General features: G+C 58.4%; 46 protein-coding genes, 1 tRNA gene and 2 pseudogenes. 31 read left to right on the forward strand and 18 right to left on the reverse strand.

Going from position 1 to position 57,671, the window contains the following annotated elements; translation table 11 throughout:
* Positions 1-39: 39 nt before the first annotated feature.
* From NQ014_RS08845 to NQ014_RS08860, 4 genes are all read right to left on the reverse strand, one after another.
* Positions 40-1,182 (reverse strand): tyrosine-type recombinase/integrase, encoded by a 1,143-nt coding sequence (locus NQ014_RS08845; RefSeq protein ID WP_239299764.1) that lies wholly within the window; start codon positions 1,180-1,182, stop codon positions 40-42.
* Between the two features lie 53 nt (positions 1,183-1,235).
* The gene (locus tag NQ014_RS08850; RefSeq protein WP_010154750.1) at positions 1,236-1,631 is read right to left on the reverse strand and encodes a hypothetical protein; all 396 of its coding nucleotides are present in this window, start codon (positions 1,629-1,631) and stop codon (positions 1,236-1,238) included.
* Positions 1,632-1,830: 199 nt separating this feature from the next.
* Complete coding sequence (locus tag NQ014_RS08855; protein ID WP_081473272.1) at positions 1,831-2,778, reverse strand: abortive infection family protein; 948 nt, start codon at positions 2,776-2,778, stop codon at positions 1,831-1,833.
* 25 nt (positions 2,779-2,803) lie between these two features.
* Positions 2,804-4,183, reverse strand: a complete 1,380-nt coding sequence (locus tag NQ014_RS08860) for a hypothetical protein (RefSeq protein ID WP_257074890.1) — start codon at positions 4,181-4,183, stop codon at positions 2,804-2,806.
* A 196-nt stretch (positions 4,184-4,379) separates the two neighbouring features.
* Here NQ014_RS08860 and NQ014_RS10990 point away from each other — a divergent pair, with 196 nt between their 5' ends.
* Entirely contained in the window at positions 4,380-5,162 is a 783-nt protein-coding gene (locus NQ014_RS10990) for an aminoglycoside adenylyltransferase domain-containing protein (RefSeq protein ID WP_257072335.1), read from the forward strand.
* A 231-nt stretch (positions 5,163-5,393) separates the two neighbouring features.
* Here NQ014_RS10990 and mobF read toward each other — a convergent pair.
* Positions 5,394-6,476: pseudogene (mobF, locus tag NQ014_RS08865) on the reverse strand (MobF family relaxase); the annotation flags it as partial.
* 55 nt (positions 6,477-6,531) lie between these two features.
* Between mobF and NQ014_RS08870 the strand changes: the two are divergent.
* A complete protein-coding gene (locus NQ014_RS08870; RefSeq protein WP_141751971.1) occupies positions 6,532-6,798 on the forward strand; it encodes a hypothetical protein in 267 nt (88 codons plus the stop codon).
* Between the two features lie 320 nt (positions 6,799-7,118).
* On the opposite strand, the gene NQ014_RS08875 is transcribed toward NQ014_RS08870, so the two are convergent.
* Positions 7,119-7,688 (reverse strand): TetR/AcrR family transcriptional regulator C-terminal domain-containing protein, encoded by a 570-nt coding sequence (locus NQ014_RS08875; RefSeq protein ID WP_010154754.1) that lies wholly within the window; start codon positions 7,686-7,688, stop codon positions 7,119-7,121.
* A gap of 38 nt (positions 7,689-7,726) precedes the next feature.
* Between NQ014_RS08875 and tet(33) the strand changes: the two genes are divergently transcribed.
* The gene (gene tet(33), locus NQ014_RS08880) at positions 7,727-8,950 is read left to right on the forward strand and encodes a tetracycline efflux MFS transporter Tet(33) (protein ID WP_257037108.1); all 1,224 of its coding nucleotides are present in this window, start codon (positions 7,727-7,729) and stop codon (positions 8,948-8,950) included.
* Between the two features lie 197 nt (positions 8,951-9,147).
* Here the strand turns inward: tet(33) and NQ014_RS08885 are convergent, their stop codons facing one another.
* Positions 9,148-9,324 carry a hypothetical protein gene (locus NQ014_RS08885; protein ID WP_168164038.1) on the reverse strand — a complete coding sequence of 59 codons (177 nt, stop codon included), beginning with the start codon at positions 9,322-9,324 and terminating at the stop codon, positions 9,148-9,150.
* Positions 9,325-9,817: 493 nt separating this feature from the next.
* Between NQ014_RS08885 and NQ014_RS08890 the strand changes: the two are divergent.
* Positions 9,818-10,727, forward strand: a pseudogene (locus tag NQ014_RS08890) (IS5 family transposase).
* Here the strand turns inward: NQ014_RS08890 and NQ014_RS08895 are convergent.
* Entirely contained in the window at positions 10,716-11,816 is a 1,101-nt protein-coding gene (locus tag NQ014_RS08895; RefSeq protein WP_257074896.1) for a diacylglycerol kinase family protein, read from the reverse strand. The pseudogene NQ014_RS08890 and the gene NQ014_RS08895 sit on opposite strands and share 12 nt — an antisense overlap.
* A 100-nt stretch (positions 11,817-11,916) precedes the next feature.
* Here NQ014_RS08895 and NQ014_RS08900 point away from each other — a divergent pair, with 100 nt between their 5' ends.
* Positions 11,917-12,375, forward strand: a complete 459-nt coding sequence (locus NQ014_RS08900; RefSeq protein ID WP_257074898.1) for a hypothetical protein — start codon at positions 11,917-11,919, stop codon at positions 12,373-12,375.
* On the opposite strand, the gene NQ014_RS08905 is transcribed toward NQ014_RS08900, so the two are convergent.
* Both NQ014_RS08905 and NQ014_RS08910 read right to left on the reverse strand, forming a co-directional pair.
* Positions 12,372-13,715: a PQQ-like beta-propeller repeat protein gene (locus tag NQ014_RS08905; RefSeq protein ID WP_257074899.1), complete on the reverse strand. Its 1,344-nt coding sequence runs from the start codon at positions 13,713-13,715 to the stop codon at positions 12,372-12,374. The two genes, NQ014_RS08900 and NQ014_RS08905, sit on opposite strands and share 4 nt — an antisense overlap.
* Positions 13,716-13,784: 69 nt before the next feature.
* Positions 13,785-15,149 carry a DEAD/DEAH box helicase gene (locus NQ014_RS08910; protein ID WP_257074900.1) on the reverse strand — a complete coding sequence of 455 codons (1,365 nt, stop codon included), beginning with the start codon at positions 15,147-15,149 and terminating at the stop codon, positions 13,785-13,787.
* Between the two features lie 94 nt (positions 15,150-15,243).
* Between NQ014_RS08910 and NQ014_RS08915 the strand changes: the two genes are divergently transcribed.
* The 7 genes from NQ014_RS08915 to NQ014_RS08945 all read left to right on the forward strand — a co-directional run bounded on the left by NQ014_RS08915 (position 15,244) and on the right by NQ014_RS08945 (position 27,560).
* Entirely contained in the window at positions 15,244-15,468 is a 225-nt protein-coding gene (locus NQ014_RS08915) for a DUF3107 domain-containing protein (protein WP_246820028.1), read from the forward strand.
* Positions 15,468-16,376: a DUF3152 domain-containing protein gene (locus NQ014_RS08920; protein ID WP_257074902.1), complete on the forward strand. Its 909-nt coding sequence runs from the start codon at positions 15,468-15,470 to the stop codon at positions 16,374-16,376. The genes NQ014_RS08915 and NQ014_RS08920 overlap by 1 nt, the downstream gene beginning before the upstream one ends.
* 9 nt (positions 16,377-16,385) lie before the next feature.
* Complete coding sequence (locus NQ014_RS08925; RefSeq protein WP_257074903.1) at positions 16,386-17,237, forward strand: TIGR02569 family protein; 852 nt, start codon at positions 16,386-16,388, stop codon at positions 17,235-17,237.
* 103 nt (positions 17,238-17,340) lie between these two features.
* Complete coding sequence (locus tag NQ014_RS08930) at positions 17,341-20,691, forward strand: ATP-dependent DNA helicase (RefSeq protein WP_257074904.1); 3,351 nt, start codon at positions 17,341-17,343, stop codon at positions 20,689-20,691.
* Positions 20,692-20,693: 2 nt separating this feature from the next.
* Positions 20,694-24,188: an ATP-dependent DNA helicase gene (locus NQ014_RS08935; protein WP_257074905.1), complete on the forward strand. Its 3,495-nt coding sequence runs from the start codon at positions 20,694-20,696 to the stop codon at positions 24,186-24,188.
* A gap of 115 nt (positions 24,189-24,303) precedes the next feature.
* On the forward strand, positions 24,304-25,371 hold the full coding sequence (locus NQ014_RS08940) for a TrkA family potassium uptake protein (RefSeq protein WP_016422233.1): 1,068 nt from the start codon (positions 24,304-24,306) through the stop codon (positions 25,369-25,371).
* A gap of 119 nt (positions 25,372-25,490) precedes the next feature.
* Complete coding sequence (locus tag NQ014_RS08945; protein ID WP_257074963.1) at positions 25,491-27,560, forward strand: ATP-dependent DNA helicase UvrD2; 2,070 nt, start codon at positions 25,491-25,493, stop codon at positions 27,558-27,560.
* A gap of 26 nt (positions 27,561-27,586) precedes the next feature.
* Here the strand turns inward: NQ014_RS08945 and NQ014_RS08950 are convergent, their stop codons facing one another.
* Positions 27,587-28,390 (reverse strand): TOMM precursor leader peptide-binding protein, encoded by an 804-nt coding sequence (locus NQ014_RS08950; protein WP_257074910.1) that lies wholly within the window; start codon positions 28,388-28,390, stop codon positions 27,587-27,589.
* Between the two features lie 200 nt (positions 28,391-28,590).
* On the opposite strand from NQ014_RS08950, the gene NQ014_RS08955 reads away from it, so the two are divergent.
* On the forward strand, positions 28,591-29,121 hold the full coding sequence (locus tag NQ014_RS08955) for a YgjP-like metallopeptidase domain-containing protein (RefSeq protein ID WP_016422236.1): 531 nt from the start codon (positions 28,591-28,593) through the stop codon (positions 29,119-29,121).
* Positions 29,122-29,125: 4 nt separating this feature from the next.
* Here the strand turns inward: NQ014_RS08955 and NQ014_RS08960 are convergent, their stop codons facing one another.
* Positions 29,126-30,628 carry a zinc-dependent metalloprotease gene (locus NQ014_RS08960; RefSeq protein ID WP_257074911.1) on the reverse strand — a complete coding sequence of 501 codons (1,503 nt, stop codon included), beginning with the start codon at positions 30,626-30,628 and terminating at the stop codon, positions 29,126-29,128.
* A 139-nt stretch (positions 30,629-30,767) separates the two neighbouring features.
* On the opposite strand from NQ014_RS08960, the gene NQ014_RS08965 reads away from it, so the two are divergent.
* Entirely contained in the window at positions 30,768-31,841 is a 1,074-nt protein-coding gene (locus NQ014_RS08965) for a PDZ domain-containing protein (RefSeq protein ID WP_257074912.1), read from the forward strand.
* Between the two features lie 38 nt (positions 31,842-31,879).
* Here the strand turns inward: NQ014_RS08965 and NQ014_RS08970 are convergent, their stop codons facing one another.
* From NQ014_RS08970 to NQ014_RS08980, 3 genes are all read right to left on the reverse strand, one after another.
* Positions 31,880-33,307 (reverse strand): sodium:alanine symporter family protein, encoded by a 1,428-nt coding sequence (locus tag NQ014_RS08970; protein WP_048733326.1) that lies wholly within the window; start codon positions 33,305-33,307, stop codon positions 31,880-31,882.
* Positions 33,308-33,376: 69 nt separating this feature from the next.
* The gene (locus tag NQ014_RS08975) at positions 33,377-33,802 is read right to left on the reverse strand and encodes a CrcB family protein (protein WP_257074913.1); all 426 of its coding nucleotides are present in this window, start codon (positions 33,800-33,802) and stop codon (positions 33,377-33,379) included.
* Positions 33,799-34,218 carry a CrcB family protein gene (locus tag NQ014_RS08980; protein WP_257074914.1) on the reverse strand — a complete coding sequence of 140 codons (420 nt, stop codon included), beginning with the start codon at positions 34,216-34,218 and terminating at the stop codon, positions 33,799-33,801. Before NQ014_RS08980 ends, NQ014_RS08975 begins: the two co-directional genes overlap by 4 nt.
* A gap of 282 nt (positions 34,219-34,500) precedes the next feature.
* Between NQ014_RS08980 and pgm the strand changes: the two genes are divergently transcribed.
* From pgm to NQ014_RS09010, 6 genes are all read left to right on the forward strand, one after another.
* Positions 34,501-36,156 (forward strand): phosphoglucomutase (alpha-D-glucose-1,6-bisphosphate-dependent), encoded by a 1,656-nt coding sequence (pgm, locus tag NQ014_RS08985; protein WP_257074916.1) that lies wholly within the window; start codon positions 34,501-34,503, stop codon positions 36,154-36,156.
* A gap of 54 nt (positions 36,157-36,210) precedes the next feature.
* Complete coding sequence (locus tag NQ014_RS08990; protein ID WP_016422243.1) at positions 36,211-36,651, forward strand: MauE/DoxX family redox-associated membrane protein; 441 nt, start codon at positions 36,211-36,213, stop codon at positions 36,649-36,651.
* Between the two features lie 91 nt (positions 36,652-36,742).
* Positions 36,743-37,474, forward strand: a complete 732-nt coding sequence (locus tag NQ014_RS08995) for a thioredoxin domain-containing protein (protein ID WP_257074919.1) — start codon at positions 36,743-36,745, stop codon at positions 37,472-37,474.
* A 175-nt stretch (positions 37,475-37,649) separates the two neighbouring features.
* Positions 37,650-37,725, forward strand: a tRNA-Ala gene (locus tag NQ014_RS09000).
* A gap of 134 nt (positions 37,726-37,859) precedes the next feature.
* A complete protein-coding gene (locus NQ014_RS09005) occupies positions 37,860-38,294 on the forward strand; it encodes a pyridoxamine 5'-phosphate oxidase family protein (RefSeq protein ID WP_257074921.1) in 435 nt (144 codons plus the stop codon).
* 178 nt (positions 38,295-38,472) lie between these two features.
* The gene (locus NQ014_RS09010) at positions 38,473-39,069 is read left to right on the forward strand and encodes a TetR/AcrR family transcriptional regulator (RefSeq protein ID WP_257074924.1); all 597 of its coding nucleotides are present in this window, start codon (positions 38,473-38,475) and stop codon (positions 39,067-39,069) included.
* Between the two features lie 71 nt (positions 39,070-39,140).
* Here NQ014_RS09010 and nadE read toward each other — a convergent pair whose 3' ends face one another.
* On the reverse strand, positions 39,141-39,986 hold the full coding sequence (gene nadE / locus NQ014_RS09015; RefSeq protein ID WP_257074925.1) for an ammonia-dependent NAD(+) synthetase: 846 nt from the start codon (positions 39,984-39,986) through the stop codon (positions 39,141-39,143).
* A 137-nt stretch (positions 39,987-40,123) separates the two neighbouring features.
* On the opposite strand from nadE, the gene NQ014_RS09020 reads away from it, so the two are divergent.
* The 11 genes from NQ014_RS09020 to NQ014_RS09070 all read left to right on the forward strand — a co-directional run bounded on the left by NQ014_RS09020 (position 40,124) and on the right by NQ014_RS09070 (position 53,900).
* Complete coding sequence (locus tag NQ014_RS09020) at positions 40,124-41,506, forward strand: sugar porter family MFS transporter (RefSeq protein WP_257074926.1); 1,383 nt, start codon at positions 40,124-40,126, stop codon at positions 41,504-41,506.
* A 251-nt stretch (positions 41,507-41,757) separates the two neighbouring features.
* On the forward strand, positions 41,758-41,880 hold the full coding sequence (gene ykgO / locus NQ014_RS09025) for a type B 50S ribosomal protein L36 (RefSeq protein ID WP_005511141.1): 123 nt from the start codon (positions 41,758-41,760) through the stop codon (positions 41,878-41,880).
* Positions 41,881-42,632: 752 nt separating this feature from the next.
* Positions 42,633-42,857, forward strand: a complete 225-nt coding sequence (nrdH, locus tag NQ014_RS09030; protein WP_005511161.1) for a glutaredoxin-like protein NrdH — start codon at positions 42,633-42,635, stop codon at positions 42,855-42,857.
* A gap of 85 nt (positions 42,858-42,942) precedes the next feature.
* Positions 42,943-43,365, forward strand: coding sequence for a class Ib ribonucleoside-diphosphate reductase assembly flavoprotein NrdI (nrdI, locus tag NQ014_RS09035; RefSeq protein WP_239393061.1), 423 nt, complete (start codon positions 42,943-42,945; stop codon positions 43,363-43,365).
* A gap of 173 nt (positions 43,366-43,538) precedes the next feature.
* The gene (gene nrdE, locus NQ014_RS09040) at positions 43,539-45,683 is read left to right on the forward strand and encodes a class 1b ribonucleoside-diphosphate reductase subunit alpha (protein ID WP_172620253.1); all 2,145 of its coding nucleotides are present in this window, start codon (positions 43,539-43,541) and stop codon (positions 45,681-45,683) included.
* A 235-nt stretch (positions 45,684-45,918) separates the two neighbouring features.
* Positions 45,919-46,644, forward strand: coding sequence for a purine-nucleoside phosphorylase (deoD, locus tag NQ014_RS09045; RefSeq protein WP_038627983.1), 726 nt, complete (start codon positions 45,919-45,921; stop codon positions 46,642-46,644).
* Between the two features lie 50 nt (positions 46,645-46,694).
* Positions 46,695-48,140 (forward strand): MFS transporter, encoded by a 1,446-nt coding sequence (locus NQ014_RS09050; protein WP_257074929.1) that lies wholly within the window; start codon positions 46,695-46,697, stop codon positions 48,138-48,140.
* A 339-nt stretch (positions 48,141-48,479) separates the two neighbouring features.
* Entirely contained in the window at positions 48,480-49,496 is a 1,017-nt protein-coding gene (gene nrdF / locus NQ014_RS09055; RefSeq protein WP_016422253.1) for a class 1b ribonucleoside-diphosphate reductase subunit beta, read from the forward strand.
* 330 nt (positions 49,497-49,826) lie between these two features.
* Positions 49,827-51,527, forward strand: a complete 1,701-nt coding sequence (gene ctaD, locus NQ014_RS09060; protein ID WP_257074933.1) for a cytochrome c oxidase subunit I — start codon at positions 49,827-49,829, stop codon at positions 51,525-51,527.
* A 277-nt stretch (positions 51,528-51,804) separates the two neighbouring features.
* Positions 51,805-53,097, forward strand: coding sequence for a phosphoserine phosphatase SerB (serB, locus tag NQ014_RS09065; RefSeq protein WP_257074936.1), 1,293 nt, complete (start codon positions 51,805-51,807; stop codon positions 53,095-53,097).
* Positions 53,097-53,900: an aminoacyl-tRNA hydrolase gene (locus NQ014_RS09070; protein ID WP_257074937.1), complete on the forward strand. Its 804-nt coding sequence runs from the start codon at positions 53,097-53,099 to the stop codon at positions 53,898-53,900. The genes serB and NQ014_RS09070 overlap by 1 nt, the downstream gene beginning before the upstream one ends.
* Here NQ014_RS09070 and NQ014_RS09075 read toward each other — a convergent pair.
* Together NQ014_RS09075 and NQ014_RS09080 are read right to left on the reverse strand one after the other, a co-directional pair.
* Complete coding sequence (locus tag NQ014_RS09075; RefSeq protein ID WP_042388489.1) at positions 53,891-55,474, reverse strand: AMP-binding protein; 1,584 nt, start codon at positions 55,472-55,474, stop codon at positions 53,891-53,893. The two genes, NQ014_RS09070 and NQ014_RS09075, sit on opposite strands and share 10 nt — an antisense overlap.
* Before the next feature lie 182 nt (positions 55,475-55,656).
* On the reverse strand, positions 55,657-57,636 hold the full coding sequence (locus NQ014_RS09080) for an ATP-dependent DNA helicase (protein ID WP_257074967.1): 1,980 nt from the start codon (positions 57,634-57,636) through the stop codon (positions 55,657-55,659).
* Positions 57,637-57,671 lie beyond the last annotated feature (35 nt).

Genomic DNA, 57,671 nt, shown 5'->3' on the forward strand with positions numbered 1-57,671 from the left:
CTTTGGGTTGATGAAGCAGTGGCGCGGGCTTGCGACGCGTTATGACAAGCTCGCGGTCACGTATCGCGCGGGAGTGGTGCTTGCGGCGATTCTGGTCTGGTTACGCATATAAGAGACACGCCCTAGTTGGAGGCCACCGATCTCGTTGATCGCAGTGGCCGCTGTGCGGCGGAACCGGTGCGGGGTAACGTCGGGAACACCTGCGCGGTCCATGACGTCGCGAAGCTGCCTCCGGACGTTGTTCGTCGTATGCGGAGTACCGATGCGGGTCGAGAACAGCAGCGCGTCAGGGTGGGTGAACCGGATCTGCTCCAACCTCTCCCGGACTGCGCGGAGCGTGAAGCTTGGAAGGGCGACTCGGCGCACCGAACGGGCCGTTTTCGGATGATCCTGCCGATGCGTGGGCTCCCCCTTCCTGCTGATGATCGTGCCGCAGATCCTCACTGCAGGGATCGGCGCGTCGAGGTCGAGATCCCCGAGACGAATCGCGAGCACCTCACCGATACGGGCCGAAGTGCCAAGTAGCACCTCCACGATCTGACCGAGTTGCCCATCTGGGCGCGGACCGGCCGTGACCTCCCGCTGCTCCCACGTCCTGATTCCAGACCGGATGGCTGCGATCTCTTCCCAGGAATAGACGTCCGGCGTTCGAACCGGACGGCGCAGACGCGAGACATGATCCATCGGATTGCGTGACAGGATTTCGTGGCGGACCGCGAGAGCGAGCGCGAGGCGGAGGACGACACGCGCTTGCCGGGCACGGTTGTAGCTCTGCTTCGCGAGTTGCTTGAGGAAGTAGTCGCAGCGCGCGACACCGATCTCGCGGAGTGTGACTTCCTTGAAGAATGGGAGGACGAGAGTTCGCATGTTCCGCTCGTATAGGAGCCGGGTGGTTCGAGAGAGCCGGTCCTCGAGCTCCATGTCTTCCAACCAGTACGAGACAAGTGCGGGGAACGGGCTATCTGCGGTCATACCGGAGAACCCTGGCTGGAAAAGGTCTCGCTCAGCGAGCTTCTTCTTCAGAGCACGTTCGGCTGCAGCGCGGGTGTCGGCGGTGACTTGGACGTGGCGGCTCTTGCCGTCCCAGTCGCGGTATCTCGTGCGGGCAACATACCGCTTCTGGACGGTGCGGGAGGTCGCGATAGTGCCGAAGGTGCCGATGGGGGTACGGGGTCTAGCCACGAGTCGCCACCCCCGTTTCCCAGGGCTGGTCGTCTGGTGAAGTAGTGCTGACGCTATCGAGTTGTGGAGATTGCATCCCTCAAGTCTGAAGAGTCTGCACTCAATGACGAATTTCCCGCTTGCAGCGACGAGGTCTGCACTCGGTGCTCACAGATACGGGTATGAGCGAGCCGGATGAGGCTCCACGGCCCGATCCAGAGGAATTTCATCCCGTTCCACAGCAGCAGGAGGAACAGCAGGTAGAGCGCCTGGTTCCAGCCGTACTGGATGAGGGTGATGCACATGGCGGCGGCGAAGAGGTAGATGCCGCCGAACAGCATCGCTGGGACACCCCATTTGAGGCCTCGGCGGGTGCGGATCTTGTCGAGCAGGATGTTCGTGGGCATGCGGCGGCGCAGGAAGATGCGGGTGCGGACGCTGGCGTTCCACAGACGCTGCATGAGATTCATGATGGCCTCACTTTTCACACGGGAGCACTTCGATGTGGCTGGTCCTGTGTGGTGAGTGCCCCGAGGCTTCTTGGGGCGGTCTGCTCCGCCCGACGTCAGGCTTCGCGCGTGGTCTGTCCTGCCATTTCGCAGTCTACGCTGCTCGGTTGGAGTGCGGAAGAGCGGTGGAGTTCCGCTTGCGGATTGGAGTGGAGAAGCGTCAGAAGGAGGAGCCCAGCGCAGCCTTTTGCTCATGGGAGGTTTCGTGCCAGGTGTCGGCGATGAACTGCGCGACTGCAACAGTCGAGTTGAACACGAGGCGTGCATGTCGTGGAGTCGCGGGGCTCTCGTTGACGGAGCCATGCCCGTCGCCGATTGAGTTGCGTGCCTCCGCGACGGACTGCACGAGAGTGGAGAGGGCGCGCATCGCTTTGCGGAGGGCGTCGCTGCCGCGCTTGCTGCCGTCTACCGCGTCGGCATTGATCGCGAGTGCCGATGCGGTGCTTGCGAAAAGAGCCGGGAGCTCGTCTCGTTCGGAGAACTCGATATCCAGATCCGTGAGCACGATCTTGCACTGGCTCTCGAGGAGGTTCTTGCAGGAGGAGATCGCCGCAGCGGGATCTGAGCTGAGGTCGCGGTTGATTAGATCGAGGTGACGGCGCAGCACAGAGTTCTCGGTGAGGTCGGGCGTCTTGGCGAGCGTTAGCTCGGTTGGGGCGTAATACGCGGAAATCTGACGCCAGCCATAGATGATGCGATCTCCGAAACGGTCTGTCTCGATGAGCTCATACCCATCTCGGCGGAGGGTGTCATTGTAGGCAGCGACCATCGCGGCAGCGGCGTCTGGATCGTCGCGGACAATGGGATGGACTGTCTCGGCTAAGAAGTTGAGGAACGTCTCGTCGCTGCCGTTACGAAGCTGGAAACGGTCGTCGTTGAAGACCCAGTCATCCTCCCAGTCCCAGTTGTTCACCATGTGCTGGTAGATGTCGCCGCTGGCAGTGCGGTACCTGTGGTCTCTGCTCGGCAGCTCCTCCAAGTCGTAGAGCCGGGCGAGGAACTGCGGATGCTGCAGCCGCCCCGACCAGTCGTACTCGGAAAGCGAGAGCCAATCGAACACGTTTGAGCGCGTCTGGCGAGAGATCCGCGCGCGGTTCGTTGGCGTCATGCACTAAGAATATCGGCCGCATACATCAGGAAATCGACCGCCTCTGACTCCGTCTGGACCGCACTTCCTCCGGGGAGTGCTCGGTCTGCTGAAGGCTCACGAGCACGCCCTGGGCGCGTTCGTAGTCGACGCGCTGAGCATCGTCGCCGGGCACCGCTCCGAGTGGGCTGCTCGAGGTGACGCCCCACCGGTCGCGGTACGCAATGACCGCCCGTGCCGCAGCCTCACCCTCTGCGGGAGCGGTCTCGTCGAGTCCCGTCAACCAGGGCTCTGGCTGCTTGAGGAGCTTCTCGACCAGGGCATCGATGCGCTGCTCCATGAGCTGCTCCCGCTCGTCGAGGGCTTGCCTCATCGCGGGATCGGTGATCCCGGTCGCGCGCGGGACCAGGCCGGCGATCATCCTGGCGGTCCGCTGCGGAGCAGGCTGGTAGGCCGCCGTGATGCGCTGGAGCCTGTAACGCAGCAGCGACCCGAGATCCTGCACCTCGTCCAGTCCTCCAACATGGATGATGCGCGGGAGAAGACTGTCGATGTCGTGCCCGTCGGCTTCGAGCCTGCGCAGCTCGGTGGTGAGGATCCCGAAGGCGTCTGTCTCGACGAGCTCGTCGATCGTCTCCGCCGTGAGGCCTCCGGCGTGCAGGAGGGCGATCCAGCGTTCCTGTCCGGCGACTTGTGCGATGGTGTCGTACTCGGCCGCGCGTTGCTCGAGTGAGCCCCAGAAGTCCTGCTCCACGGTGATCGTGTCGTGTGCGGAGAGCTCTGCGCCAGGGTGCTGCAGGATCCCGTAGAGGATGCTCCGGGCGGTGTTCTGCAGGTCCTCACGGTGCTGATGCTCCTCGAGGTGATGCTCGTCGGTGGCGACGTAGACGCGGTTGGATTCGCGGCCGCGGGTCATCGCGACGTAGAGGGATTCTCGGGTCACTTCCGGTGAGTGGACGACCGCGTGTGCGGTGTCGACGGTGGCCCCTTGGGCACGGTGCGCGGTGACGGCGTAGCCGAGGTCGACGTGCTCGGCGACGTAGCTCACGGGCAGCGTGATCGTGGTGCGCCGCTTCGATCCTGCCCGCCGCACGGTGAGGGATCCGTCGTCGTTCGCATGGGCGACGTGCCAGCGGTCGCCGTTTTTCACCCAGCTTCGCCCGAGCGAGAGGCGCCGATTGTTCTCGCGGGTGATGATGAGATCTCCGCGGGAAACTTCGTTGCCGTCATGGAGTTTGACGCCGTCCACAGCGACGTCGCCCTGGAGGATTCGGTCGGTGCGGGCGCGGGTGTTGAGCGCAGAGACCGTGTCGAGGGTTTCCGCGATCAGCACCGTGCTCTTTCCCGCTGCGAGGTCTGTGCGCCAGGCTTGGTAGGCGGCTTCGAGAATCTCGTCATATCCGCCCGGCGTGACGCGCTGGTGCACCCGCTACAACACGGTGCGCCGGCATTCCTGGTGTAAATATCTCACCCCTGCGGTGTTTGAGGAGAGCGGACTTGCTATCCTGAAACCTGCTTCCTGACTAAATCCTCCGTGTCTACTATCCGGGGGTCGGGCCCGGACGCTCCTGGCGACACTCTAGACATCACAACTAGCCCGACAATCGTGAGAGGATCGGACGATGGAGTTTTACGACACCGACTTAGCAGCGATTCAGCAACGTATCGTTGACCATCTACTTACCCACGATCCGGGTAAGGTGCTCGGAGCGTACCTATACGGCTCAGCTGCGAGCTCCGGGTTACGATCGCGAAGTGACATTGACATCCTCGTGCTCACCCAAAGTTCACTCAACAGGACTGAACGACAGGCTCTGATAGCACTGCTGCTTGGGATCTCCGGCTGGATTGGCCACGCCGAGACTTTCCCTGAGGCGACCAGCGAACGACCGATCGAGCTCACGACTCTCGCTGTCGGGGAGTCATGGACAATTACCGAGGCACCGGTCATCGACTTCCAGTACGGCGAGTGGTTACGAGAAAGCATGTGGCGGGGGAACCTGCCGCAACCGACCGTCGATCCAGATGCACTTACGCTCGTCGCTACCGCTCAATCAGCGAACGTTCGGCTCCTAGGAGCACCGCTCGGGGACCTGATTCCACCGATACCCTCAGCGCTGCTGCATCATGCGGTCAAGGCTGTCATTCCCGATCTGATGGAAGAGATCATCGGCGACGAGATGAACTCGCTTCTAACTCTTGCCCGAATCCTCGTCACACTCGACACTGGTCAGATCGTCTCCAAGGATGCCGCCGCCGACATGATCGCCCCGACACTGAACGACGCGGATCGGGCGCTGATGGAACTTGCCCGTGACGTCTATCTGGGAAACGCGCCAGATTCCTGGACTGGCTACGAGGAAGGAGTTCTTGATCTCACCCAATTGCTTGCAGAGCGGACGTGAACCCTCCGGCCAAAAAGAGTCAGCCCCGGCGACGCTGTTCACAACATTCCGGGGAAGTACAGCTAGGACGGGTAGGGCACTCCGGGCTTGAGTCCACGCACCTACTGCGGTGCTGTTGCAAACTCGCGTTTTCGACGAAAACGGCGGATCCGGTACCAGCGTTGCGCTGCACACTAACAAATAGTTAGTTATCTGGAATTCCTGTTTGCAACAGCACCCGGTCGCGCGTTCTCGCCACTGGGAGGTGAGATCGCTGAGAGAGTGCTGCTGCTTCGGGGGCCGAGTCTCGAGCGTGGCCTGCTGCCGGAACTGCCACACCAGCTTCGGGGACGGCTGCCTCCCGTGCTTCGAGACGTAGTCGTCGACCAGCCGGTCTTTGACCTGCTCGATATCGCGAGTACGGGAAGAGAACTCGTCCATCAGCTCCTGCGGCACGCCAACGATCTCCCACGCCGTGGAGCGCCCCGCACCGCGCTCACGGGCTTCCCACCCGACGCCGAGGATCTGAGTGAGATGGTCCGAGAGGACCGCGTTGTAATGCTCCGATAGGCCGGTGACGGCGGCGTGGATAGCGCGAGAATCGAGCGTGCGCCACTTCCCGTCATGAGCTGCTTGCACGCGGTTGGCGACGACAATGTGCGTGTGGAGTTGTGGATCCGCGGCCCGAGAATCGTAATGATCGTAGGCAGTCGCAATCACACCCCGCACGTCGACTTGCGCGACGGCGCCACGCGCCCCTTTCGCGCCGACCCTGGTCATCGCGACGTCGCGCTCGAGTAGGGCGATCATGTCTCGGATCGCTGCGTGGTGAGCTTGGGCAATGAGTGCTTGCGTGCCGCCGTCGGCAACTGCCCAGAGGGTCGAGACGGACTTCGGGACCGAGAACGTGAGATCGAACCCTGCGACCGGCGCATTCGTTGGCTTCTGTGCTTCCTCCGCCTCGATCAGCGCTTGCTGCGCGGTACGCTCACCTGCGGTAAGGGACTTCGGGAGCTGATCGAGGCGGCGCTGCGTCCGCTCGCCCGCGGTGGCAAACTTTCGGTACGGACGCCCCAGTTGCTCGCCGCTGTTCGGATCCTGCCCGTGCCCCATGAGGCGCCGTAACTGCTCCTCGCTCACCGAGGCACCGACGGCGATCTCTCCGGCGAGTCCTGGGAGGCCGGCCCCGAGCCAGATGCCGGGAGGCGTTCCTGCTTCAAGGTAGTACCTTGTCAGCGCTGACGACGCATCGCGATCCCCGTCGCCAGCGACAACTGCGTTCAGCAGGTACCGGTACCCGTCCCCAGCGGTCATGACCCTGATCGAGATCGTCACACTGGGCAGGTGCGCCGCAGATCTTGGGATCTACCCTCGGAAGGCGGAGAGCGCGATGTTTGCGTCAATGCAGGGAGATAGCGAAGAGCGCGCTTCAACGGAGATGCTCGAATGGGTCCACGACGGATTGGACTCCGTGGTCGCGGCAGACGTAGACGATTCACACGCCGTACCCGTCGGCGCCGCTCGGCTCGGGGTCGCATTCTGCGCGGCAGACGTTACAGAGCCGGTGCTCGTTGCTCCCCCAGACCGTGACCTCGATATCGTCGGGGATCTCCATTCCGTCGAACTCCATATGCGGAGGTTAGCTGTCGCGGATTGAGTCGTGTCAAGATGCGGCACCGATGCTAAACCGCCGTTACCTATGGTCATCGCGCCGGTCACGCACTCGACGCTTAGTTCTTGAGGTACTCGAGGACGGCGATGACGCGCTTGTTTCCTGTGCGCTCGTTAAGGTCGAGCATGGTGAAGATGCTGCTGATGTGCCGTTCCGCGATCGCGACGCGACATGCATACGGTCCCTGATTTGCTCGTTAGTGAGCTCCGTAGCCATGAGCGAATCGTCAGTATCGCGGAGGAGGTGCTGCGGGAGCGGGAAAGGATTGACATTACTGACGCAGAGACCCAAAGCGCGAGCATCCCTCATCGCTTTGATGCCAGCCCTTCAACCATTGCAACTAACCCGAACTCGAAATCTAGGTCTTGATCGACAGGCTCACATCCGTTGTCGAGCGCTGTTTGTTCTTCTAGTACGAAACCGACCGTATAGCGGCTGATAGCCATGAGAGCTCGGACCGCAGAGACCTCAGCGAATCCTTCGGACACGAGAAACTCGATCTGACTTTCGGGGGCATCCGAGCCCGCTGGCATCTGGTCACTCTTTTGACGGTGAAACTCTGCGTGCAGCCGTGCTCCATCCCGGACTGCCAGAAGCGCTGTCCGGAAGCTCCGCGCGTTGCGCAGGAGAAAGTCGTCCCAGCGCTCCCCTGACTCTGGGAGTGAGGCGTGGTGTTCGCGATCAAGCACATCAGCTGCGAGCGATCCGAGCAGGTGGCCCTTTGTCCGAAAGTGCCAGTAGAGCGCTGGCTGCTGCACCCGCAGATGCGCAGCCAGCGCCCGCGTGGTGAAACCGTCGATCCCCGTGTTATTGAGCACATGCCTCGCACCGCGCAAGACTGCTGCACGATCGAGTCGCGCTTGTTTCTGAGCCATGCTTGCACTTTATCATCGATAACTTTATCGTTGATAAGGTGTCATCTCTCACTTCCGCTCGTGGCTCGTTGGCCACGGTCCTCATCACGGCTAGCCTCGACGCCGCCGGCATGGGCCTGGTGATGCCGATTCTCCCCGCACTGCTACGCGAGGCAGGGGTCACCGCTGATGCGGTTCCGCTGAACGTCGGAGTGCTGATCGCGCTCTACGCGGTAATGCAGTTCATCTTTGCCCCCGTACTGGGAACACTGTCGGACCGATTCGGCCGCCGCCGGGTGCTGCTTGTTTCCCTGGCCGGTGCGACCGTCGACTATCTCGTGCTCGCCACGACATCCGCTCTGTCGGTGTTCTATATCGCCCGTGCAGTGGCTGGGATAACCGGAGCGACCAATGCGGTCACCGCCACCATGATCGCCGACATCACGCCACCCCACCAGCGCGCCAAGCGTTTCGGTTTACTCAGTGCCTGCTATGGCGGCGGAATGATCGCGGGGCCAGCCATGGGTGGACTGTTCGGTGCCATCTCGCCACATCTGCCGTTTTTGCTCGCTGCTCTTCTCTCAGCGAGCAATCTGGCACTCACCTTTATCTTGTTACGCGAGACCCGTCCTGATTCCCCTGCGCGCTCTGCGTCGCTCGCTCAGCATCGTGGTCGCCCCGGCCTCAGCGCGGTGCCTGGGATTACCTTCCTATTAGTCGCATTCGGCCTTGTTCAATTCATTGGGCAGGCTCCAGGTGCGACCTGGGTGCTGTTTACTGAACACCGCCTCGACTGGAGTCCCGTCGAAGTTGGAATCTCCCTGTCCGTCTTCGGGATCGTACAGGTTCTCGTGCAGGCCCTCCTTACTGGCCGCATCGTGGAGTGGATCGGTGAGGCAAAAACAGTCATCATCGGGTGTGTTACCGACGCCTTGGGTCTCGTAGGCCTGGCGATTGTCACTGACGCATTTTCCATGGCGCCTATCTTGGCGGCACTGGGGATCGGTGGCATCGGCCTCCCCGCTCTGCAAACCCTTCTCTCCCAGCGCGTCGATGAACAGCACCAAGGGCGCCTCCAGGGTGTGCTCGCCAGCATCAACAGCGTCACATCGATCTTCGGACCGGTCGCTTTCACAACGATCTTCGCGCTCACTTACATCAACGCCGACGGCTTCCTCTGGCTCTGCGCCGCAGCACTCTACGTGCCCTGCGTGATTCTCATCATGCGTGGTACAGCAGCGTCCCCGAAGTTCGGCTCATGGGCGAGCGGCGACTCGATGTGAGTTGTGAGACGTGAGCAGGAGCAACACGGCGGCGACACTGCTTCGCCATGGCCGACTAGCGAGACGGCGCCACCGGGAAACTCGGCATCATCTACCAAGGACAGGTCAGCTGGGAGCCTGATAGACCCATCGAAATGTGCGTGCCGATCGCGGAGAAAGGCCGGGCGCATCGGATCGAGCCATAGCACCATGAGTCTTCACGGAAGTGCGTTGACGGAGACTTCGTTGTGAACCGGGCCAAGGGAGAGCTGGAGGCCCTCTCCGAGTGGCTTGCCGATGACATGAGCTGGACGCTCATCGAGAAATCCACACACAGCGGCCCCAGTGCAGCCCGAGAGGTGCGCCCGCCGTTCTCCCGAGCGGGTGGAGGTCATTTCTGTCGTCACCCACGGACGACGCGCTTCCTGCGACGGCTACCTCGAGGCTGGAGGAATGCGCGTCCGTTTCAGCCATGCGTTCCGCTTCGTCAGCACCCCCAAGACCGCGATGATCGCAGAACTGCGACGCTACTGCATCGAGACGCAGGTTGACTGAGGCCTGTGCGGACAGCACGAACGACCCTTAAGCCCGTAATCTGGGAACCGCAGAAACTACCCGATCGAAACGCAACTACTTTGCCGGCCCTACGGGGTTGGCTCGCGGTCGTCGTCCTTGGCCGCGACCGTGCGCAGGAGGTGCTTGTAGCCATCCCTCGCGATCATCACGCGCATCGAAACCGTCACGACGCTACTGCCTTCGACGATCAGGGGAGCGGGGACTGATCGCGGACGCGCTGTCCACTTTGGTTAAAAGATTGCGCCGCTGTAGACGACCGCCATCTAGGGCGTGTCTCCTAATTGTGGGCCTGTGCTCGAGCATGATTGAGGTGTGTCACAACGGTCTAGATTTACGCAGTTCACGAATGCACAGTGGGAGCGAGTTGAACCACTTCTGCCAACGAATGAGGGCCGTAAAGGCCGCCCGTTTGGTGATAGCCGCCGCGTTGTAGAGGGCATCATCTACCGGTACCGCACCCGAATCCCGTGGCGAGATCTCCCCGACCGGTATGGTCCCTGGCAGACGGTGTGGAAGCGGCATCGCCGCTACGCAACCGACGGCACCTGGGACCGCGTATTCGCGCACATCCTCGCCGAGGCCGATGCAGTGGGCGACATTGACTGGAACGTGTCAATCGACGCGACGATCAACCGTGCTCATCAGCACGGTACGAACCTGCCGCGCCCTGATCAGGACACAGGGGGCTCTATCGAATTACAAGAATCTGCCGTTATGCGAGATTGAACCGGCAGGTCACGGGATCGGGAGATCACGCGGAGGGTTGAGCACGAAGGTACATTTTGCTGTCGAGGGGCATGGCCGGCCGCTGTCGATTGTGGTGACGGGCGGGCAACGCCATGATGGCGCGATGTTGCAGGAAGTCCTCGGCGATATTCGGGTCCCGAGAATTGGGTGCGGGCAGGCGCGGACGCGCCCTGATGCGTTGCTTGCTGATCGCGGGTACACGTCACGGGTGAACCGCGCGTATCTGCGTGAGCGCGGCATCGCCGCGGTGATTCCGGAGAAGTCTAATGAGATCGCTGCCAGGAAGCGTAAGGGTCGTGCTGGCGGGCGACCGCCCGGGTTTGATGCGGAGCTGTACAAAGACCGCAACGTGGTCGAGCGGGCCTTTGGGTTGATGAAGCAGTGGCGCGGGCTTGCGACGCGTTATGACAAGCTCGCGGTCACGTATCGCGCGGGAGTGGTGCTTGCGGCGATTCTGGTCTGGTTACGCATATAAGAGACACGCCCTAGTACTGAACAGTCGGCGTGTGCGATCCATGACCTTTTTGGTCACCACAACGAGCAAGCGCTCGTCCACGGGGCGGGTAGCGACTTTCTTGGTGAACTGGTCCTCGGTGTAATCGTCGGCACGCGCCACAAAATTGATAGCGCCTTGCTTAACACGGATGTTGAGGGACTCACACTGATTGATGTACTCGCCGTCCAACTGGAGACGAAGTGGGGCAGTAGCGGTGAGCTCGATGTGCTGGACGTTGTCGACGCGTCGTTCGCGGGCTTCGATGTGGAAGGGGGAACGCAGTCGCGTGAAGAAACCGGCTAAATTGGCTGCGGCGACAAGTCCCGTCACTCCCCTCAGGGAAGTGAAGCCATAAAAGCCCAGGCCCCTGCGTAGGGACACAGTGGGGTTGGTGACGATGGGGAGGTCGCCGAGGAATGTCCAGGGATTGGAGTTGGACACCACGGCCATTGCGAGGTCACGGCCAAACTCCGTGCCGTCGATAGTTGCGGTGATTTGTGGCGGGCTTTTGCGCAACTGATTCCATGCGGTGAAAATTGCCGGCAAATAGCGCACGGCTTTAGCGCGGGTACCGTTTTGTCGGAGCTGTTCCATGGTGGAAATGACTTCCGCATCGATGCCGATACCGGCATTGACCACGAAGCATCGCTCCGCTGCATGTCCAACGCTGATAGTGCTGCGGGTTCGGGAGCGCAGCAGGCTTGCGATGTACCACGCGGCATCTACGGGGTCGCGGGGGATACCCAACGCACCTGCCAAGACGTTGGCGCTGCCGGTGGGAATTGCCGCGATGGCAGGCAGTTCAGTGGCAGGCAGTGCGGAGAATGGGTTGGAGTTCATGAGCCCATTGACAATCTCGTTAATGGTTCCGTCGCCGCCGAGGGAAATAATGACGTCGTAATCGCGAACCGTTTTTCCCGCCACCATTTCCGCAGCATGGCCAGGGTAGGCGGTAAACATGGATGTCAAGCGAATCCCCTCGACCGAGCGAAGCGCCCGCACAACGCCGGGCATACGTCGAGCAGTGTTACTGGTCGAATTCGGATTGGAGATTAGCAACGCACGCACAGGCACCAAGATTAGTGCATGAGCAGACTTGTGATGGGCGCATTGGCCGACTTGCCTCCAGGGTGTATTCATCAGTTCGCACCGGGCTAACATGTAGGGCGTGAGTAACCAGAAAAACAGCAGCAATGCGCCCAAATCGCGTACTACCGAACAGCTTGCGGCAGCCGACGGGCCGATGGCCGCACCTCCGGTTGTCATGGTCGGTGCGTGGATTGGTGTCGCCGAATGTGCCCTCGGTCTGGGCTACGGAATCTTCCTTCTGATTCGTGATTTGATGGGGTACCGCGACGAGGCCGCGGTCATTTCCGGTTGGGGTACCGCGCTGTGGTTCTTTCTTATTTTCGGCGCTGTTCTCGCTGGTGCGATTATGTTGCTGCGTGGCGCCCGATGGGGGCGCGGACCGATTATTATGCTCAACCTCTGCTTGCTGGGCGTGGCCTATTACATGTTCCGCTCGAGCGCTTTTCTGCTTGCTCTGCCGACGGCGGCAGCTTCAATTGCTGCGCTGGCCTGTATGTTTAGTCCGAAGGCGGTTGATTGGGCTGCCCGCTCTTTTTAAGCTTCGATGGCGAACGCGTCGACTGACTCACCGCGCTGAACCAGCAGTGTGTCACCGACAACCGCCAGGCGCACGGGCACTTCCGGCTTGTCCGCATTATTTGCATGAGTGGATTTCGCAGCTGCAGGCAGCGGGAGCGTGCCGATAATTTCGAGAGTCTTGGCATTCAATACCGCGACTCCGTCAGCGACTGGCATGAAGACATGCTCACCCCATGGAGCTGGGGTTCCTGTGGCCTCAGGAAACTCGAAATCCGGCGCCAGGGTGCTCGGGCGGAAGCCAAGTAAACCACGTGGCGACCACCACGTCATGTGATGGGGGAGATCCGTTGTAAAAGGCGCACGCGGGGCATCGCCCGGGGCATCGCCGTCGGAGTTAGCTTTCGCCGGCGCTGGGCGCAGGGTAGTCTCATCCAGCGCCAATTCAGTCAGCATCGTGCCGTCCATACGAAAAACTCGGATGCGATTGTCTGACAGTACCGCCGCCGTGTCCTGGCCAACCGATACCAGCGACATATCCGCAGTTACCGGACCAATGTCAATATCGCTCTTGACCTCCGGCTTCCGAGATTCCTCCGGATTTGCCGCCTGCATGACCAGGCGTCCGTGACCATCGCAGTTGTTTACGAGGGCCAGCAGCTCCACGCGCGTGAGCGCACTGATAATCGAACACTCTGGATGTGGCTGCATCTTCGGTTCTGGAGACGCTGGAATCTTGCCGTACTCGACTACTCGGACCAGGTCAGAGCGCCACAGCTCCAGGAATCCAGAGTCGTAGACACCCGCGTATGAATTCGAGCGCACGACGGCAGGGCTGTCAGCCGCAATCGATTTACGGGTTGCGACATACTGCCCCGAGTCGGGGTTGAGTGCAACGGTCTCACCGCAGCCTGCTGCCCCACGAAAAGTCGCGAAAATTTGGCCATCACTGCCCGAGAGCGCACACAGCGGAATATCTCGTCGATAGTGCCAGCGCTCCGTGCCGTCGTTAAGCGAGATAGCACGCACGCCTCGGTCCTCAGCAACGATGAGGGAGCTGTCCATCACCAGTGGTGCCGGGGAGATGGTGTGCGTGCTTGTGCTTGCCGACGATTCGGTGGACCACACCGGCCGGAGAGTATGTGGCATTGCCTCCGGATTGTTCGCGGCTGGGGCTTGCGCTGTGCTGCTCGTCGGTATCGTGGATTCAGTGCGATCGACCTTACGGGCCGGTGAAGCGAGCCATGTCCAACCGATGACTAGCACTACGGCGATGATGAGAATTGCTGATGCGATTCGATTGCGACGCAGTCGGGTCTTTGCAGTGGTGGGCTCAGCGTTGGCTTGTGGTGACTGCAGCACGGTTGGAATGTCCTGTCGACGAGTGGTCGTGGCGAGAGGTGAGGTGGGGGAGTTGGCACGCGCAGCAGCCTAGCTGCGACGATGAGAATTGGAGTGGCCGTCCCGCCTTGAGCTGCGTCCATGGCCGCGATTGCGATGATGGGACTGTGAGCGGTTGTTTCGAGGGCCTCTTCCGCCACGCCCGCGAGGTGGCCTGGAACCCAACACCGGGCGGGCTGGCCCGACCTTCTCATCGATCCCCTTGGGGATGTCTAGAGCCTCGGCGAGCTCGGGGGAGGTGGAAAACCACGTCGGAATCTCGGCCATGTCCAGGTCGAGAGCATCGGAAATAGCCTTCCACTTTGTGGTCTCATCCCAGCCGACGAGCGTAACGGCGACACCGCTGTGTCCCGCGCGGCCGGTGCGGCCGATGCGGTGGACATAGGTCATTTCGTCATCGGGAACCTGGTGGTTGATGACGTGGGTGACATCGTCGATATCGATACCGCGAGCCGCGACATCGGTTGCGACCAGGACGTCGACGTCGCCATTGCGGAACGCCGTCAGTGAGCGCTCACGTGCAGGCTGGCCCATGTCGCCGTGGACGGCAGTGACCAGGAAGCCACGCTCGCCGAGTTGCTCAGCAACGGAAGCGGCGCCACGCTTCGTGCGAGCAAAAATGATGGTGCGACCACGACCGTTGGCTTGCAGGATGCGGGCAATGACCGAGACCTTATCCATCTGGTGCGATTGGAAAACGATCTGTTTAGTGGTCTCGTGGACTGTGGCCTCTTCCTCGCCTGATTCGGCGCGGATGTGCACCGGGCGATTCATAAAGGTACGTGCGAGAGTCAGAATTGGGCCCGGCATTGTTGCCGAGAAGAGCATGGTCTGACGTTCATCTGGAACCGCAGCCAGAATCTTCTCGATGTCCGGCAGGAAGCCCAAGTCGAGCATTTCGTCGGCCTCGTCGAGAACCAAAATCTTTACGCCTGACAGCTCTAGATTATTGCGCTGGTAAAGATCGATGAGACGGCCGGGAGTACCGACGATGATGTCCACACCGCGGTCTAGCTGTTCAATCTGTTCCTCATAGGGGCGGCCACCGTAAATAGTGCACACACGCAGGTTGGTCGAGTGCGCAGCGCGGGCTAAGTCCTCGCCGACCTGCACACATAGCTCACGGGTGGGAACGATGATGATTGCGCGGGCAGTGCCATCCGGTTCTGGAATGCGGGCGTCATCAAAGACGCGGTCAATAAGGGGGACACCAAAACCAAGAGTTTTTCCCATTCCAGTACGGGCTTGGCCGATGATGTCCGTGCCGTCGAGCGCTAAGGGCAGCGTCAGTTCCTGGATGGCAAATGTGCGGGTGATTCCTTCGTCGGCGAGTGCGTCGCAGATTTCCGCGGCGACCCCCAATTCGACGAATGTCGGGGACTGGGACTCTGCCACGGCGACTCCTTTGCTGTTTGTAACCTCACGTGACACGACGGCTTAATCGGTCTCTCTAATCCTAGCCGCTTTGGGAATGGTTATGATGTCACCTATGGACTTCACTATTGGATTTGCAGACAATACGCGTGAGCTGAACATTGAAAACGTCGCTGGTGGTGAGGAGGTCAAGGCTGCGATCTCCCAGAAGCTGGCTGCTGGCGAAGGTGTGATTGAGCTCAGCGACGGCGCTGGTCAGGAGTACTTGATTAATGCTGACAAAGTCGCCTACGTCCGTACCGGTAACAACGCAGACCGTAAGGTTGGCTTCTTCGCCTAATGACGCAAGAACCCTTTCTCGTACGCATTGCAAGGAGCTGGGGGTGGCGAGCCTATGCCATCCCTGTACTTGTGGTGCTCACAGTCATCATTCTCTTCGACATCTTCACTGCTGAAGATGATTCTTCAGGTTCCGGCAATGGCACTGTCGCCTCGCAGAGTGGCAATGGTCGCCCTGGTCCGGTGCCTGGTGAGGGATACGGTGATGGTTACGAGGGAGGGCAGTTGCCACCCGGTCCGGCCTTTGCCACGGAACCCTCGGGAAATTTTAAAGATGTCACTGTGGCGCATCCCCGGGTCGGGGAGGGGCGCGACAATGCGGTCAGGTATTCCGTGGAAATTGAAGACAACATTGATGTTCCTTCGATTGGTGGCGAGCGCGCCTTTGCAGAGACGGTGAACTCGATTCTGGCCGATCCACGTGGCTGGACAGCTGATCCAGATTTTTCTTTCGAGGCAGTGTCTCGCAATCAGGATCCGACGATTGTCGTGCAGCTTTCTTCGACTGGAACCGCACATCAGCTGTGCGGCAACACCTTGGGAATGGAGACCTCCTGTTACCTGTCTGGGCAGCGGGAAGGTGAGCCTGGGCGCGTGGTCGTCAGTATCGCCCGGTGGGTTCGAGGTGCCCTGCCTTTTGAGGGGGACCTGGGATTGTATCGCCAATACCTTATTAATCACGAGGTTGGTCACGGACTTGGGTACGCGGTTCACGAGCCCTGTCCGAGGGACGGCGGTATCGCGCCAATCATGATGCAGCAGACCCTGAGCGTGTCGAACGATGAACTGCACGAAATCGACAGCAGCGAGGTCTATCAGGTCGATGGCAAGACGTGTTCTGTCAACGGCTGGCCGTACCCATTTGGGGCGGACGACGATACGGCCGCACCGACTCAGAAAGCAAGGTAGTAGCAGATTATGATTGCCACTCCTCCCGACCGTGTTTTAGAGGCCTTTGGTGCCCAGGGCGAGCCGCATCGTGCCGGGCGAGCTTGGGACAATGGCTGGGTCTACGACGATTCCATTGTCCTTTCGCCGGTACATAATTCGGCGCAGGCGCTGTGGTCTGCAAAGGTTCGCAGTGCTCTAGATGTCGATGGCGTCCGAGTGGCGAAATCCGTGCGTACCAGTGACGGCCGCTTGGTTATTGCTGGGTGGCAGGCTCGTCATTTCATCCCGGGGGGATTCGCGCCACGTGCCGATGAAACCATTGTTGCCGCTGGTCGCGTGGAAGAGTCGCTTGCCAGTATTGAACGGCCACAGTTCCTCCTTGATAAAGAGCCCGATTACTTCGTCATGTGTAATCGCGCAGCTTGGGACTCTGACCCAATCGGCATCCTCGAGCAGCTTCTCGATGCGGATAGCGTCCCCCGCGCCGATTGTGCCGAGGCTCTCACGATCTCCGGTGATCTTCTCCAGTTGCGGGCAGAGATGGTTGTGCCAACGGAGCTTCTGCAGGTCTGTCACGCAGACCTCGTCGGCACGCTGCTTTACGACGGCACGGCCGCCCCGGTTCTCACCGATATCGTGCCAGCGTGGCATGTCCGTGGTTGGACAGCTGCCTTGGCGGCAGTGGATTGTCTGTCCATGATGGGGGCTGATGAGGAGCTACTGCGGCGCTTCGATCACCTGCCGGATTTCGGTCAGTTGCTCGTTCGTGCGATGTGTTATCGACTTTTTGTCCACGCTGTTAGTCCAGAATCGCAGCCGGGTGCGTATCGCGGTCTGTTCCGCGCGGCTTCGCTAGTTCGCGCGTTTGTGTCTAAGTAACGCCGGGCAGTATTTACGGGAGTTTTTGGGGCGGGGGTATTTTTCTCCTTATTTCGAATGGGTGTTCGAGTATCGGTCCGGAGGTTGTGCCACAATGGTGCATATGAACGTAGATGGAATGCCGAAGGTTCGGTTCGTCCAGGAGGAACCTCCTCGTCGTCGGCAGTGGCTGGGTACTGCGGTAGAGGCGCTTTTCCCTTCCCATAATCAGGCGCTCGTGGTAGAGAACAAGCTTGTAAACCAGTCTGTTGTGCGCGTTTTAGGCGGCCCAGGGACTGGTAAGAGTTCGCTGCTGGCAGATCTCGCGGTGGACTACATGCAGGCGGGCATTCCGGCGGACAGCATTTTGGTGGTGTCACAGTCAAAAGAGGCCGCTGCGGAATTGAGGCGGGATATTGACAGGCGTTTTGCCTCTGAACTGGGGGAAGGCGGTTCGGTCGGGGCAGGCCAAGGTGGCATGGTGCGTGCTGTGCATTCACTTGCCTATGCAGTAGTACGTGATGCCGCCGTCAGTCGAGGAGAGCCTGAACCATCGTTGACCACTGGTGCACGCCAAGATGCTGTCGTGCGGCAACTTTTGGCCGGTCATGCGGAAGATGGTGGTGCGTATTGGCCAGAGCGGTTGCGCCCGGCTCTTCCATTAGTCGGTTTTTCCCGTGCGGTTCGTGACTTTCTGCTGCGTGCAGCTGAGCGGGGGATTGATGCCCCGAGGCTTCAACAGCTCGGTGTGGACTATGGCATTGAGTCGTGGTGTGCGGCTGGCAAGTTTATGGCGGAGTATCAGCAGACTATGCGGTTGGCGTGGGAGCCCAGTCTGAACGCAGCAGAGATTGTCTCTGCGGCATTGATGGAGCTGGATACAGACGCGCAAGCACTGGCTCGGTGGGGAAAGTCGGTGGTGTTGATCGATGATGCTGAACACCTATCCCCGGAGGCTGCACGTCTTGTGGATCGGTTTGTGTCGCAGGCGGCGGTGGCCGTCATTACTGGTGATGAAGATCAATCGGTTTTCCACTTCCGCGGTGCTAATAATGACTATCTCCGGGGGACTGGTGAGGTCGAGTACAAGGCAATCCACTTGCAGCAGTCTTACCGCTGTAACGCTGATATCGCAGATTTAGTCAACGCGGTTTCTCAGCGCTTGCCTAATGCTCCTGCATATCGTGGCATTGTTGGTTCAGTTGGAGCACAAGAAGCTAGTGAATCCGAAGTCGGAAACAACAGCGAGGCCGGCGCCGCGGAAAACTCGTACGCAGCTAAGAGTGCAGTAAAAATAGCTATTCATCCTTCTGAACGTGCACAGCGAGCCACAGTCGCGGACTACTTCCGGCGCCTTCATATCGACGAGGGAGTGGCATGGAAGGATATGGCGGTCATCGTCCGGTCCGGTGCAGGGGAGTCCTCTCTGTTCCGTGCGTTGTCGCGTGCGGGCGTGCCTGTGCAGATTGACCCAACGGACATCGTGCTAAGTCATCAGCGATTGGTGCGAGCGCTGATGGTGGCGTTGCGGGCAACTATGAACCAGCTCGATGACGTGGAGTGGGACGAGTTCCTCTCCGGCCCATTGGTCAACATGGATCCGATCGTCAAAGAGCGTCTGCTGCGCGGAATCCGAAAGGCCGACCTGTTCGGCGGGGCCGCGATGACTCAGCTCATCGGAATCTTGAAGGCAGAGGGACTCACAGCTGAACAGCTGGAGCTTATTGAGTCTCTGTCGCAGCGTGAACGTCAGGCGCTGCAGGTGCCGCTGGATCTGTTGAGCGCAGCTCGTGAAGCGTTGCGCGATGGTGTGGAAGCAACTTTGTGGGCAATTTGGCAGTCCACTGGTTTGGCAGACCATCTGGTGGCGGCATCGTTGCGCGGCGGTACAGCTGGCGCATCGGCTGACCGCGATTTGGATGCTGTGATGGCACTGTTCGACTTTGCTGGTGACCGTGTGGAGCTGAATCCAAAACTGACGGTTGACGGTTTTATCGCTTCTGTGGAAGAGCAGGAGCTGCCCATCGGCGCACGTGACCGTAGCGGGGTAGAGCGCGATGCCGTGCGCATTCTCTCAGGCCATGCGGCTCTGGGCAGGCAGTGGAAAGCAGTAGCGGTTGTCGGAGTCCAGGAAGGCCAGTGGCCCAGCCTCGGTGTGACTGGCTCGGTGATGAAGCAGAACGAGTTCATCGGTCTCGTTGATCACGGAATTGAGCCGCGGGAGTACATCAATTCCATGGCGGATGCGCTGGCGGAGGAACGTCGTTTGCTGCACGTCGCGGTATCACGGGCGAGCGACAGGGTACTGCTGACCGCAGTCGATTCTCCTGACGATGTTGGAGTTCCCAGTCCGTTTATTATCGAGCTCGTTGAAAAGCTCGGTAATTCGGGGACGGAGCTGGTGAAACAGTCGGAAGCCTCGTCGTCTGCGAACGGAGTCGGGGCTACGGCTAATGAAGCAAACGCCGGCAATCCGGATGTTGCAGAGGCAGAAAATGTCGCATGGGCCGGTGAAGGCCTGCCACGGGTGCTCTCTGTGGAGTCACTGCTGGCAGAACTGCGTGCAGCCGTTGTGGACGATGCGGAGACTGAGACGCGGCGTCGACAAGCTGCACGTCAACTCGCGCGATTGGCGCAGGTTGAGGTTGCTGGCGCACATCCAGACACCTGGTGGGGGCTCCGTGCACCGTCGACTTCGAAGCCGGTAAATGACAAGAAGCCGATGAGGATCAATCCCTCCAAGGTGGAAGCAACCCTGAGTTGCCCGCTGAAGGCCATGTTGGATAAATCAGCACCGACATCGGCCATGTATCTGGGCTCCCTACTGCATCAGGCGGTAGAAGCAGTCGCCAAGGGAGTGACTGTGCCTGAGGCTCAGTCTGAGATCCGGCGTGTTTTTGGGGACCTGTCCGATGATCCGGAGTGGCGTAAGCGTACTGAGGAAGAGACCTGGTTGACCGGGCTGGAGGATTGGCAGCGGTGGATTGAGACTAAGAAAGATATCGGAACCGAGGTCCCAGTAAATGTCAACATCAACGATGACATCGTGATTGTCGGACGAATCGACCGGTTGATTGAAGACGCTGATGGTGCAGTTCAAATCGTCGATATTAAAACCGGTAAGACAGCGCCCTCCGGTAAAGAAGTAGAAGGACACGCACAGCTAGCTACATATCAACTGGCGCTGTCGAAGGGGAAGCTCGTTGAAAGCGGAGATGGGCTCGCTGTGGACAACGGCGAAGGCATTGAACAATCTGGGGCATACCTGGTATTTCCGCGAAAGTCACACAATAAGACCATTATCACTAGCCGCGAACAGTCAAAGCTCACGGAAGACAAGTTGGCTGACTGGGAGCGTCGCGTAGAGCAGGTAGCACGTGCGACGTCTGGCCCGCGTGCCTTGGCGCTCGCTGGTGATCATTGCAAGTTCTGCACGCTTTCGAAGGCGTGCCCGGCAGCAGAAGGGAATCGGTAGTCATGTCGGAGGAACGAACCATCATTGATCCCGTCACCCTGTCGGAGATGATGGGGCAGGACTTTCCGCCCACCCCGCAACAAGCGGCGGTAATCGGTGCACCGATGGAACCAATGCTTGTTGTCGCCGGTGCCGGTGCTGGTAAAACAGCGACAATGGCTGCCCGTGTTGTGTGGTTGGTCGCCAACGGCTTTATCCGCCCAGAAGAAGTTCTAGGTTTGACCTTCACCAGGAAGGCAGCGCGCGAGCTCGGCGTCCGTATCCGCCAACAGCTGAATGCGCTTGCTTCTTCCGCTGCATTTCGTGCACAAGCTTCACCAGAGGTGCTAGCAAGCCTCGAGGTCATTGCCCCAACCACGCTTACTTACGATGCTTATGCCTCTGAAGTCGTGAGCAATTATGGTCTTTTGCTGCCGACGGAGCCGGGGGTCACCATTATGGATGGCGCGACGCAGTGGCAGTTGGCCTGGGAAACAGCTCGCAATGTGACCGAAATTGATGTCGATATTGCACCATCAACGCTGGCTAGTCGCATTATTGAGCTGGGGTCGAACATCGACTCAAACTTATCTACCCCGCAGGCGATTCGCGAGGAAACCGAAGCGTTCATCAGCAATATTGAGCAGACCCCGCAGAAGGGTAAACGCGAGGGACTAATTGGCGATCTACAGGGCATCGTCGATAAGCAGCGGGAGAGATTAGAGATTTTGCCGCTGGTAGAGCAGGTTCGAGCTCGGTGCAATGAAGAAAATGTCGCCACCTTCGGTATGCAGATGGCTCGGGCGGCCCGGCTAGCCACCGACTTCGCGGAAGTCGGGGAGGAGGAGCGGCGTCGCTTTAAGATCATCATGCTCGACGAGTACCAGGACACGTCGCACACACAGCGGCTGTTCCTGCGTGCGCTGTTCTCCGGTGGTTGTGTCACCGCTGTCGGCGATCCGATGCAGGCAATTTATGGCTGGCGAGGAGCAACGGCCGAAAACCTTGTGCAGTTTGTCAATGATTTTCCGCGGTCAGATGGGCAGCCAGCGGAGAAAAAGCAACTGACCATTTCTTGGCGAAACCCGCAGTCAGTGCTGCAGCTTGCTAACGCAGTCTCCGACCGTGCTTTCGCGGGGCAGGCTCGTACGGTAGAGGCACTGGATGCCGGCCCAAAAGCAGGTCAGGGTGAAGTGCAGCTTGCTTTCACCGCAACCGGTGAGGAAGAAGTTGCATACATCGCAGATTGCATGGAGACGGAATTACGCGAATGTGAAGCAGCTGGCAACAAGCTCGATGCCGCCATCCTGGTTCGGACAAATGCTGAATCGGCTGTCTATTTAGATGCACTGTCTGAGCGGGGTGTGCCTGCAATCATTGTGGGACTCGCTGGATTGCTGCACTTGCCCGAGGTCATGGATCTCACCTCGGTGATGAAGATATTGGTCGACCCCAGTTCAGACCCGGATGCTCTGCGTCTGTTGCTCAGCCCACAGTTCAATTTGGGTGCCGCGGACGTGGAGGCACTTCGCACTCGTGTAGACCAGCTGGCAATGGCAGGCAAGGACGAGTTGGCCCGAAAGAAGGGCAATGTCGAAGAGACTTCAGACTCCTCACCGCTTTCCCAGCTCGCTCGCCAGTATGACAAGCTCGTGGAAGATGCCGAAGCAGCATCGTCTGCGGTGGGGCTGGGGCACGCCATCGCCGACCCGGATATTCGTTTTTACGACGGCACCCCGCTGGCGCGCGGCAGTGTGGAAAAAAATGGGCGGTTGGTCTGTAGCGAGTCACTGAACTACACAGATGAAGCAATGGCGCGCATCGCACAGTTGGGTGCAAGCCTACGAAAACTACGTCGGTTCTCGCTGAATAAGCCTCTGCCGGAACTGGTCGAGGACATCGCTACTGAGTTTGGAATTCGCGTAGAAGCAGCGGCTGGACAGTACGGTTCCGCTACTGCGATAACCAGGCCGACGACCGCGCATCTGGATAGGTTTGTCGATATCGCTGCGACGTATTCTCAAAATATCTCGGACGATGTGACAGGGTTTTTGAACTATCTGGAATTCGCTGTCGAACACGATGATGGTTTGGAACGGGCACCTATGAACATGCCGGAAAACTGCGTCCAAATCATGACTATGCACAAGTCAAAGGGCTTGGAGTGGGAAACGGTTGCTGTTCCGGGCATCACCACTAGCAAGTTCGACAGAGTTGATTTGTCATCGTGGCTCACCAATTCAGTTCAGCTTCCTCCTGGCGCAATTACTCAAGTGGATCCGCTAACGGCTAGTGCAGAAACAACAGAGGATGCAACGCAGCTTGCAGCAGGCGATTGGGCTCCTGTCGCTGATTCTGTCGATAGCAACGCCCCCGAACTGGACATATCAGGCACCGATAACCAGACCGACCTCAACAAGGTGATCAAAGCCTACAAGGAAGAGCTGCGAGAAGTGGAGAGGGAAGAAAAACAGCGCCTCTTCTACGTTGCCATGACTCGCTCCGCGAAAAAGCTCATTGTCACTGCAAGCAGGCGGCCTAATCCGAGCTTGAAGAAACCCACCGACGTGTCGGCGGACTTCGCAGCCATCGCCACTCAATTCAGTGACTATGTGGTTTCGTGGACAGATGGGGAGGACCCTGAGGTAGAGGACACTGAAGTCGATTTGGACTGCGACACTGCGGTTGATGGGGTGGTCTGGCCCGTCGATACCCTGGGCAACCGCCGAGATAGTGTGCAGCGAGCAGCCGAAAGCGTCATGCGCTACATGGGCGAAGACCAGAATGAGCGCCCCATTGCAGGTGACCTGTCTGAGGTATGGGAAACGGAAACGACCATTCTTGTGGATGAAATCCTTCGAGCTAAGGCCGCGGAGATTCATCTACCAATGCCGACAAGCATGTCCACTAGCGAATACCAAGCCATGATTGCGGATCCGGTCGCGTTTGCTCGTCGGAAAGCACGCCCGGTGCCGTTTAAGCCAAACCGATTCGCGCGCCGAGGTACGGCATTCCACGCTTGGTTGGAGAATCGCTTCGGTGCACACAGCCTGCTGGACGATGAGGATCTCTTCGGGGATCAACTGGATGACTTCCTCGGCACAGAACAAGTCGCGTCCGAACGCGAACTGGAGAAATTGAAGGCGAACTTCGAGGCATCTGAGTGGGCTGACCGCACGCCAACGCATGTAGAGGTGCCGTTTGAAATTGCCATCGGGCAGAGGCGGGTCGTCGGCCGAATCGACGCGGTGTTTAACGACAACGGGAAGTGGAGCGTCATTGACTGGAAGACAGGCCAGATGCCGCGCGGAAAGGAAAGGGAAGTAGCGGCGCTACAGCTGGCGATTTACCGCCTGGCGTGGTCGGATAGGCTGCGCGAGATGGGAATGGAAACTGCCCCCGAAGACATTGAAGCCGGGTTCTTCTACGTTTCGGCAGGACGGACGCTAATACCAGATGAAGCGCTACTGCCAAGCAGGATAGAGTTAGACAGGAAAATGCGCGAGCTGATTGGATAATCATCTACGTATGTAACTGCCGCGTGGCCGTGGCCAGTTATCCAGGTGAAAGCAGCAGTTTGTATGCGCTATTTTTCACCGGGAGGAGTTTTCATGAAAGGCAGGCGAGGAGCGGTTGCGTAATCCAATTCGGAAATCTTCGGGATACGAAACCGGGCTCAATGATCTTCCCGGGCATGCACTGCTGGGAGTCATTGGCCTGCCTGAATCCGCGCCGAAGAATCCTTGGCGGCTCATCATACGTCGTTTGAACTACGCCGTATTTTTGCTGCTGATTGCATCTGTCGTGGTCTACTACGACCGCAACGGATACACAGAGCCTCTCACCTTCATCGATGCGGTGTATTACTCGGCTGTCAGCCTGTCGACGACGGGTTACGGTGACATCACGCCGGTGACACAGAGGGCTCGATTACTCAATATTTTGATCATTACGCCACTGCGTGTGGCCTTCCTTGCTCTCTTGGTCGGTACTACTCTGACCGTTTTGACCCAAGAATCTCGGAAAACCCTGCAAATTCAGCGCTGGAGGAGACAGTTGCGCAACCACACCGTCGTTATCGGATACGGCACCAAGGGTCGTTCTGCCATTGCAGCTCTTCTCGCGGACGGCGTAGATCCGGCAGAAATCGTTGTTATTGATACGGACAAGGAAGCACTCGACCACGCTTCGAATCAAGGCTTGGCGACGGTGCATGGGTCGGCTACTAAATCCGATGTGCTGAAGTTAGCTGGTATTCAGCGTGCCCGCTCTATAGTCGTTGCACCGAACAAAGATGACACAGCGGTGCTGGTCACGTTGTCGGTCCGTGAGTTGGCGCCGGGTGCCTCAATTGTGGCCTCGGTGCGTGAATCAGAAAACCGCCACTTGTTGACGCAGTCAGGTGCAGACCAAGTGGTTATTTCTTCTGAAACCGCCGGCCGAATGCTGGGGCTGGCTACGGTGACTCCTTCGGTGGTTGAGATGATGGAAGATCTCCTGAGCCCGGATGAAGGATTCTCTGTTGCAGAGAGGCTGGTCACCGAAGAGGAAATCGGTGCCAGCCCACGGCACCTCGCGGATATTGCACTCGGCGTGGTGCGCTCGGGTGAGCTGTACCGAATTGATTCACCGGAGTGTGAGTCGGTGGAGCCAGGCGACCGGCTGCTGTACGTCCGCCGTGTCTACAGCAATGACGAATAGCACTCGACCAGTTTAAAAATGGGGTCTAACAACTTTTGACTTACTCAGAGGCGGATGTGAACGAGCCGGATTATCTAGCTGGGCTGGATCCAGACCAGCGCGAGGCAGCAACGGCTCCGATGGGGCCGGTGTGCATTCTTGCTGGAGCCGGTACAGGTAAGACCCGAACAATTACTCATCGCATCAAGTACCTCATTGACCAGGGGTTTGTGCAGCCGCAGAAGGTATTAGCGGTGACATTTACCTCGCGTGCAGCAGGAGAGATGCGCGACCGCCTGGCAAAGATGGGAACGCCTGGAGTCCAGGCGCGTACTTTCCACTCGGCAGCTCTTCGCCAGCTGCGCTACTTCTGGCCCCAAGTCGCCGGTGATATGCCCTGGCAGCTGTTGGATGACAAGAAATTCCGTGTCGTCGCCCAAGCAGTACGCCGGGTGGGCCTGGACACCTCCAAGGAAACGATCCGCGATGTCATGGGCGAGATTGAGTGGGCGAAGGCCACTCTGGCCGGTGCGGATCAGTACCAGGCCGCGTTGCGGGAGCATGGGCGCACGGCGCCTCTGTCTGCGGAAAAAATTGTCGATTGCTATCGCGCTTACGAGGACATAAAAACCACTCCTGACGGGCTATTGCTTGACTTCGACGACCTGCTTATCCACACCGCCGGTGCGATGGAGAATTCCCGTGCAGTGGCGGAGGAATTCCGCAACCAGTATCGGTGCTTCGTCGTCGATGAGTACCAGGATGTCACCCCGTTACAGCAGCGAGTTCTCAACGCCTGGCTGGGAGACCGTGACAACCTCACAGTTGTCGGGGACGCCAACCAGACGATTTACTCCTTCACAGGGGCGACTCCGCAATATCTGATGAACTTCTCTCGGGACTACCCGGAAGCCACAGTGGTTCGCCTGCAGCGGGACTACCGATCGACCCCACAGGTCGTCGAGCTGGCCAACAATGTCATCGGCCGTGCGCAGGGGCGTATCGCCGGTTCGCGGCTGAAGCTGATTGGGCAGCGTGAAGACGGCCCGGAGCCGACTTTCAACCAGTACGACGATGAGCCGATGGAAGCTCGCGCGACCGCGCGCAGCATCAAGCGACTTATCGACGCGGGTACACCGGCATCGGAGATTGCCGTTTTGTACCGCATCAACGCACAGTCCGCAGTTTTTGAGCAGGCTTTGTCCGAGGTAGGAGTCGCCTACCAGGTTCGTGGTGGGGACGGTTTCTACCAGCGTCCCGAGATCCGCGATGCCATCGCCGCACTTGTGCGAGTTTCCCGTTCCTCACGGACCGTTCCGACATTGCAGGGCACGAATCTATTGGATTTGGTCAAGCAGGTTTTCGCGAGTCTTGGCATGACTGACCAAGAGCCGGAAGGCGCTGGTGCCAGGGAACGTTGGCAGTCACTGCGCGCCCTATTTGACCTGTGTAAGGACATCGTTCATGCCAACACCGAGGTCAATATCCAGGCGCTCCTCGGCCAATTGCACACCCGGCAGCAGGCCAAACATCCACCGACGCTGGATGGCGTGACGCTGGCTAGCCTGCATGCAGCCAAGGGGCTGGAGTGGGATGCGGTGTTCCTCGTTGGGCTTACCGACGGTTCGCTGCCTATCCAACATGCGCTGAATAAATTCGACCGATCTCCTGCACAGGGGGCGGAAGCCATCGAAGAAGAGCGCCGTCTGTTCTATGTCGGCATTACTCGAGCCCGCGAACATCTGGAGCTATCTTGGTCATTGTCGCGGACAGAAGGCGGCCGCAGGTCACGTCGCCGCACACGATTCCTCGATGAACTCGACATTGATGTCTCTGACTACTCGGCTGAGGCACAGCGAAGCTCAAGGAGCTCTAGTTCCCGCAGTAAGCGTCAGCAGTCCAAACAGTGCAAGGGCTGTACTAAGCCATTGCACACCGATGCCGAGCGGATCTCAGGGCGTTGTGAAGAGTGCCCAGTCAGTGCGGATCCTGCACTACTGGAAGCATTGCGTGCATGGCGCTTGGAAATGTCGAGGGAAATGACGGTCCCCGCATTCGTGATCTTCTCCGATGCGACCCTTCTGGCCATCGGTGAGCAGCAGCCGACTACGCCGGAGGAACTTCTGCAGATTCCCGGAATTGGAGAAGCGAAGCTCAATCATTTCGGCGAAGGTATCTTGGGAATCGTCAATTCTTTCGTGAATTCCTAGTCAGATTCTGCTCAAGGCACTTCGAATTACATGAACTGCATCTGCGAGTTGCCATGACCACACACTGGGCACTGCGGGTGGGGAGCAACCGTAGTGCGGGTGATATCGAGGCTTTCCAGATCTATGCGCACCTCCGTTGCACATAGATCTGAGAGATCCGGCCGCCGCAGCTGCCCAACCAACAGTGGCACTGCTGTGTTCAGCCATTCCGGTGCGGCCACGGGCGTAAAAGTGCGAAGCTGTAGCGCAATCAGTGCCCGGACGGGGTCGCGGTCTCGTCGATAAGCTTCGAAACACATCGAGCAGGGCCCTTGACCTGGTTGAACAAGCGGCCCAAGAATCAGTGATCCATCGCGGAAATGCGTGTGCAGATGCTCAATTCCACGATGAAACAGAGCGCGAACCAAGGGCATGCTCGGTACTTCCATGCCCGTGACCACCGCGAGCCCGATGTCTTCCGGCGTGGATTGAGATATTTTCAGTGTCGCATTGCGAGTGGGTGACATTGCCGTCGTCCAACTACCACAGCCCGTGCGACGAAGCTCTTTTAAAAGTCCGGTGCGCAAACTGTCCCGACCGATCAGCGTAATCCTCCGCCGTGTCGGCGGTTTTTGGACCAGCGCGGCTCGGTGAAGGTCGGAGATAAGTGCGGTAATGAACTGCGGTGACAGTTTGTCGTGACTGTCAGTAAAGGCCTCGCTTAAGGTGCTACCTCTGTGAGCTGCAAGAAGCGCCGAGAAGACAGGCCCCGGCGGGGTGCCGTCGGAAAGCGGCAGGATCATGCTGCGCTCCGGTTCCACGCCGAACTGAATCCGCGCGCCTGGGCGCATGACAATTGGTACCTCCGGCCGCAATGCGTAGTCCGTGGCAGGCGCGGCAAGTGTTTGTGCCGCGGGTGTGTGCGAACCTATTACGCCAGCCGTACCATCCCGCCCCCGAGACGTATCCCTGTATTCCCCCATAAAAATATCTTTTACCCCGGGGCCAGCTTTTACGCAATCGCAGCGCAGAGCATATACGCTTAAAAAGCATGAGCACCAAGCGACCTGAGTACGGCCCGGATGTTGAGGTTCGGCGCTCGAAGCGCCGCCGCCGTACTGTGTCCGCCCGCGCGGAGGGAAACCGGATCATTGTCATGGTTCCGGATGATCTCAGCGCCGCTGCGGAAAAACAGCAGGTCAATGAAATCGTTGCGCGAGTGCGGAAAAAAGTTGGCAGCAACCTGGATAATTCCGAGCTGGAGCGCCGCGCACGGCTGCTCTCTCGTACGGTGCTGGAAGATCGCCCGCGGTTCGAGTCAATCAAATGGGTCAAGAACATGTCGCGCAGGTGGGCATCCGTCACCGGCGGCGTCGATAGTCCGGGGCGCATTCGCATTTCGCACCGGCTTGCCGACGTCCCGGGGTACGTCCTCGACGACGTCATTGTGCACGAACTGGTGCACACTTTCGTCGACGGTGGTCATACCGAAGAGTTCTGGTATTGGGCGGCAAAAGCCCCGTACCACGAACGGGCACGGGGCTATTTAGAGGCGTATCAGCGCTGGGGAACCCAGAGCTAACTCGCTACTTATCGTCGTCGGCGTCGCCAGAATTGTCCTCGTCGGCGTCACTGTCGTTGCCCTCAGCCGCGCGCTTTTCGGCTTCTTTGCGCAGCTGCTCTTCAAGCTCTGCGATCGGGTCGAAGTCATCGTTTTCCGAGCCGCCAAGAACCGAATCAATAAAGGCCGCGGGTTCATCCAAATCCTCTGCCACGGGCAGGAAGTCCGGGTGATCCCAGACCTTGTCGCGTCGCTCGATGCCCACAGCGGTGGTCAGACGGTGCCACAAGTTGGTTGCCTCACGCACCTTGGGGGATCCGAGGTCAATGCCGGTGGCCTTCTCCAGCGCCTGTTCAGCACCTTCGGTGGCGCGGCGACGACGCCAGGCTTCATCCAGTTGTGCGGCGCCCGGTAGGCGCTCACCGAGGGCATCGGTGACAACCATGTCCACCCACCCTTCGACCAGTGCTAGCAGCGTCTGGAAACGAGTACGAGCATTCTCGTTACGAGAACGGATCTTCGGGCTCAGATCCATATTCTGCAGCTCGCTCATAGCCTCCTGCATACGCTGCGGATCCTGCATGTTCTCAATATCCAGACCGCGGGCGGCCTCTTCAATCGCGGAGTAATCGATGACGATGCCGGCAGCGTATTCCTCGACAGAGGAAATCATGCGTTCAGCCAGCCATGGCACGCGGTCGAAGAGACGTTGGTGGGCAGCTTCGCGGGCAGTGGCGTAGATAAACAGATCGCGCGCTGGAACCTCGAGTTCCTCCGCGAGAGCGACGAGATGCGTTGGCAGCAGTACCGCCGCACCAGTGGTGTGTAGCGGCAGCCCGAGGTCAGAACCAGTCAGGCTCGTCTGTGCCAACTCCGCCAGCGCATTTCCTAGCTGCGTACCGAAACTCATCGAGTTCATCTGGCGCATGATGCCCAGCATCGGCCCCATCATCTCGCGAGCTTCCTCTGGAACACCCTCGAGGGAGGCATCATTCATGCGGCTGGCGACGGGATCGACAAGGCGAGTCCATGTCGACTTGGTGTTCTCCAACCACTGCAGGCTATTCCACGCTTCTACGCGGTTGACACCAGCCGGCAGGGAGGTGACGTCATCTAGCCACAGTTCGGCCAGGCGCAGGGAATCAGTCAGCGCCTCGCGGGCTGAGTCCTTCACCGGAGCCGGGTTACCAAGACGGGTCCGTGCAACGCGCTCGGCCGCGTCGTAGTTGACAGGGCCAGAGTTAGACTCCTGGAATCGCTGTCCTATGCCGGAGAACATCTCGCCGAACTGGTTGAGAATATCGCCCAAGTTCGGCTGGTCCCCCTTGCCGGAGGCACCGTTGCCGGGCTGCCCGGGGCCGCCGAAACCGAAGCCACCGGCGCCGCCCATGCCACCGAAGGGAAACCCGAAGAAACCGAAAGGACCGCCCTGGCCGCCCTGACCGCCCTGACCGGAGTCATTGTTGCCAGCGTCGTCGCGATCGTCATCATTGTCGTTCGGACCAAAGCCAAATCCGTTAGAACTCATGCTCCCACCGTACCGGGCAATCACCCGCGTGAGTACTTAAAAGCACCACTTTATTGGCAACTTCGCGCCCAGCGAACAGATACGGACAAGATTCAGCAGGTGTCCAGTAGGCAGATCGCGAGAATGTAGGGTGTTATTTGTGAATCGTCGTACCCAAACTCTTGTTGCGGGCGCTGTGCCCATCGCCGCGTTGGCAACTGTGCTTTCGCTGCCAACGCTGACAGTGCCCTATGCCGCGCAGGGGCCTGGCCCGGTCTTCGATGTCCTCAGCGATGTCGAGGGCAAGAGCATTATCTCGGTCAGTGGCAGTGCTGCGGACTCCGAACACTCTAAGGGCACGCTGGATATGACAACCGTCGCAGTCAGACATAACCTGACATTGCCGCAGGTCATTGGCCTGTGGTTCGATCGTGACAACGATATCGTCCCCATTGAGGCGGTCTTCCCTCCGGGCCAGAGCCAGGACGAGGTGGAAGAGGAGAACAAGGCTGCATTCACCGAGTCGGAGGCCAACGCCACCTCCGCTGCACTGGCACATCTCGGGTTGCCGATGGAAGTCACCGTCGCCTACACAGTGCCGGATAGTCCCGTTGATGGGCGACTGCATGAAGACGATGTGATTCTCGCAGTGGATGGGGTGGCAGTAAGCAAGCCCGAGCAAGTCAAGGCGATTATTGCCGGACGCAACCCGGGCGATACTGTCACGTTGAGGGTCAAGTCTGCGACCGTCGATAAGCAGAAGGCTGCTAAGGGCGAGGACTCTGACCCCGAGAAAGCCGTCGATATTTCTGTGACACTGGCGGAAAACCCGCATCAGAAGAATGTGGCGCTGCTCGGCGTTGGGATGGGGGCGCAATCCGCGGACGACACCAAGGTTGAGTACCAGCTCAGCGGCATTGGAGGTCCGTCGGCGGGGCTCATGATGACGCTCGGAGTGATCGACAAGCTGAGTCCAGGCGATTTGACCGAGGGGCAGCATCTCGCTGGCACCGGCACTATTGACGCTGCCGGCAACGTGGGCGAAATCGGTGGCATTACACACAAAATCTCGGCCGCCCGAGATGAGGGCGCCGAGATGTTCTTCGTGCCGGAAGGCAATTGCGCAGAGGCTGTGACTGCCGACCGAGGCGATATGAAGTTGGTAAAGGTCTCTGTGCTTGACGACGCGCTTGCGGCAATCGAAAAGCCGGAGACCGCGCAGACCTGCTCGTAGTTTTTGCCGTAGTCCCTACGAGCAGCTGCTAGTTTCAGCTAGTTCTTGCTGAAGGCCTCGAAGTTTTGCTGAGACTGCCATTTATCAATCTCTGCAGCCGTTGCGCGCAACTGCGGGTCAAATTTGAGGTAGGCCTTTGTCTCGCGCGCAATGAGCCCGGACAGGACAATCAGACCGATGAGGTTCGGTAGCGCCATCAGACCGTTGAGAGCCGAGGCGACGGACCAGACGGTTTCCAGATGAGTAACAGCGCCGACGAAGACTACGCAGGTGAAGACCGCACGGTAGAGACCGGTGCCGCGGCGACCGACCAGGGACTCGAATGCGCGCTCACCGTAGTAGGACCAGCCCAGCATGGTGGAGAATGCGAAGAAGACAACCGACAGCGTGACGATTGTGCCACCCCAGTGGCCAGGCAGACCGCGGGAGAATGCCTCAGCAGTCAGAGCGCCAGTGTCGACGTTGCCATCCTGCCAAACACCGGTGCTGATGATAACCAGGCCGGTGAAGGACACGACGATGATGGTGTCAATGAAGGTCTGAGTCATGGAGACCAGACCCTGACGAACCGGGTGAGTGGTCGATGCGGCGGCAGCGGCGATAGCACCGGAACCCAGGCCCGACTCGTTGGAGAACAGGCCGCGGGCAACACCCATCTGCAGGGCGAGAATCAGCGTGGATCCTGCGAACCCACCAACGGCCGCGGTGCCGGTGAAAGCATCGGTGAAGATGAGCTTGAAGGTCTCGGGCAGCGCCGAGACATTGGCGACGAGCACCCACACGGCCGCACCGATGTAGAGCACAATCATCATCGGCACAAAGCCGGCGGTGATGCGGCCAATCGACTTAATGCCACCCATCAGCGCCGCACCTACCAGGATGAACATGATCATGCCGGAGAGCGTCGGATCGATGTCGAAGCTGTTTTCCAGGTTCGAGGCCACGGCGTTGCCCTGGGTCAGGTTGCCGATACCAAACGCTGCCAGCGCAGCGAAGACGGCGAAGAGAATGCCCAGCGTCTTACCAAAACCATTCGGGATGGCCTTGCGCAGGTAGTACTGCGGACCACCGGACTGTTCGCCAGCTGCATCGACCTGACGGTACTTCACGCCCAGGAATGCCTCGGAGTACTTCGATGCCATACCTAGCAGGCCGGTCACCCACATCCAGAACAGCGCACCGGGTCCACCCAGGCCGATCGCGGTAGCGACACCGACAATGTTGCCGACACCGACTGTTGCTGCGAGAGCCGTCGCAAGCGCCTGGTAGTTGGTGATATCTCCCTCGGCGTCTTCGTCGTTACGGTCGATGAGTCCGAGGCGCAGTGCCGGGCCGAGTTTGACCAGGTGAATTGCACCCAGGCGAATGGTCAAAATGATTCCGGTGCCGATCAGCGCGGGGATCAGGAGATACGGACTCCAAATAAAACTATCCGCCGCTGAGGCAAAATCGCTGAAGCTTTCCATGCTGTGGAACTTTACTGGTAGAAAGCCTTAATCCGATCATTAAATTCTCAGAAAATGATTATTGTGCTACTAATTCGTCACAAGTGGGGGTAAACATATTCCGGCGAAAGCAAAGATTATTCCGCCAATCAGTGTGAGAGCAACGTACCCACATGCCCTCCAAAAGTGTTGGTTCTTAAGGCGTACGATCTCTCCGGCGAGTGTGGACCACGTCGACAGGCCGCCGGCGAAGCCAATCATTACCGTCGCATAGGCCAGGGCAGGCGTCATGCCATTGCTTATCGACGTTCCCCGTGACCACACCACAGCAGCGACACCGGCGACGAAGCAGGCAACCATATTCGCGGTCCACGTTCCGGGCAGTTTGGAATCAGCCCACTTCACCGCAAGTTCGGCCAGCGCATAGCGCAGCGCTCCACCTACTGCCGCGCCAACTGCGATAGCGAGGATGGCAGAGAGCGCCGAGGAAAAAGAGTCGAGGAGATTACCGGTCATTCCGCGACCTCCCGCGAGCACTTGCTGCCCAGCCAGTAGGCGAGAGGGCAGCACAGCAGGTGAATAAGTCCAACGCTCACAATCAGTACGACTGATGTGTCCGCCTGCGCCAACAAGAGAATGACAAATGCGGAGAAAGTGGTGAAACCGCCACAAAAGCCAGTACCGCAGAAAGCGGAAAGCCGAGGATTAGCAAACGCGATACTGCTGACCAGGCCGAAGAGAAAGCAGCCCAACAAGTTGATGACAGTGGTCGAAACTGCGCTAATTCCCGAGTTCACAATCGCATCGATTGCCGCGCCGAGCAGAAAGCGACTCACTGCGCCAATAGCGGCACCGCCGGCGACAACCAGGGCCATGAGAACCTGCGCCCGTCCTGCTGATGGCAGTTTCGCAGCGACAGTTTCCTCATTCACGGTGAAAACGCTAGCACAGTGGCGAAAGGGGAGGTAGGCGCCGACAATTCGAAATCCTTCACCAGGAGGTGTTCCCGTCGGCACGCGACAATCTACCTACTGCACCCTATTGCAGGGGCGAGTTTGCCTTACCGAGTGGTTCTTGCCATGCGCGCTGACCCTAAAACGGGGACACTGGGGAAGAGGAAGCGCATTTAAGTCCGGTTTCCCCATTCCGGCCGGCTCGTCGGCGGTGAAATCGGTGGTTGCGCAGTTCGCCGATTCAGCAGGAGGATACCCACAATGGCTCATGAGCGCGCCGGGCAATTGGCCCAGCCATCCGACCTTATCGATGTCGCGGAACTGGTCACTGCTTATTACACAAAGCACCCGGACCCGAATAACCCCGACCAGAAGGTCGTCTTCGGTACTTCCGGTCACCGCGGTTCCTCCCTCGACGGCGCTTTCAACGAAGACCACATTCACGCCACCACTCAGGCCATCGTGGATTACCGCAAGGGCCAGGGCATTGAAGGTCCGCTCTACGTCGGTCGCGATACTCACGGCCTGTCCGAGCCGGCAATGATTTCCGCCCTCGAGGTGCTCACGGCCAACGGCATCACCGTGATGGTTGACGCTCAGGATCGCTACACGCCGACTCCGGCCGTCAGCCACGCGATTCTGACGTACAACCGCGACGTGGAGGGAGGTCCGACGGGGAGTAGCTCCGCGCGTGCCGACGGCATCGTGATTACCCCTTCCCACAATCCGCCACGGGATGGTGGTTTTAAGTACAACCCGCCGACCGGTGGTCCGGCGGACGCGGATGCGACGGACTGGATTGCAGCTCGTGCCAATGAATACCTGGCTAAGGGCCTGGATGGGGTTAAGCGCCAGCTGGTGGATAAGGCTGGAGACCTCGTCGTAAAGCACGACTACCTCAATGCATACGTGTCGGACCTGCCGAACGTTGTCAACCTCGACGCCATCCGTGATGCCGGCGTACGTATCGGCGCTGACCCAATGGGTGGTGCGTCGGTGGATTACTGGGGCGCAATTGGCGATGCGCATAACCTAAACCTGACTGTGGTCAATCCGCTGGTTGATGCGACCTGGCGTTTTATGACGCTGGATACAGACGGCAAGATTCGTATGGACTGCTCCTCGCCGAATGCGATGGCGTCCCTGATTGGTAACCGCGATAAGTTCGACATCTCCACCGGCAATGACGCGGACTCCGATCGCCACGGAATTGTCACACCGGACGCGGGTCTAATGAACCCGAACCACTACCTGGCCGTTGCCATTGACTACCTCTTCGCACACCGTCCGGGCTGGTCGCAGGAGACCGCGGTCGGTAAGACTCTGGTGTCTTCGTCGATGATTGACCGCGTGGTTGCCAATTTGGGTCGCAAGCTCGTGGAAGTTCCAGTCGGCTTCAAGTGGTTCGTCCCGGGTCTGCTCAGCGGCACCATCGGCTTCGGTGGTGAAGAATCCGCTGGTGCATCGTTCCTGCGTCACGACGGCACTGTGTGGTCTACCGATAAGGACGGCATCATCCTGGACCTCCTGGCCAGCGAGATTAAGGCCGTGACCGAGAAGACTCCATCGCAGCTCTACGCAGAGCTCGCCGATAAGTACGGTGCCCCGGCTTACGCCCGCACCGATGCGGACGCAACCCGTGAGCAGAAGGCAATCCTGAAGAAGCTCTCGCCGGAGCAGGTCAAGGCCGACACCCTGGCAGGGGAGACCATCACAGCCAAACTGACTGAAGCACCGGGCAACGGCGCTGCGATTGGTGGCCTCAAGGTGGTTACGGAGAACGCTTGGTTCGCGGCGCGTCCGTCGGGCACTGAAGATAAGTACAAGATCTACGCGGAGTCCTTCAAGGGCGCGGATCACCTGGCACAGGTTCAGGCTGAGGCGCAGGACGTGGTCTCGGCAGTTCTGAACGGGTAATCGGTAGTCATTGGGCTAGCTGTAAACAGTTAGCCTGTACTAACATTTCTGTGTATGAAGAATTTCGTAGGCGTGGTGGCACGATTCGGCCTGGCTGCAGTTTGGTTGTACTCGGGTCTTATCAAACTGCTGAACCCGCTGGAATCGCGTCAGGCAGTTCAAGCTTATGAGCTGCTGCCGAGCGATTTGGTGCCGATGGTAGCGGTCGCGCTGCCCGCTTTCGAAGTTATCCTTGGACTCCTGCTGGTATTGGGGCTTTTCCTGCGTCCGGTAGCGGTGTTGTCTGGCGCGCTCTTGCTGGTGTTTATCGGTGGCATTATCTCGGCGTGGGCGCGCGGCCTGCAGATTGACTGCGGTTGCTTTGGCGGCGGTGGCTACGACGAGAACGCTGGCCCCGCTACGTATCTGACGGAAATCGCCCGAGATATCGGTTTTCTGGCCTTGGCTGTATTCGTGTACGTGTGGCCGTGGAAGAAGTTTGCCATTTACGCCTAGTCCGCTGGCTAGAGGGGAAGCCTAACAACCATTTCCGATTTCTCAGGCGCAATTGTGTCATTGGCAAGAAAACACCGCTATCGTAAGCGGTGTGAGTCAGAAGATTAAGAATCCAAATGAAAAGGGCAGTGGCTTCGTCGTCGGCCTGATTGCTCTTCTTGCTGTCGTTGCAGTTGTTATTGGTGGCGTTATCTACATCGGCCGATCGCAGCCGATTGAGGGACTGCCAGATGAGGACGTCGACTTCTCCGTCGCGCTCGACGGCGATGTCATCCGACTGAGCAAGGACGGCGCCGAAGGGGCTAAAACGGCCACTATTTTTGAGGACTTCTCGTGCCACTACTGTGCTCAGATGAGCGAAGAGGGCCACGATGATGAGCTCAAGGCGCTAAACGACGGCAAGCTTGTCGCTGAATACCGCACGCTGAACTTCCTGGATGGTCAGGAGAAGGAGCAGCGTGACGGTCACTCCACTCGCGTCTTCGCGGTTGCCCGCAAGATTGCTGAGACCGGTGATGCTCGCGCATATTGGAACTTCCACACAATGATGATGGCTGACCAGCAGAACTCCGTCACGTGGAGTAATGATGAGCTGGCTGACCGTCTGGAGCAGCTTGGTGTCGCTGACGAAATTGTCAGCGAAGTCCGCTCTGGCATCGACACCACCGAGGCCAAGGCGAGCGCAAATGCCAACTTCGATGACCTTGAGAAGCGCTTGGGCAAGGTTTCCTCACCGCACGTCTTTGTCGATGGCAAGGATATTCTGGAGAACATTTCCGGCGATGGGGGACTGGGGCAGTGGGTTAAGGTGGCCCTGCGCTAGGTTCCGTGCACACTTACACGATTCATCTTCAGTTCATGTTCGGCAGATCCTCTCTGGGGCACTCGGCGAATACGTAAAAGAGTGTTCTACATGCGGATTTGGTGATACATGACAGTGCCATGTAGCCTTTGAGGAGTCCACAGCGGAGGGTAAAAGCCACTTCGATGTTGATTCTGGGGCTATGGCGCAGCTGGTAGCGCACCACACTGGCAGTGTGGGGGTCACGGGTTCGAGTCCCGTTAGCTCCACCAGTAGAAAAACCCTCGGTCGTTATGACCGGGGGTTTTCTTGTATCTGCCCTGGGTAGTGCGTTCGCCGTTTACCTCAATGATTGGTAATCCGTATGGCTGTAGCAACTTTGTCTGAACGGTGGAATACTGGGGGTATGGCATACAACGACTCCGTTATTCAGAAACTGTCCACCGAAGAATCCCTTGAGCTGCTGGCTACGCAGACTTTTGGGCGCCTGGTTGTTCGTCGTAAAGACGATATGGATCTTTTCCCGCTGAACTACGTCGTTCATGAGGGGAGCATTTACTTCCGCACTGCCGAGGGGTCGAAGCTCTTTACTGTTTCTCTGAACCACGATGTTCTTTTTGAGGCCGACTTTGTTGACAAGGATGCACAGAAGGCATGGTCGGTCATCGTAAAGGGTGACGCAGAGGTTCTCACCTCCCGCGCGGATATTAACGCTGCAGATGAGCTGCCGCTGAAGCCCTGGCTGCCGACGTTGAAGTACAACTACGTGCGCATTACCCCGAACGATGTTTCGGGTCGCCATTTCCACCTCGGGGAGGAGCCGAATCGCTACGAAGTGTAGCGGTGGCATATGGCACTTTTGCTTTACGACGGTGGGGGCTCCGTCGTAAAGCAAAGCTTGCAGCGTGCAAAGGCAGCTTTTAGTGACTGAGCACCGCCGTTAGCTGTTTTTTAAAAATTGTTGGGTTAAATTACCCAAAAGCGCCCTAAGTGAGATTCAACGCGTTACAGTCGCAAATGTGACGTGCACCATAGAATCGACCGATGGGGTGCCAGCGCAGCCCGATGTGCGCAGGCAGTCCCCACGTATGCAGAAGATCGTAGATGAAGCGCGCGCGATGCTGCGCGAATCGGGCTGGAGTGCTATCAGCATGCGCCGCCTAGCGGCGCGGCTCGATGTGAAGGCGCCATCGCTGTACAAGCACATCAGCGGCAAAGAAGAGCTCCTTCAGCTGCTGCTGACCGAGAGCCTCGAGAATCTGGGCAAGCGTATTCATGCTGCCATTGATGAGGAATGCACTTCGGCGTCTCTGCTGCAGGCGTACCGCCAGGCAGTTCTCGACGATCCGCATGGTTACCGGCTGATGAGTCGCACTAATTTCGTGAATGTCGTCGCGCCTTCGTCGTTGGATGCCTGGATTCGCGATGCATTCATTAAGGTTGCCGGCGATGAGTCTAAGGGATTGGCCATGTGGGCGTTCGCCCACGGTTTGGTAACCGCCGAGCTCGTCCAGGATGGTTCACCTGCGCTGGAACCCAGCGCTGAAGCCGGTGCGGCAGACAGCTTGGCCGCAGTTGGAGCTATTTGGGACGCTGGCGCGGAGGCCTTCTCTTAAGGGTTTTCTCTTAAGAGGTTTGCTGCTCTGTCCTGGACGCTAGATCGGTGGCCCGGGGCAGTAGCCTAGCGCTACCAGGAATCGGCCGGTCCGGGAGGGACGGCTCGCTTGTGCCGGGAAATGGAGTAGAGGTGCTCGATTCGCGCGGCATCCTCATCTGAGACGGCCTTGCCTTCGAGGTAATCGTCGATGGCGGTATAGGTCACCCCGAGTGCAACTTCGTCGGGAAGCGCAGGGCGATCTTCTTCCAGGTCGGCCGTAGGCACCTTCTCCCACGTACTGGCTGGTGCGCCGAGGTGACGGAGTAAGGCCGCGCCCTGGCGCTTGCTCAGCCCCTGCAGCGGGACGAGGTCGCAGGCGCCGTCGCCGTGTTTGGTGTAGAAGCCGGTGACCGCCTCCGCGGCGTGATCTGTGCCGATGACCAAAGCGCCGTCAACACCCGCCACTGCGTACTGGGCAATCATGCGCATGCGAGCCTTAATATTTCCCTTGTTGAAATCGCTGATAGCGCTGCCGGTCAGGGCATCGGTGACCTGGGTGGTCATCGCGGCGGTGGCCGGTTCGATATCGATAGTTAGCCTTTGGTCAGGCTGAATGAATTGCAGTGCCACCTGTGCGTCATCCTCGTCGGCCTGCACGCCGTGGGGGAGGCGAATGGCAATGAAAGTGGCATCCTCGCCGCCGTCGCGAAGCTTTTCGACGGCCAACTGCGCTAGACGCCCGGCCAGCGTGGAGTCTTGACCGCCAGAAATTCCGAGCACGAATCCCTTGGCATGCGCGGCGCGGAAATAATCGCAGAGAAAATCGACTCGGCGGCTGATTTCCTCGGCGGCATTGATGGTGGACTGGACGTGGAGGTCGTTAATAATCTCCGACTGGAGGGGATGCGGGAAATCCTGTGTTCCTACTGGTGTCATGAGCCTCACTCTACCGTTAGTTCCGGACGGGAAAAGGGATGATTTTCTTGCCAGAAGAGTGCCAAAACTCTCATCTTTATCGAGTAAGTGCTGTTCGGATAGGGGGTCTTTGACCGGACGGTGGCAAGATTTCCAGCGTGAGTACAACCGAACAGAATAAGACTGGACCGAACCGGGAAACCACCACAACTCGGTCGATAGCCGTGGCTATCATCGCCGCTCTGGGCGGCCTCCTCTTTGGTTACGACACCGGTGTCATCTCGGGCGCGCTGCTGTATATCCAGCGTTCGTTTGAGCTGACTCCAGGACAGGAGTCCACTGTCACCGCCATGCTCTTGGTCGGTGCTGCCCTCGGTGCGTTCCTGGGCGGTCGCGTAGCGGACTCCCTGGGGCGCCGTGGCACCATCCTGCTCGGAGCGGTCGGCTTCATCATCGGCAGTATCTGGTGTGCTTTCGCTACAAGTGCGTTTTCGCTGGGTGCTGCGCGTACTTTGCTCGGCGTCTGTATCGGTGGTGTTTCCATCGTTGTACCGATGTACATCTCCGAAATGGCACCACCGCATGTGCGTGGACGCCTGGTCAGCCTGAACTCGCTGATGATTGTGATTGGTCAGCTGGTGGCGTTCCTCACCAACTCCGCCCTAGCCTCCTCCGGTAACTGGCGACTCATGCTTGGATTCGGCGCTGTCCCTGGCATCGTGCTGCTCATCGGCATGCTGGTTTTGCCGGACACACCGGCCTACCTCGTCCGTCGAGGACAGGAGGGCGAGGCGCTGGCCGTGCTGCGTCAGATGCAGGGAGATGAGGCGACCTTGGCTGAGGTTGCCGTTGGTGAGGCGTCGTCAAGCGCCGATCAGCGTGCAGCAGAGCGCCTGGCCGTGAAAACCCCGTGGGTGCGACGCACCGTCATCATTGCGATGCTTATTGGCGTGACGCAGCAGGTCACGGGTGCGAACGCGATTATGTATTTCGCGCCGACGATGATGAACAAGGTTGGCTTGTCAACGGAAAGCTCTGTCTATACCTCCATCATTATCGGTATCGCCTCGGTGATCTCGTGTGCAATCGGTATGAGCATTATTGACCGCGTTGGTCGCCGGCGAATGCTGATTATCGGTTTGGTGGGCTGTGCAAGCTCGCTGCTCGTGCTGGCGCCCGTCTATGGTCTGTCGAGTAACTCTTCGACCGGTGCCATGATGTCGCTACTGCTGATGACCGTATTTATCGTGTTTCAGCAGGCGGCTGTGTCGGTGGCGACCTGGCTCCTGATTTCCGAGATTGTCCCGACAGAAGCCCGCGGCCTGGGTATGGGGCTGGCAGGGCTCGCGCTCTGGGGTGCGAACTGGTTTGTGGCGCAGGCATTTCTCCCGATGGTGGATGCTGTCGGTGGTGCGTGGTCATTCTTCTTCTTTGCCATCACGGGCGCGATTGCGCTGGTATTCACCATCAAGGCGGTGCCGGAGACTTCTGGCAAGACACTTGCCGAGGTCCGCGAGTACATGATTGCCGCTGCCAAATAGAGAAGCGGAGGCAGTTGCAACGTGGGGAGTCGCAATCTTGGGGTTGACCGTCAAAGGACATGTTTCCCCCGGATTTTTGGAGTTATTCCGCTTATTAGGTAGTATGGCAACTCGTGTCGTAACGCATACTCTTTGATATTTCTTCGGATTATCAGGAAGGGTGCGTTGCCAGGCAGTCACTGGGGTGATTGTCCGGGGAGAGTGCAGTGTGCACATTCCCGTTTCGGAGCCGAGTAGAAAGGAGCGCCCGAATGAAGGTCCGCAAGTCCCTTCGGTCGCTGAAGAACAAGCCGGGCGCTCAGGTCGTGCGCCGTCGTGGCAAGGTCTACGTGATCAACAAGAAGGAGCCGCGCTTCAAGGCCCGCCAGGGCTAAGCCTTATTTAGGCTAGCGCGAAGCAAATAGCTTCCTCATTTATTGCCAAAACCGCAATCTGAAGTCGCAGTTTTACTGTGGCTAAGGGTTGCGGTTTTTGGTTTTTCGAGGGGTAGGTTCAGGCGGCGACAGCGTTTATGGCTGGCGGCGGTGGGGCGATGGAAGTTACTGACTACGTTTATGACAGAAATGGCTCGAAAAATGGCTTGAAAGTGTCATAAACTTACACAGTTTCACATTTGCAGCCCATGTTCACATGTGCAGCCCGTGATTTTTTGAGATCGCTGCTGAGTCCGAAGTTGGGCAGGGGAGGGACAGGGAAGGGGAGGGGCGGTGCGGCGCCTGGTATTGGTGTGATTGGCCTCGAGCCGTCTTGCAGTAATTGGTTTAACCAAAATGCGCCGATAGTTGTTTTTCTGCGATTTTCTAGAATTTTTAGCGTGAAATTACAAGGTTGTGGTGCGTCTGTGTACAACATCTTGTGCGCCAGAGATCTCCGAACAGGGAATACCATGGTTGTGAGTACTACATCTAGTATGACTAGAGTTTTCCAGGCACCAAGTGTAGTGTTTTCGATGTCGAGCCAAGGATAGCTAAAAGGATCTGTCGGCCACCCGTACTCGGTTTCTCATGGACCTCCGGGAGCTTTCAGTCATTCAATCAATCCGCTGATTCCTCGGCCGCTTCCGTTGTTTGTACGAAGTCGATCCGATTCATTGGTCTTACCCAAAGCCAGAAAGTTTGTGAGAGTCATGGTTACCGTTTACAGCAAGCCTGCATGTGTCCAGTGCCGCGCTACCACTCGCGCCCTCGATAAGGCTGGAATTGCCTACGATATCGTCGACATCACCATGGATGATGAGGCTCGAGATTACGTCATGGCTCTCGGTCATCTACAGGCACCGGTCGTTGACACTGGCACTGAGACCTGGTCGGGTTTCCGCCCGGACCGCATCAAGGCTCTCCAGGCAGCTTAAGAATCACACACCTCCCCGCAGATTTCGTTGACCACCCGGGAAACGAAGATTGCGGGGGTTTTGCGATGTAAAGGGTGAAGCTCTCATGCTGGTGGTGTATTTCTCCTCGGCGACGGGGAATACACACAAGTTTGTTGAAAAGCTAGGTATCAAAAATGCCCGCATTCCCATCCGTCGCAATGAGCCGGAGCTTATCGTCGATGAGCCCTACGTCCTCATTTGCCCGACTTATGGTGGCGGCGCTTCCATCAGCGGCGGTAACTCGAGGCCAGTTCCTCCGCAGGTCATCAAATTTCTTAACAATGAGCACAACCGCTCTTTCATCCGAGGTGTGATTGCTGCCGGCAATCTCAACTTCGGTGAGGACTTCTGTAAAGCAGGGGATGTCATCTCCTACAAGTGCAAGGTTCCATATCTATATCGCTTCGAGCTGATGGGAACCGACCATGATGTGCAGCGAGTCAGAGAAGGGCTAGAGGAGTTCTTCCACGGTAGAGCCAGCGCTTAAGTTGGCTAGCCTCAGTGTCGAGGGAAGGGGCACTGAGACAACCGAATGGGTGCGCTCGCGGAAGCCGTCGTAAAGCGGTGCGCGAGGAAAATAGCTAGATTGGATTGCTCTGGGCAGTGATTGAACAGACCCTGCGCAGGCAAATGAATATTAAAGGAGTCAACGTGTCGGAAATGGGCAAGCAGGTCGCGGAGCCGGTGGGCGAGGACAAGCTGGATTACCACGCGCTCAATGCGCTGCTGAATCTGTACGGTGAAGACGGCAAGATTCAGTTCGATAAGGACCGCATGGCTGCGCGACAGTTCTTCTTGCAGCATGTCAATCAGAACACTGTGTTCTTCCATAACTTGCGGGAGAAGCTCGATTACCTGGTAGAGAACCATTACTACGAGGCTGAGGTTCTGGAGAAGTACGAATTTGAGGACGTCAAGGCGCTGTTCAAGCAGGCCTACGCCCACAAGTTCCGTTTTCAGACTTTCCTGGGTGCTTACAAGTACTACACCTCGTACACGCTGAAGACTTTCGACGGCAAGCGTTACTTGGAGCGCTACGAAGACCGTGTGTGCATGGTTGCACTTACGCTTGCCGACGGCGACTTGGGGCTCGCGCAGCACCTGGTTGATGAGATCATCGCCGGACGCTTCCAGCCTGCTACTCCTACATTCCTCAACTCCGGTAAGGCCCAGCGCGGCGAGCCGGTGAGCTGCTTCCTGCTGCGTATCGAGGACAACATGGAGTCCATTGGCCGCGCCATCAACTCCTCGCTGCAGCTGTCCAAGCGCGGCGGTGGTGTGGCGCTGCTGCTGAGCAACCTGCGTGAACAGGGCGCTCCGATTAAGCACATCGAGAATCAGTCTTCCGGTGTCATCCCGGTTATGAAGCTGCTGGAGGACTCCTTCTCCTACGCTAACCAGCTGGGTGCTCGCCAGGGAGCAGGCGCTGTCTACCTGCACGCGCACCACCCGGACATCATGCGCTTCCTGGATACCAAGCGTGAGAACGCGGACGAGAAGATTCGCATCAAGTCGCTGTCGCTCGGCGTTGTCATTCCGGACATCACGTTCGAGCTGGCCAAGCGTAACGACGACATGTACCTCTTCAGCCCGTACGATGTCGAGCGTGTCTACGGTAAGCCGTTCGCGGACATTAGCATCACCGAGAATTACGCGGATATGGTCGAGGACCCGCGTATTCGTAAGCAGAAGATCAACGCGCGTCAGTTCTTCCAGACCATCGCTGAGATTCAGTTTGAGTCCGGCTACCCGTACATCATGTTCGAGGACACGGTTAACCGCGCGAACCCGATTGAGGGCCGCATTAACATGTCGAACCTCTGCTCGGAGATTCTGCAGGTCAACACCCCGTCGACCTACAATGCGGACCTGTCCTACGAGCACGTGGGTGAGGACATTTCCTGTAACCTCGGTTCGCTGAATATTGCGATGACCATGGACTCGCCGGACTTTGGTCGCACTGTCGAGACTGCCATCCGTGGCCTGACTGCGGTCAGTGAGCAGACTTCTATTGACTCGGTGCCATCGATTCGCAAGGGCAACGACGGATCTCACGCCATCGGCCTGGGGCAGATGAACCTGCACGGCTACCTTGGCCGCGAGAAGATTATGTACGGCTCGGAAGAAGGCCTGGACTTCACCAACGCCTACTTCGCAGCAGTGCTCTACGCAGTCCTGCGCGCATCCAACAAGATTGCTCGCGAGCGCGGTCAGAAGTTCGTCAACTTTGAGAACTCCGACTACGCCAGCGGCAAGTACTTCGATAACTTCGATCCGGCAGAGTTCCAGCCGAAGACTCAGCACGTCAAGGAGATCTTCGAGAACTCCACCGCGCACATTCCGGACGCTGAGGACTGGGCACAACTGAAGGCCGACGTCATGGAGTACGGCCTGTTCAACCGCAACCTGCAGGCAGTGCCGCCGACCGGTTCGATTTCCTACATCAACAACTCGACCTCGTCGATTCACCCGATTGCATCTCAGATTGAGATCCGCAAGGAGGGCAAGATCGGTCGCGTGTACTACCCGGCTCCGCACTTGGACAATGACAACCGTGAGTACTTCCAGGACGCCTACGAAATCGGCTACGAGAAGATCATTGACACTTACGCGGTCGCTACCAAATATGTTGACCAGGGACTGTCACTGACCTTGTTCTTCAAGGACACGGTGAGCACTCGTGACCTCAACCGTGCGCAGATTTACGCATGGCGCAAGGGTATTAAGACTCTGTACTACATCCGCCTGCGTCAGGTTGCGCTGGAGGGTACTGAGGTCGAGGGTTGCGTATCCTGCATGCTTTAAGCAAGCGTGCTTGAGGGCTAGGCATCTAGTGCTTCAGTTGTAGCGCATTGAAGGCGCGAGAATTTCCCCGAGTTTTGCCGGGAGATTCTCGCGCCTTTTTCGTCACTCCACCCAATTGGGAACAAATGTAAATATCACTATTGACGGTTGTAATCCAGGTAATTAACCTGGGCAGTGGTACACCAATGTTCGCATAATTTTCACCCACGGCTAGTGGGGGAAGGGGCTGGAAGCCATGTCCGATACCACTGGTAAGAGCACTCCACACATCAACCCAAAGGGTGCGCCGATTGCAGAAACCATTTTGTTGCCAGGTGACCCGCTGCGTGCCAAGTTCATTGCGGAGACCTATTTGGATGATGTCGTTCAGTTCAACGAAGTTCGCAACATGTTGGGCTTTACCGGCACCTACCAGGGGCAGGAAGTGTCCGTCATGGGATCCGGTATGGGCATTCCGTCTATCTCGCTGTACTCCTGGGAACTTATCCATGTTTTCGGCTGCAAGAAGCTGATTCGCGTCGGTTCCTGCGGCGCGTTGCAGCCGGAGCTGGACCTGTATGACGTGGTTATCGGCCAGACGGCGTCGACGGACTCCAATTTTCTATCGCAGTACAACTTGCCGGGGACATTCGCCCCGTCCGCATCTTTCCGTCTGATTGAAGATGTTCGCGATCGCGCCCGTGAGCAGGGCATCACTACGCACGTCGGCAACATCTTGTCCAGCGATATTTTCTACAACTTCCAGGATGATGTGAACGACCGTTGGGCACGCATGGGTGTGCTGGCGGTGGAGATGGAATCTGCTGGCCTTTATGCCACTGCCGCCGAGGCCGGTGTGGAGGCCATGGGAATCTTCACTGTGTCGGACAACATCGTCACCGGTGGAAAGACCACTCCGGAGGAACGTGAGAAGGCCTTCACGACGATGATGGAGCTGGCATTGCCGCTGGCTCGACTCTAGTGTCCTGGTCTGCAATCAATCGGCTTGAAGTGTGAAATAGGTACAGTGCGATGAGCAATCCCGCCAGCAATACCAGCTTGAACGTGAATCCCTCCCAAAGCGCAGCATCCAAGGCTGCTGCGCCAAACCCTAAGGCCGCAGTCCCGGTCTTGCTGTTTTCCTTTGTATTCTGTTTGGTCTTGGACAATGGCTTTAAGTTCATGACCAAGCCGATTGCGGAATCTCTGGACCTCAGTGTCTCCACGGCCAGTCTGCAGGCGACACTCGCCGGTATCTTGATTGGCATTGGAGCGGTGGTGTACGCCGCATTGGCGGACAGCATCAGTATCCGCAAATTGATGATTGTCGGTATCGGCTTTGTCGCCGTGGGCTCTCTACTGGGTTATTTCTTCCAGGGAGTATGGCCAATCGTGCTTACTGCCCGCATTATTCAAACTGCCGGCCTGGCGGCGGCTGAGACACTCTACGTCATCTATGTCACCAAGTACCTAAGCCCAGAAGATCAGAAAACCTACCTCGGCTTTTCCACCGCGGCCTTCCAAGCTGCGCTGTTGATTGGAACGTTGACCTCGGGAATCGTGGCTACCTACATTTCCTGGCCGGCTATGTTCCTGATTTCGCTCATTCTGATAGTTGCCATTCCGTTCCTGATTAAGACTGTTCCGGAAGAGCAGCAGCAGAAGAGCCACCTGGATATCTTTGGCCTGTTCCTCATCGCGGTCATCGCCACTGCGGTGATGCTGTTCATGCAGCAGTTCCAATGGTGGTGGTTGGCGGCCGCTGCGCTGGGCGTCGCGCTCTTTGTCTCGCATATCCGGACACATGACAACGCCGTGGTCAGCCCGTCGTTCTTTACCAATGCTCGCTACGTTTGCGCGCTGATTGTTGTGCTCGTGGTTTACATGGTCCAGTTGGGGTATTCGGCCATTCTGTTGCCGTACATGGTCGACGAGCTCTATGGCATCAATCTCGACGGTGCTGCCTATATCCTCGCGCCGGGCTACCTCTGCGCTGTCATCGTCGGTGTAATGTCTGGCAAGGTTGCCAAGTTCCTGCCCTCGAAGCAGGCCATTGTCGCAGCTATCAGCATCATCATCGTGGCGTTGCTCATCCCCGCAGTGCTGCCGGGGGCCGGTGTTGCCACGGTTATCGTCTCCATGATTCTGTTCCCATCAGGGTTCGCGCTCATGTATGCGCCGTTGGTCGCGACCGCACTGCAGAACATTCCCGCGGCCAAGTCTGGTGTTGCAATCGGTTTCTACAATCTGACGATCAACATTGCCGTCCCGGTTGGCATCGCGTTAACGGCCATGCTTGTTGATTCTCGACCGGCCTTCTTCAGCACCCTCTCCATCGCGCAGTCTGAAGCAGAAGGGGTCTCCGCTACCATCGCTTGGTTGCTCGCGCTCATGGCTGTCGTAGGTTTGCTGGTGTACGTCATCTCCGACCGCATCATCAACGACACCGCAGAAAACCGAGAGAAGGTTCACGCCTAGGCTCGCGCAACATCTTGCGCTTGCTGCTTGACGACGGACATTGCGTCGTCAAGCACCTTTTTCTTTGTGTGACGTGGTTGCCTGAGGGGGAGGGGTACAAATAAAAGGTGTTCATTGGAGAGTTGGCCAACAGCGGTGTGCTGAAAGAGGGCAGTGTGGGTAAGCTGCTAAGGGTAGTGGCTCCTTTCATCGGGAGCCTGACGTTTTGTAGTGGGACAAGGCTGGAATAGCCACCGCTGCAGCCGCTGTTTTTGGACTCATAAAGAGTGAAGGACGTTCCTTATATATAAGGTGTGTTCGAAAAACGGCAATATCAATGAAAAAGGGAGAGGTTTCCACGTGAGTTTCGATGATTGCCCACCCTCGACTCCGGCCCACCGTGAGAAGAATCCAGAGTCGCGTGCATGCCCAGTTGCGGCTATTGACTGGAACACGATTCCTGATGACAAGGATCTCGAGGTTTGGGATCGTCTGACCGGTAACTTCTGGTTGCCGGAAAAGGTGCCGCTGTCGAATGACATCAAGAGCTGGAATACGCTCAACGCACTGGAGCAGCGCACCACGATGCGCGTGTTCACTGGTCTGACCATGCTGGACACCATCCAGGGCACAGTTGGCGCAGTATCGCTCATCCCGGATGCGCTGACTCCGCACGAGGAAGCTGTGTACACCAATATCGCCTTCATGGAATCGGTGCACGCAAAGAGCTACTCGTCGATTTTCCAGACGCTGGCGTCGACTCCTGAAATTCAGGATGCGTTCCGTTGGGGCGAGGAGAATGAGTACCTGCAGAAGAAGGCCAAGATCATCCTCGACTACTACGAGGGCGATAATCCGCAGAAGAAGAAGGTCGCTTCCACTTTGCTGGAGTCCTTCCTGTTCTACTCGGGCTTCTACCTGCCGATGTACTGGTCCAGCCACGCCAAGCTGACCAACACCGCGGACATTATTCGCCTAATCATTCGTGATGAGGCAGTTCACGGTTACTACATCGGTTACAAGTACCAGCGCAACCTGGAGCGTCTGACCCAGGCCGAACGTGACGAGCTGAAGGATTACACCTTCGACCTCATGTTTGATCTCTACGACAACGAGATTCAGTACACCGAAGAGATGTACGACGAACTCGGTTGGACCGAGGATGTCAAGCGTTTCCTGCGTTACAACGGCAACAAGGCTCTAAACAACTTGGGCTATGAGGGTATGTTCCCGGCCGACGAGACTCGCGTTTCGCCGTCGATTCTGTCGGCCCTGTCGCCGAATGCTGACGAAAACCACGACTTCTTCTCGGGTTCCGGCTCTTCCTACGTCATGGGTAAGGCTGAAGTAACCGAGGATGAGGACTGGGACTTCTAAAAGCACAGGTGTAGGGAACATTCCGCATCGAGCCTCACTCTGGTGACAGCACACACACGGGGGTAGTAGTCCTAGCCTCGACGGTTCCTGCTAAAAAGGCGTTAGCCCAGGTTAAGACAATTCTCAGGAAACTAATAGTGTGCTTAGCTGAGTGGGGAAGTGAGCCGGAAAATCCCTTAGCCTTAACTTTTTCCAAGGTTCAGACTAGAATCTGGCACATAGCGGTAGGTGGGTTCGCCGTCGAGTACTCGCCTGCACTATTCTCACAAGGACAAAACTTAAAATCCCTGTAGTGAGTTACAGGAAATCTTCGCGTAGTAAGGAGGAAGAATGACTGCAGTAGCGCCTCGTCCAGATCATGGCGTTGTAGCGCCGGAACGGCCGCAGCCGTTCGGACATGAGCGTAAGGGCAGCTGGGCGTGGGAAATGCTGACCACGACCGACCACAAGAAGCTGGGCATTATGTACATCATTATGTCCTTCTCGTTCTTCTTTGTCGGCGGTCTGATGGCTCTGCTTATCCGTGCTGAGCTCTTCGCCCCAGGACTTCAGTTCCTTTCTAACGAGCAGTTCAACCAGATGTTCACCATGCACGGCACGGTGATGCTGCTTCTGTTCGGTACCCCGATTGTTTGGGGTTTTGCTAACTACATTCTGCCGCTTCAGATTGGTGCTCCGGACGTGGCTTTCCCGCGTCTGAACTCTTTCGGCTTCTGGCTGACCACTGTTGGTGGCATTCTGATGCTGTCGGGCTTCTTGACTCCGGGTGGTGCTGCTGACTTCGGTTGGACCATGTACTCTCCGCTGTCTGACCCGATTCACTCCCCGGGTGTCGGTTCTGACCTGTGGATCGTCGGTGTCGGTATCGGTGGTGTCGGTACCATCGCTTCCGCTATTAACATGACCACCACTGTCCTGTGCCTCCGTGCACCGGGCATGACCATGTTCCGTATGCCGATTTTCACCTGGAACATCCTGGTTACCTCGATCCTGGCTCTGCTGATCTTCCCGATCCTGACTGCAGCTGCTCTTGGTGTTCTGTACGACCGTAAGCTGGGCGGTCACATTTACGACCCGGCAAACGGTGGCGCCATGCTGTGGCAGCACCTGTTCTGGTTCTTCGGTCACCCAGAGGTCTACGTTCTGCTGTTGCCGTTCGTGGGCATCATTACTGAGGTTGTTCCGGTCTTCTCCCGTAAGCCGCTGTTCGGCTACGCAGGTATGGTCTTCGCAACCCTGTCTATTGCAGGTCTGTCCATGGCTGTGTGGGCGCACCACATGTTCGTGACCGGTGGCGTTCTGCTTCCGTTCTTCTCGTTCATGACCTTCCTGATTTCGGTACCGACCGGTGTTAAGTTCATCAACTGGATGGGTACCATGTGGCGCGGCCACATGACCTTTGAGTCTCCGATGACCTTCGCTCTCGGCTTCATCGTGACCTTCCTGTTCGGTGGTCTGACCGGTATTATGCTGGCCTCCCCGCCGCTGGACTTCCACGTCTCTGACACCTACTTCGTCGTGGCACACTTCCACTACACCCTGTTCGGTACTCTGGTCTTCGCTTCCTACTCGGGCGTTTACTTCTGGTTCCCGAAGATGACCGGTCGTATGCTCGACGAGAAGCTGGCTAAGGTTCACTTCTGGCTGACCTTCATCGGCTTCAACCTGACCTTCCTGGTCCAGCACTGGCTGGGTAACGAGGGTATGCCACGTCGTTACGCCGACTACCTCGAGACTGACGGTTTCACAACCCTGAACATGATCTCCACCGTTGGTGCGTTCATCCTGGGGCTGTCTGTTATCCCGTTTGTCTGGAACGTCTTCAAGTCCTGGCGCTACGGTGAGGTCGTCACTGTTGATGACCCGTGGGGTTACGGTAACTCCCTCGAGTGGGCTACTTCTTGCCCGCCGCCGCGCCACAACTTCACCTCGATGCCGCGCATCCGCTCGGAGCGCCCGGCGTTCGAGCTGCACTACCCGCACATGGTTGAGCGTCAGCGCGCAGAGGCCCACGTTGGTCGTCAGCTCTAAGAGCTAGTGGCTACATGGCTGATGCAACTCTGAGTTAATAACTACGCGAAGCTAAGGCCCCATCACGGTTCTCCGTGATGGGGCCTTAGTCTTGTCTTTGAGAGTCTTTCCTAGGGAAGAGGCAGTAGGAGAGCGCAGGGAGAGCAGGGGGCGCAGGGAGCGCCAGAAGGGCAAGAGAGCAAGGCGATGGCTAGCGCCTGTCACTGGCCACCCACTGAAGTGCGGAATCCCACTATGCGATGAGCACTCTGCCGGGGCTTCATGCGATACTGGATTGGTGAATGAACAGGTAACTACCTCTCCCAGTCAGTCTGTAGATACCGATGCTCTATCGGTTTCGTTGGCACCGGGACTAGCTCCGGTGCTTATTACCGCTGTCGGCCGAGACCGCCCGGGTGTCTCCGCAGCTTTCTTCCGCGTGCTCGCGGCCCACGGAGTTCAAATTTTGGATGTGGAACAGTCGGTGTTCCGCTCTAATCTGAGCCTCGGTGCGCTTGTTGGTGTCACAGAAGAAAAGGTCGGTGTTCTCCGTGAGGGACTCATTGAAACACTGAAGCCTCACGGCATGACTGTCAGTTTCCAGCTGGATGCCCCGATTGAGCGCAGCGATGGCTCCACCCACGCACTTGTCGTGTTGGGCAATCCGGTCAACGCTGAGGATATTTCCCGTATCGGCCGCACTCTTGCTGATTACGGTGCAAACATCGATTCCATTCGCGGCATTGCTGACTACCCAGTCACTGGCCTGGAATTGCTGGTCTCTATTCCGGACCCGAAGCCGGGTGCGGGCATTCCGCTGCGTAAGGCACTGGCCGAGCTTGCACAGGACCAGGACATTGACATCGCAATTGAACGCGCTGGTTTGCAGCGACGCTCCAAGCGCTTGATTTGTTTCGATGTAGACTCGACCTTGATTACCGGTGAGGTCATTGAGATGCTGGCCGCCCATGCTGGTCGCGAGGCGGAGGTTGCAGCGGTTACAGAGCGCGCTATGCGCGGTGAGCTGGACTTCGCCGAGTCACTGCATGAACGAGTTAAGGCTCTGGCTGGCCTGCCGGTCAGCGTCCTAGAGGAAGTCACTAACTCCATCGAGCTGACTCCAGGCGCCCGCACCACGATCCGCACGCTGAAGCGCCTCGGTTACAAGTGTGGTGCTGTCTCCGGTGGCTTTATCCAGATCTTGGAGCCACTGGCAAAGGATCTCGGTCTGGACTTTTACAAGGCCAACACCCTCGAAGTCGAGGACGGAAAGCTGACTGGACGCGTGGTCGGCGATGTCGTCGATAGGCAGGAGAAGGCCCGCAGCCTCAAGACGTTCGCCGCAGAGTCGGGGCTTCAGATGCATCAGACCGTTGCGGTCGGCGATGGGGCCAATGACATCGATATGTTGTCGGTCGCAGGCCTTGGTATTGCTTTCAATGCCAAGCCGGCGCTAAAGGAAATCGCTGACACGTCCGTCAACGTTCCATTCATGGACTCGATTCTGTTCATGCTGGGCATTTCCCGCGATGAAATCGACGATGCCGACCGCGAAGATGGCACCTTCCGCCGCGTGCCGTTGGAGCAGTAGTGCAACGCGAGGATCACAAGAATCCAGCGGTCACGGACGCATCATCGGTACCGGAGTGGTTCCGTATCGCCCATAACCTCCTGCCGCAACCCGATAGGGAAGACCACGGCGAGGATGTGCCGTGGGCAATGGCTATTGTGCTTGAGGTTCCGAATAAGGAACGCCCCTCGCGCACTGCGCTGCTCCGCGCTGCCGCGATGGCTGTTGTTGCTTGTTGTCTGGACGAACGCGCAGGCGATGACACTTCTGCCTATCAACAAGGTCTGGCGTCTTGGTACGGTGCGCGCATCCGCAAGCTCACACGTCGCGCTCGCAATATCGGCTGGCAACGCGCTCAGCTTGCACCGGGTGTCACCGTGGACGTCGACGGCGCGCAAGCTCGCGCACTAGTGCCAACTCCTGTCGACGAAACCTACCCGGAGATTGCCAAACTACAAATTTCCGGCACCGATTTGCCTTACGACGACCCGGAGAACACATCTCCCGGTGCCCCGGACGACCATGAGAGCGCTGACACCTTTGCTCTGCCAGTGATTTGGGTGGACAAAAACCTGAATATGTCCGTAGGAAAGGTGGCCGCGCAAGTTGGACACGGCTCAATGCTCTATGCGGCCAGCCTGTCGGTCGAGGACGCTTGGACGTGGGCGCAAAGTGGTTATGCGTTAGATGTGAAAGAAGTACCGCGGGAGCAGTGGCCAGCGCCAGAGCTCCGCGCGGTTGAGGTTCAGGATGCCGGGTTTACTGAGATTGCACCCGGTTCAGTCACCGTGGCGGTGACCCCTGGGGCAGTAACTCACGACTGAGCGCGTGCTGCCTCCATGGCCTTGAGATCCTTGCGCAGAATCTTGCCCGTCGCCGACTTCGGGATTTCATCCATGAACTCGACTGCTCGCACCTTCTTGTACGGTGCGACGCGGTCGGCGACGTAGTCCATAATCTCGTCTTCAGTCACCTGCTTGCCCGCCTTGAGGACGACGTAAGCCTTAGGAATCTCCTCGCCGTCGGAGCGAACGACACCACTGCAGGCGGCATCGGCAATATCCGGGTGGCTGAGCAGCACGGACTCGAGCTCGGCCGGTGGAACTTGGTAGCCCTTGTACTTAATCAGTTCCTTGAAGCGGTCGACGATGTACACATTCCCGTGTTCGTCGAGTTCCGCAACGTCGCCGGTACGCAGCCAACCGTCGACAAGCGTCTCTGCCGTCGCCTTCGGGTTGTTGAGGTAGCCCTTCATCACCTGTGGACCATGAATCCATAGCTCACCTGCCTCCGAGCGCCCCTCGGCGGGAACCGGGATTTCCTCAAAGCTGTCGGAGTCAAGGTTGACAATCTTGTACTGAGTGTTGGGGACTGCGCGACCGATCGAGTCCAGCGGACTATCGTGGCCGATGCGGATGTGGGCTGCTGGCGAGGACTCGGTCATGCCGAAGCCCTGTGCGACCACGCAGTCAAGGCGCTTTTCCACCTGTTCCGCGAGGTCAAGTTGGAGAGAAGCGGCACCCGAGAAGATTGTCTCCAGGCTGGACAGGTCAAAGGAATCGACAGCTGGGTGCTTGGCCAGGCCCACAGCTACAGGTGGTGCGATGAACGCGAACTTCACCTTGTGCTCGGCGATGATGGACAGGAAATCGACGAGGTCGAACTTGCCCATGGTGTACTGCGTCGTGCGGCGCCACAGGCACAGATTCAGCAGCGCAGTCAGGCCGTAGATGTGGAAAAACGGCAGGATAGTGACAGCCGGGGTGTCCTCGGTCAGCGCGTTGACTGTAGCTCCACCCGCCTGAGCGACGTTGGCCACCAAGTTGCGGTGAGTGAGCTGGACGCCCTTCGGTACACCGGTGGTTCCCGAGGAAAACGGAATCACGGCAACGTCATCGGGTGATACGTCGACGTCCGGGGCTGCGTGCCCCTCGGCAAGCAGCTCGCCCATGCCGTGGAGACCCGTCAGGCCGATAATCATCTCTTCCGGCAGACCAGCAGCCTCAGCGCCGTGGGCGCCAGCCCAACCGATTGAGGAGGTCGTTAGCATCATCTTCGCGTCAGACATCCGGAGTTGGTTTTCAATGTCCTCCGCAGTTGCCAGCGATGCGACCGTCGTGCAGACAGCCCCCGCGCGTAAGACACCGTGAAGAGCGACCGCGAAGGTTGTCGAGTTGGGGCAGTGGAGAGCCACAACGTCGCCCTTCTTAATCCCACGTGCTGCCAGCGCACCCGCAAACTTCTCAATGCTGGCCTTCAGATCACCGAAGGTGACCTCGGAGCCTGAGTCAACGATTGCAAGCTTGTCCTGGTGGCGTGGCTCAATTTCTCCGAAGAGGAACTCAAAGAGCGAGGTCTCCGGGATGTCGATGTCGGGGAGGTTGCTGGAAAGGGGCATGCAGGAAATCGCCTTTCTAATCTCGCGCACGGCAGCCAAGTGCCCTGCTTCATTAGCCAGGTCACTGCAGCAGTGCTGTGTTTCACATCACAATAATGTATTGGACAGAAAAGCGTGGGATTTTTTCCAGAAACTATGCCTAATCCAGCATCACCTAGTGAGCCCAGACAGCCCCCTCTGAATCAGCTTTGGGTTAGCCGCTGCAACGCTCCAGCCGCAATATCCAGGCTGGTTGTCCGCCAGAAGTCAGGCATCGACGCGGCAATCCAGGAACCATAGCGCGCAGTCGCCAACCGTGAATCCAGCACCGCAACAACCCCGCGGTCATCGACTTGGCGTAGCAGACGACCAGAACCCTGCGCCATCAGCAGCGCTGCATGTGTCGCTGAGACCTCCATAAAACCGTTTCGGCCAGCGGCGTTAGCGGCATCGGAGCGCGCGGACAGGAGCGGGTCGTCGGGGCGGGGGAATGGGATGCGATCGATGATGACACACGATAGCGACGGGCCTGGTACATCGACGCCTTGCCACAGCGTCAGCGTGCCAAACAAGCATGTCTGCGGATTAGCTGCGAAGCGATCAACCAGAGCACCGATAGAGTCATCGCCTTGGCACAGCACGTCGTAAGGCAGGCGCTTGCGCATTTCCTCCGCCGCTGCCTCAGCGCCTCGGCGAGAGGAAAACAGCCCCAGCGTTCGCCCACTAGCGGCGCGGATGAGGCGTTCCATGATCGCGAACTGCTCCGGTGTGGCGCCATCGCGTCCAGGTCGTGGCAGGTCGCGTGCGACGTAGAGGATGCCAGATTTCTGCGGGTCAAAGGGCGTGCCGACGTCCAAGCCATCCCACCCGCCGGAGGGAAGCCCCCAGGCAGCGGCCATAGCATCGAACTTGCCGCCAAGAGCAAGTGTTGCTGAGGTCAAAACGACGGTGGATTCGCCGAAGAGGCGTTCGCGAAGCAGTGCTGCGATGGACAGGGGAGCGACATAAACTGTCTTGTTCTCGCCAAGCCATACGACATCGTCGCTACTGAACTCTAGAATTCGCACGACTGTGTCGTGCATATTCTCCACGGCAGCGCGGACGGTCTGGCGCTCAGTGTTGTCAGAGTCAGAACCCGAACCACCGGAGCCCGACCCGCCAGAGCTGCCTGAACTAGAGGTGCCTAGCGTGGTCTGTAGTTGCCACAGGCTATCGCGGAGCGAAGCTAGCGCTGCTCCAAGCTCACCGGGAATTTCTTCGAGTGCGCCGCTGTAGGCGTCGGCAAGCAATGCGACGGTCTCGCCGAGTAGATCCGTGGCATCGGTGACATCATCCACCTTCTCTGCGGCGCCGAATTTGCGGGCGCGCCGGGCCATCATGGTGATACCGGCAGGGGAGAGCTCGTCGGTGGCAACAGAGGTGATTCGACCGTCGAGCTCGTGAGCCTCGTCAATGACAACGCAGTCGTGCTGCGGCAAAATCATGGCGTCGGAGAGCGCATCGATGGCCAACAGCGCGTGATTGGTGACAACGATGTCGACGTTGGAGGCCTCGCGGCGGGCTTGTTCGGCGAAACACTCCTCGCCGAAAGGGCAGGAAATGGCACCGACGCATTCGCGAGCCGTGACGGAGACCTGCCGCCAGGCTTCGTTGGAAACGCCCTTGTCCAGGCTGTCGCGGTCGCCGGTGTCGGTGTCATTGGCCCACTCGCGTAGTCGCATGACCTCGGCAGCGGTTCGGCTGAGCTGCGCTTCGCTGAGTAGAGCAGTGGGGCCGCCCATAGCGGTCGGCTCGGATTCATCACCGTCCATGACGGGATCTTTGATGACATTTCCGACCTTGGACTTGCACAGGTAGTTCGAGCGGCCCTTGAGGATTGCGAAGGTTGGCGTGCGGGACAAGTGTGGCTCTAGCGAACTGACTAGCCGCGGTAAGTCGCGTTCGACCAGCTGGCGTTGCAGCGCAATGGTCGCCGTGGAAACGATTACAGACTCGTCGGACTCCATTGCTTGCACAATGGCAGGCACCAGGTAGGCTAGCGACTTACCCGTACCGGTACCTGCCTGTACCGCTAGGTGCCGCTCGCGCGCAAAGGCGGAGGCCACCGACCGGGACATTTTGACCTGATTCGGTCGAGTCGTTCCGCCGAGTCCCTTCACTGCCGCATCGAGAAGAGCTTCGATGCTATCCGCGTTATGGACGCTGGCTCTCGGTGAAG

The sequence above is a fragment of the Corynebacterium sp. 5QC2CO genome, assembly GCF_024580435.1.
Lineage (GTDB): Bacteria > Actinomycetota > Actinomycetes > Mycobacteriales > Mycobacteriaceae > Corynebacterium > Corynebacterium jeikeium_D.

What these genes read in the sequence shown, in the direction of transcription:
- NQ014_RS08850 (WP_010154750.1), bottom strand. Translation starts at nt 1,631, where the DNA reads ATGAATCTCATGCAGCGTCTGTGGAACGCCAGCGTCCGCACCCGCATC.
- NQ014_RS08855 (WP_081473272.1), bottom strand. Translation starts at nt 2,778, where the DNA reads ATGACGCCAACGAACCGCGCGCGGATCTCTCGCCAGACGCGCTCAAAC.
- NQ014_RS10990 (WP_257072335.1), top strand. Translation starts at nt 4,380, where the DNA reads ATGGAGTTTTACGACACCGACTTAGCAGCGATTCAGCAACGTATCGTT.
- NQ014_RS08870 (WP_141751971.1), top strand. Translation starts at nt 6,532, where the DNA reads ATGTTTGCGTCAATGCAGGGAGATAGCGAAGAGCGCGCTTCAACGGAG.
- NQ014_RS08875 (WP_010154754.1), bottom strand. Translation starts at nt 7,688, where the DNA reads ATGGCTCAGAAACAAGCGCGACTCGATCGTGCAGCAGTCTTGCGCGGT.
- NQ014_RS08885 (WP_168164038.1), bottom strand. Translation starts at nt 9,324, where the DNA reads ATGACCTCCACCCGCTCGGGAGAACGGCGGGCGCACCTCTCGGGCTGC.
- NQ014_RS08915 (WP_246820028.1), top strand. Translation starts at nt 15,244, where the DNA reads ATGGACTTCACTATTGGATTTGCAGACAATACGCGTGAGCTGAACATT.
- NQ014_RS08920 (WP_257074902.1), top strand. Translation starts at nt 15,468, where the DNA reads ATGACGCAAGAACCCTTTCTCGTACGCATTGCAAGGAGCTGGGGGTGG.
- NQ014_RS08925 (WP_257074903.1), top strand. Translation starts at nt 16,386, where the DNA reads ATGATTGCCACTCCTCCCGACCGTGTTTTAGAGGCCTTTGGTGCCCAG.
- NQ014_RS08930 (WP_257074904.1), top strand. Translation starts at nt 17,341, where the DNA reads ATGAACGTAGATGGAATGCCGAAGGTTCGGTTCGTCCAGGAGGAACCT.
- NQ014_RS08935 (WP_257074905.1), top strand. Translation starts at nt 20,694, where the DNA reads ATGTCGGAGGAACGAACCATCATTGATCCCGTCACCCTGTCGGAGATG.
- NQ014_RS08945 (WP_257074963.1), top strand. Translation starts at nt 25,491, where the DNA reads ATGGGGCCGGTGTGCATTCTTGCTGGAGCCGGTACAGGTAAGACCCGA.
- NQ014_RS08950 (WP_257074910.1), bottom strand. Translation starts at nt 28,390, where the DNA reads ATGCGCCCAGGCGCGCGGATTCAGTTCGGCGTGGAACCGGAGCGCAGC.
- NQ014_RS08955 (WP_016422236.1), top strand. Translation starts at nt 28,591, where the DNA reads ATGAGCACCAAGCGACCTGAGTACGGCCCGGATGTTGAGGTTCGGCGC.
- NQ014_RS08960 (WP_257074911.1), bottom strand. Translation starts at nt 30,628, where the DNA reads ATGAGTTCTAACGGATTTGGCTTTGGTCCGAACGACAATGATGACGAT.
- NQ014_RS08970 (WP_048733326.1), bottom strand. Translation starts at nt 33,307, where the DNA reads ATGGAAAGCTTCAGCGATTTTGCCTCAGCGGCGGATAGTTTTATTTGG.
- NQ014_RS08975 (WP_257074913.1), bottom strand. Translation starts at nt 33,802, where the DNA reads ATGACCGGTAATCTCCTCGACTCTTTTTCCTCGGCGCTCTCTGCCATC.
- pgm (WP_257074916.1), top strand. Translation starts at nt 34,501, where the DNA reads ATGGCTCATGAGCGCGCCGGGCAATTGGCCCAGCCATCCGACCTTATC.
- NQ014_RS08990 (WP_016422243.1), top strand. Translation starts at nt 36,211, where the DNA reads ATGAAGAATTTCGTAGGCGTGGTGGCACGATTCGGCCTGGCTGCAGTT.
- NQ014_RS09005 (WP_257074921.1), top strand. Translation starts at nt 37,860, where the DNA reads ATGGCATACAACGACTCCGTTATTCAGAAACTGTCCACCGAAGAATCC.
- nadE (WP_257074925.1), bottom strand. Translation starts at nt 39,986, where the DNA reads ATGACACCAGTAGGAACACAGGATTTCCCGCATCCCCTCCAGTCGGAG.
- ykgO (WP_005511141.1), top strand. Translation starts at nt 41,758, where the DNA reads ATGAAGGTCCGCAAGTCCCTTCGGTCGCTGAAGAACAAGCCGGGCGCT.
- nrdH (WP_005511161.1), top strand. Translation starts at nt 42,633, where the DNA reads ATGGTTACCGTTTACAGCAAGCCTGCATGTGTCCAGTGCCGCGCTACC.
- nrdI (WP_239393061.1), top strand. Translation starts at nt 42,943, where the DNA reads ATGCTGGTGGTGTATTTCTCCTCGGCGACGGGGAATACACACAAGTTT.
- nrdE (WP_172620253.1), top strand. Translation starts at nt 43,539, where the DNA reads ATGGGCAAGCAGGTCGCGGAGCCGGTGGGCGAGGACAAGCTGGATTAC.
- deoD (WP_038627983.1), top strand. Translation starts at nt 45,919, where the DNA reads ATGTCCGATACCACTGGTAAGAGCACTCCACACATCAACCCAAAGGGT.
- NQ014_RS09050 (WP_257074929.1), top strand. Translation starts at nt 46,695, where the DNA reads ATGAGCAATCCCGCCAGCAATACCAGCTTGAACGTGAATCCCTCCCAA.
- ctaD (WP_257074933.1), top strand. Translation starts at nt 49,827, where the DNA reads ATGACTGCAGTAGCGCCTCGTCCAGATCATGGCGTTGTAGCGCCGGAA.
- NQ014_RS09075 (WP_042388489.1), bottom strand. Translation starts at nt 55,474, where the DNA reads ATGCCCCTTTCCAGCAACCTCCCCGACATCGACATCCCGGAGACCTCG.